Source organism: Pseudomonas sp. GM24 (genome assembly GCF_000282235.1).
In the GTDB taxonomy this organism is placed as follows: domain Bacteria; phylum Pseudomonadota; class Gammaproteobacteria; order Pseudomonadales; family Pseudomonadaceae; genus Aquipseudomonas.
This window is the reverse complement of sequence record NZ_AKJR01000043.1, coordinates 1-52,516: the sequence shown is the minus strand read 5'-3', so window position 1 is coordinate 52,516 and position 52,516 is coordinate 1. Positions and strand designations below refer to the sequence as shown.

Here is a 52,516-nt window from a genome sequence, read left to right as displayed (position 1 = left end):
CTGCGTGGGAATGCCTCTGGGGACGCTCCGCGTCCAGTGACGCGGAGCGTCACGGGCTGCATTCCCACGCAGGAGCGTGGGAACGATCATCCGTGTTGATCTTGAGAAAGGCGCCAAAAGTCCGCGTTTATGGCAAACTTCGCGACCATAAACGCCGGTTTCGCGACCCAGAGCCTTCGGCCGTGGTGCGAGATGGAATAAAGCGATGCCAGGTTTGCGTCCCCCGGATGGGAATAGACCCTTTGTGTGTTGGTACGACGGTTCCAGCACTTTCTGCCTGAACAGATTAGAGAAACGACCATGCATAACGTCGTCATCAGCGGCACCGGCCTGTACACCCCGGCCAACAGCATCTCCAACGAAGAGCTGGTGCAGTCTTTCAACGCCTACGTCGCCCAGTTCAACGCCGACAACGCCGAGGCCATTGCCAGCGGCGAAGTCCAGGCCCTGACCGAATCCAGCGCCGCGTTCATCGAAAAGGCTTCTGGCATCAAGAGCCGCTTTGTCATGGACAAGGACGGCATCCTTGATCCACAACGCATGGCCCCACGCCTGCCGGAGCGTTCCAACGACGAATGGTCGGTGCTTTGCCAGATGGCCATTGGCGCTGCCGAACAGGCCCTGCAACGCGCCGGCAAAACTGCCGCTGACATCGACGGTGTGATCGTTGCCTGTTCCAACCTGCAACGCGCTTACCCGGCCATCGCCATCGAAGTCCAGGAAGCCTTGGGCATTCAAGGCTTTGGTTTTGACATGAACGTGGCCTGCTCCTCGGCGACCTTCGGCATTCAGGCAGCGGCCAACAGCGTGCAACTGGGCCAGGCCCGGGCGATCCTGATGGTCAACCCGGAAGTCTGCACCGGTCACCTGAACTTCCGCGACCGCGACAGCCACTTCATCTTCGGCGACGCCGCGACTGCGGTGATCATCGAGCGTGCTGACACTGCGACGTCCAAGCACCAGTTCGACGTGGTCAGCACCAAACTGCTGACCAAGTTCTCCAACAACATCCGCAACAACTTCGGCTTCCTCAACCGCGCGGCGGAAGAGGGTATCGGTACCCGCGACAAGCTGTTCGTGCAGGAAGGCCGCAAGGTGTTCAAGGATGTCTGCCCGATGGTTGCCGAGCTGATCGGCGAGCATCTGCAAGAGAACCAGCTCAATGTCGGTGACGTGAAACGTTTCTGGCTGCACCAGGCCAACCTGAGCATGAACCACCTGATCGTGCGCAAACTGCTCGGCCGCGAGGCCACCGAAGAAGAAGCGCCGGTGATTCTCGATACTTATGCCAATACCAGCTCCGCCGGTTCGGTGATTGCCTTCCACAAATATCAGGACGATCTGGCTGCCGGTTCGCTGGCTGTCTTGAGTTCGTTCGGTGCGGGCTATTCGATCGGCAGCGTGATTCTGCGCAAGCGTTGAAAAGAGGTTTAATTTCCTCTTAATCGCGCCGACCTTTCCTACATCCGAATGGGCTCAAACGCTGTAATTTTTCGGAAATGGCGGCAGGTGAAGACCTGCCGCTATCATTTTCGGAATCGGCACAAGGAAATTTCTGGATGGCGGCTGACGACACCCAACTGCTTGCGCGCCTGCTGGCGGGCGAGCAACAGGCTTTCAAGGAACTGGTGACGACGTATCAGAGCGCCATGCGCGCTGTGGCGTATGCGATTGTCGGCCAGCGTCACGTCGAAGAAGTGGTGCAGGACGCCTGGTTGTCGGTGGTGCGTCACATTGCCAGCTTCGAAGGCCGCTCCAGTCTCAAGACCTGGCTGTTGACCATCACGGCCAACTCGGCCAAAAGTCGTTATAAGCAAAATCGCCGGGAAGTGTTGATGGATGATTTGCCATCGCCTCATGGCACGATCGACGACGACCGCTTTTCTCCCGGTGACGGCCATTGGCTGGTCGCCCCATTCGCCTGGCACCAGGACACCCCCGAAGCGCTGCTCACTGAAGGCGAATTGCGCGACTGTCTCGAGCACACACTGCTGAGCCTGTCGGAACTGCAAAGCAGCGTTTTGCTGTTGCGCGAGCGCCAGGGGCTGGAGCTGGAGGAGATCTGTAATCTTCTGGAGATCTCGCTCTCCAATGTCCGTGTGCTGCTGCATCGTGCGCGGCTGAAAGTCTTCGCGACCGTGGAGCATTTTGAGGAGACCGGAGAATGCTGACCTGTAAGGAACAAGTGGCGCGCTCCAGTGATTATCTCGATGGCCAATTGAGCTTTCGCGAAAAGCTGATGGTGCGTCATCATCTGATGTTTTGCCCGAACTGTCGGCGTTTCATTCGTCAGATGCGTTTGATGCAAGCGACCTTGAAGGCGCTGCCGGAGAAACCGGAAGAAGGCGTCGAAGAACTGGCCGAACGTCTGGCCGAGCAACGACGAAAAGATAATCCCCTGTAGGCGCTGTCGAGTGAAACGAGGCTGCGATCTTTTGATCTTTTTTAAGATCAAGATCAAACGATCGTCCGATCGCGGCCCGAGCCTTCGGCAGCTCCTACAGGGGATTTTTGCATCCTGCAGAAATAGCCCGGCGCGAGCGAAACGAACGGATGATGGGGATCGTCCCGCCCGCACCGGGCTAAAGGGTGAAGCGTTTTAGAACTTGGCTTCCGCATCCAGCTGCAGGGTGTTGGCGTCAGCGTCACGCTGGGTACGGCTGGCGAAGTCGGCCTTGGTCAGGAAGTACGTCGCGCCAATGGCGAAGTTCTTGTCGATGTCGTAACCGACCTTGAACTTGTGGCCACGCGAACCGGTGGTGCCGTTGGCGAAGTCAGAGTCGGTGAAGGCGCCGACCACAGCGTTGCGCTGCACGTCACGATAGTTGTAATCGAGGTTCAGGCCGAAGACTTTCGACTTGGCACCCAACAGCCACGCGGTGTCCTGATCGGTTACGGCATCGTTGTTCTTCACGTACTGACCGTAGAACGACAGCGGCATCGGCAGACCGCCGATATCAACCTGGCTGAACCCTTCATACAGACGGAATTCGTTGTTGGCCGAGTTGCCGTTGACCGCCAGGGCGCACGGTGTGGAAGTGCCGGTGCAGCGGCTGTCTTCGTCGTTCTGGTAGGCGTAGACGCTGCCGCCCAGGGTCACTTTCAGGTTGTCGGTGATGTTGAAGCGGCTACCCAGTTGGCCAGCGGTCAGGCGCAGGTCGTGACGGAATTGCACGCCATCGCCGTCGACGTTGTCCTTGAGGTTGTAGTTACCCAGGCTGCCGAACAATTCGGCGCTGCTGCCCAACGGGTATTTGTAGGTAACGGCCAGACCTTCCGGGTTGATGTCGCTGTCCCAGATCACGTCGCCCATGCTGACCCACGGCTGGAGCATCTTGCCGCCGATGATGTGCAGGTTCTTGATCTGGTCAGGGTGGTAGTCGATGTAACCCAGGTCGAGCCAGATCTGCTTCTTGTCGAAGTAGTTGTCCTGGTCCTGGTTGGTCGAACGCGCATCATCGCCGCCGCCGGTGGCGATACGGATGCCGGTGTCGACTTGCGGGTTGATCTCGGTGTAGGCACCCAGACGGGCACGGATGCGCTGACGATCCTTGTCGCGGCCACCGTTGTTCGGTTCGCCGTCGATCTTGATGGTTTCCTGACGGATCCGCACATCGCCCTTGAACTGGGTCTTTGCGGCCCAAGCGAGTTTCTGGTCGAAGACGCTTTGCTCGTTGGTCTTCTTCGCAACAGCAGCGACTTGTTCGTTGGTCTCTTGCTGCGCCTGCTGCGCGATTTGCTGAGCCTTCTGATCCTTGGCCAGTTCAGTTTGCAGTTCGATGTACTGCGCCTGGGAAATGGAACCGTTAGCCTTGAGCATGTCGAGCAGTTTGGCGTCGACTGCAGCACTGGCCGGAACACTCATGGCCAGCAACAAGCCACCGCACAGGGCCGCCGCAGTTTTCGTGGAAGCAAGACGCATAGCAATCTCCGAAGATGAGAGGGGATGGCACAGCCATCCGGGGCACAACCGACGATTCGAACGTCGGAAAACAGTGTCCGGGTAGAACCCGGCGCTCTAAAAACAGGCGCCAGTATCGCGATGGTTTATGACAGAGCAGTGGCACAGTGATGGCAGGTTGATGACGATATCGATTCGCCCTGAACTATTGATCTAGAGCGCTGTCGGCCGATTGCGGGTGTGCAATGCCGCGCAATCGGCGATACTCGCCGGGCGCTGAAGTCCTGTTGTGGAGAGCTTTTTGATGCCGTTGCAACGCCTGCAAAACCTGTCGCAAATCGCTCCCGCAAGCTGGGATGCGCTGGTGCCTGAAACCCAGCCATTTCTGCGCCATGCCTTTCTCAGCGCGCTGGAAGACAGCGGCAGCGTTGGCCCCCACACCGGCTGGCAACCTGAGCATTTGCTGCACATCGAAGATGATCGTCTGATCGCCGCGTTACCCAGTTATCGCAAGTGGCATTCCTATGGCGAGTACGTGTTCGATCATGGCTGGGCCGACGCCTGCGCCCGCGCCGGCATCGATTACTACCCCAAACTGTTGAGCGCCGTACCATTCAGTCCGGTCAGCGGCCCGCGCTTGTTGGCGGCCAATGTCGAAGACGGTTTTGAACTGCTCAAGAGCCTGCCCGGCTATCTGGAAATTGAAGGGCTTTCCAGCGCGCACATCAATTTCACCGACCCGTTTACCGACGCGGCGATGGCCGAACAACCGGACTGGCTGCAACGCATCGGCTGTCAGTATCACTGGCAGAATCGTGGGTATCGTGACTTCCAGGATTTCCTCGACGTGCTCAGTTCGCGCAAGCGCAAGCAGATGCGCAAGGAACGCGAGCAGGTGGCGGGGCAGGGCTTTGAGTTCGAATGGCTGGAGGGGCGCGAGCTGGACGAGGCACAGTGGGATTTTGTCTACGCCTGTTACGCCAATACCTATGCGGTACGGCGTCAGACGCCCTACCTGACGCGGGAGTTCTTCAGTCTGCTGGCCGAGCGCATGCCCGAGGCAATCCGCGTGGTCTTGGCCAAACAGGGCTCACGGCCGGTGGCAATGGCCTTCAGTCTGGTCGGTGGCGACAGTTTCTACGGTCGCTATTGGGGTTGTCTGGCGGAGTTTGATCGACTGCACTTCGAGACCTGTTTTTATCAGGGCATGGATTACGCGATTGCACAGGGTTATCAGCGTTTCGATGCTGGCGCTCAGGGCGAGCACAAGTTGATTCGCGGGTTCGAACCGGTGATCACCCATTCATGGCATTATCTGCGGCATCCGGGGTTGAAGGCAGCGGTAAAAGATTTCCTGCAACAGGAACGCGCCGGCATCCTCGCCTACGCCGAAGAAGCCAAAACAGCCTTACCCTACCGTCAGACATAAATCCCCTGTAGGAGCTGCCTTCGGCAGCTCCTACAAAGGGATCTTAGGCACCCCTCAGGTTTCTTCTTTGCCCAACCAGCGATAAATCCCGCCACCGACCACCGCGCCAATCAACGGCGCGACCCAGAACATCCACAGTTGCGCGATCGCCCAGCCCCCGACCATCAGTGCCGGCCCCGTGCTGCGGGCCGGGTTTACCGAAGTGTTGGTGACCGGAATCGAGATCAGGTGGATCAGCGTCAGGCCCAGGCCGATGGCGATCGGTGCCAGTCCTGGTGGTACGCGTCTATCGGTGGCGCCGAGGATGATGATCACAAACATCGCGGTCATCACCAACTCAGTGACAAACCCGGCGGCCATCGAATACTTGCCCGGCGAGTGTTCGCCATAACCGTTGGACGCCAGGCCGGCGGCGATATCGAAGCCCTCTTTGCCGCTGGCGATGTGCGCAATCAGCGCTGCCGCGAGAATTGCGCCGAGCACTTGGGCAATGATGTAAGCGGGCAGCTCTTTGGCCGGAAACCGACCGCCGACGAACAGACCGACCGAAACGGCCGGGTTGAGGTGACATCCGCTGATGTGGCCGATGGCGAACGCCATGGTCAGCACCGTCAGACCAAACGCCAGGGCCACCCCCAGCACCCCGATTCCCAACGGTGAAGACGCGGCGATCACCGCGCTGCCGCAACCACCCAATACCAACCAGAACGTACCCAACAACTCAGTGACTGAACGTTTGAACAGAGACATGAGAGGCGTCCTTGATAGCCCTGCTATCGAGACTGCATCGAGTTGTGCGTCCTTGCAGACTTACGACAGGCTCCGTTCCGGAACCTTGGCTGAGTACAGCAGGCTTTTTGCCGATTTCCAGCGGCCACAAAAAAACCGCCAGCGCCCGTGGTTGGCGGGCTGTGGCGGTGATCGTTCCCACGCTCTTGGAGGGGTCAGTCGATGCCGACAAACCCCCCGGTCTGATGCGCCCATAGCCGTGCATACAGACCACGGTGGGCGAGCAATTCAGCATGGGTGCCGCTCTCGGCAATCTTGCCGTTCTCCAGCACCACCAGCCGATCCATGCGCGCAATGGTCGAGAGACGGTGGGCAATGGCGATTACGGTTTTGCCCTGCATCAGGGTTTCCAGACTTTCCTGAATCGCCGCTTCAACCTCCGAGTCCAGCGCCGAGGTCGCTTCGTCCATGATCAGGATCGGCGCATCCTTGAGCAGTACCCGCGCAATGGCGATGCGCTGGCGCTGGCCACCGGACAATTTCACCCCGCGCTCACCGACATGCGCGTCAAACCCGGTACGACCTTCAGCGTCCGACAACAGCGGAATGAACTCATCGGCGCGCGCCTTGTGCACCGCATCCCACAACTCTGCATCCGTGGCGTCAGGCTTGCCATATAACAAGTTGTCCCTGATCGAACGGTGCAGCAGCGAGGTGTCCTGCGTGATCATGCCGATCCGCGCGCGCAGGCTTTCCTGGCCGACTTCGGCGATGTTCTGACCGTCGATCATGATCCGCCCGCCCTCGACGTCGTAGAGGCGCAGCAACAGGTTGACCAGCGTTGATTTGCCGGCACCGGACGGCCCGATCAAACCGATTTTTTCGCCCGGTTTGATGTTCAGGTTGAGGTCGCCAATGATCCCGCGCTTCTTGCCGTAGTGAAAATCCACGTGCTCGAAACGCACTTCGCCACGGGCCACGTCCAGCGGTTTGGCCTGTTCGTGATCGGTGACGCTGACCGGTTGCGAGATGGTGCGCAAACCGTCCTGGACCATGCCGATGTTTTCGAAAATGCCGGTGACCACCCACATGATCCAGCCGGACATGTTGACGATGCGGATGACCAGGCCGGTGGCCAAGGCAATCGCACCGACAGTGATCAACGACTGCGTCCACAACCACAGGGCCAACGCGGTGGTGCCGACGATCAGCAGGCCGTTCATGGCAGTGATCGCCACGTCCATGCTGGTGACGACGCGGCCGGCCATTCGCGCTTTGACGGTCTGTTCTTCGATGGCTTCCTTGGCGTAGTGCTGTTCGAAGTTGGTGTGGGCGAACAGCTTCAGCGTGGCGATGTTGGTGTAGCCGTCGACGATGCGGCCCATCAGTTTCGAGCGCGCATCGGAGGCTTCCACCGAGCGATCTTTCACGCGCGGAACGAAGTAATACAACGCGCCGATGTAGGCGACGATCCACGTCAGCAGCGGGATCATCAGGCGCCAGTCGGCCTCGGCGAACAACACCAGCGAACTGATTGCGTAGATCACTACGTGCCACAGCGCATCCACCGCTTGCACCGCCGAATCACGCAGCGAGTTGCCGGTCTGCATGATGCGTTGGGCGATGCGCCCGGCGAAGTCGTTCTGGAAGAAGTTCAGGCTTTGCTTGAGCACGTAGCTGTGGTTCTGCCAGCGGATCATGCTGGTCATGCCGGGGCTCAAGGTTTGATGCACCAGCAGGTCGTGCAGGCCGAAGAAAATCGGCCGCAGGACGAGGGCAACCACCAGCATCCACGTCAGTTCGAGGGCGTGGTCGCTGAAGAAATTCGGGTTCGGTGTACCTTGGGCCAGGTCGATGATACGGCTCAGGTAACTGAACAGTGCCACTTCGATCAACGCGGCGAACAGGCCGACGACGAGGAGGGCGGCAAAACTTGGCCAGACTTGTTTGAGGTAATAGGTATAGAAGGGCCAGACGCGATCTGGAGGGGACGCCGTCGGCGCCTCGCGGAATATGTCGATCAGTTGTTCGAAACGGCGATAGAGCATCAGATAACCGCCCGGAGTACGGGCTCTCCTTTTATCGGTGTGAGCGGCGCGGGATCAGGCCAGCGCCGCTCGATACGCCCTGTACAGCTTAGTCGATGACTTTGGCCGACTTGATGAAAACAGGGTCGGCAGGTACATCTTTCATGCCGCTTTTGGTGGTGGTTGGCGAGTTGACGATGATGTCGACAACGTCCATGCCTTTGACCACTTTGCCGAATACTGCGTAGCCGTCGCCTTGGTCGAGGAAGTCGTTGTCCTTGACGTTGATGAAGAACTGGCTGGTCGCCGAGTCAGGTACAGAGGTGCGGGCCATGGACAGTGTGCCACGGACATTATGCAGGCCGTTTTTGGATTCGTTCTTGATAGGGGCCTTGGTTTCTTTTTGCTGCATTTGTTGAGTGAAGCCGCCGCCCTGGACCATAAAGCCCGGGATCACACGGTGGAAAATGGTGTTGTTGTAGAAGCCGCTGTTGACGTAATCGAGAAAGTTTTTGGTACTGATCGGCGCCTTGACCGGGTCCAGTTCGATTTCGATCTGGCCGTTGGTGGTGTCCAGCAGCACGTGCGGTGCTTTGGCCGGCGTGGCAGCCATCAGGTTGGCGGCAAACAGCACAGTACCAGCGGCGAGGGCGAGTTTTTTCAACATGGGTCAGTGATCCTGAGATTGAGTATCGGCTGCGGCGAGGAACTCCAGCAGCGTTTGGTTGAAGCGTTCGGGTTGATCCAGCGGGGTGGCGTGGCGCGAATCGGCGATCACCACCAGCCGCGCATTCGGCAGCAGTTTTACATAGGTTTCTTTCAGCGAGACAGGCGTGTAGTCACGGTCGGCGCTGATGACGAGCGTTGGACAGGACACTCGGGAAAGTCGTTCCTGAACGCCCCAGCCAACAATCGCATCGAAGCTGGCGAGATAAGCACGTTTGTCGTTTTTTGCCCAGCGTTCGGCCATTTTCTGCCGCAGATCGGCTTGTTCCGGTTTCGGAAAAAGTTTGCCGCCAAGGGCTTTGCCGATGCTGGAGAGGCTCAGCAGTCGCATCAGACTCCAGCGTTTGAACCATTGCCAATAATCGTCGCGGCTGCGGATTTTGACTTCGGGTGCGCTGTTGACGATGGTCAGGCTTTTCAGCATTTGCGGCTGATCGACGCCGAACTGGAAGCCGATCATGCCGCCCATCGACAGCCCGACGTAGTGCACCGGGCCGAGGTTCAAGTGCTCGATCAGCGCCAGCATATCGGCACTGAAACCGGCGATGCTGTAGCGCTCGCGCGGTTTGTCCGAGCGCCCGTGGCCGCGAATATCCGGGACGATCACCCGGTAATGCGCGGCCAGTGCCGGGATCTGCATTTCCCAGTCCAGTGTGCTCGAACCGAGCCCATGAACCAGCAGCAACGGCGTACCGTGGCCATATTCCTCGTAGTGCAGGTTGCAACCTTCTTGCTCGAAATACGCCATCGGTGAACTCCGTGTCAGGCTTGTTCAGGGGCGGCGAACGGTGCGTCCAGCGGCAAAGTGTCGAAGGTACGCAGCAGTTCGATAAGGATTTGCGTGGCCGGGCCCAAGGGTTTGTCCTTGTTCGAATACAGATAGAAGCTGGAGTTGCGGTTGCCGCCCCTGTCCAACGGTAGCAGCTTGAGCGAGCCATCTTTCAGTTCGCGCTCGATCATGTGCCGTGGCAGCCAGGCAAAACCGAGGCCGCTGCTGACAAACGTGGCCGCCGTGGCAAGGCTGCCAACGGTCCAGCGCTGTTCGGCGCCGAGCCAGCCGACATCACGCGGCTGCTGGCGGCCGGAGTCGCGAATCACCACTTGCATCTGGGTCTCCAGATCCTGAAAGCTCAGTTCGCGATTGAGTCGATGCAGCGGGTGATCGGGATGGGCGACGGCGACGAACTCGACGTCGCTCAATTCCGCACCGAGGTAACCGGGAATGCTCAGGCCAGTGATGGCCAGGTCGGCTACACCTTCGAGCAGCACTTCCTCGACACCCGACAATACTTCTTCACGCAGACGTACGCGGCAGCCGCGACTCTGCGGCATGAACGCGGTCAGTGCGCGAACGATGCGTGCGCTCGGGTAGGCCGCATCGACCACCAGCCGCACCTCGGCTTCCCAACCTTGCTCCATATGGTGGGCAAGGTCTTCCAGTTGGCTGGCCTGTTTCACCAATTGTCGCGAACGACGCAGCAACACGCCGCCGGCCTCGGTGAGCACGGCTTTACGCCCATCGATGCGCAGCAACGGCACGCCGAGCTGGTCCTGCATACGGGCGACGGTGTAACTCACCGACGATTGCGAACGGTGCAAGGCCTCGGCAGCCTGGGCGAATCCGCCGTGGTCGACCACGGCCTGCAATGTTCGCCATTGATCCAGGGTCACGCGGGGCGCTTTCATCAATAGCTCCTCTTGTCCTAAGCTGGCCGTCCCTCATGGAGACTGCCGAATGAAAAAATTCTGTTGTGTGCTGCTGGCGTTGCTTCCGCTGACTGCTTTTGCGTACCCGATCGATGTGCAGAAAGATCTCAATGGCATGAAGATCGATTACGAAACCTTCGACACCGATAACGACATCGGCTCGATTCGGGTGGCCAACTACGGTGATGTCGATGCATCCTGCAAAGCGGTGTTCAGCAATGGTCCGGAAGCACCGCGCACCCGCACAATCGAGGTACCGGCCGGCAAACATAAAAACGCCACGGCCAAGTTCACCCGCGAGATCATCAAGCTGCGCATCACACTGACCTGCAGCCCGAAATAACACCGATCCCTGTAGGAGTGAGCCTGCTCGCGATAGCGGTGTTTCAGTTAGCACAGATGTAGCTGACACACCGCTATCGCGAGCAGGCTCACTCCTACAGGAGCATGGTTCAGCATCTAAACGAATTATTCGATACTTTGCAGCAATTATTTGCGCTTTTTCATCGATTCGACTCTGTTTAACCTTCACTCCATCGACCTACAACATTCTCGGATGGAGGCTACACACCATGTCCCGCGTTCTGATCATTGAAAGCAGCGCCCGCCAACAAGATTCGGTTTCCCGTCAACTGACCCAGACTTTCATCAGTCAGTGGAAGGCGGCGCATCCTAACGATCAGATCACCGTACGTGACCTCGCCGCGAACCCGGTGCCACACCTGGACAGCAACCTGCTGGGCGGCTGGATGAAGCCGGCCGAGCAGCGCAACGACAGCGAACAAGCTTCGCTGGACCGCTCCAACGAATTGACCGATGAATTGCTCGCCGCCGACGTGCTGGTCATGGCCGCGCCGATGTACAACTTCGCCATCCCGAGCACCCTCAAGGCCTGGCTCGACCACGTGCTGCGTGCCGGCGTGACCTTCAAGTACACCGAAACCGGCCCGCAAGGCTTGCTCAGCGGCAAACGTGCGTACGTGCTCACCGCTCGCGGCGGCATCTACGCCGGCGGCCCGGCGGATCATCAGGAACCGTACCTGCGTCAGGTCATGGGTTTCATCGGCATCAACGACGTGACATTCATTCACGCCGAAGGCATGAATCTCGGTGGCGACTTCCAGGAGAAAGGCCTGAATCAGGCCAACGCCAAGCTGTCCCAGGTCGCTTGATAGGTTAATCGCCAGATAATCCCCGATTGTTTAAGTGACCTGGCGCAACCCCTTCAAGGCTCTACGCGCATCGAACCTCCCTTTGCACTTGTTGCTCCTGAGTGCTGTAGCCCGATTGAACGCATTAGCGAGATCGGGCTTTTTTTTGCCCGTAACTCACCGATCCCCTGTAGGAGCTGCCGCAGGCTGCGGCAGCTCCTACAGGGGGATTTTTGTTGGTTGCGGGGTGGAAAAACCGCTATCGTCGCCGCCATTCGATTTCGAGGCGAGCATGGGCTATCTACTTTTTGTCACGCTGATCCAGGCGTTTTCCTTCAGTCTGATCGGCGAATACCTGGCCGGTCATGTCGACAGCTATTTCGCGGTGCTGGTGCGTGTGGTGCTGGCCGGGCTGGTGTTCATTCCACTGACCCGCTGGCGTTCGGTGGAACCTTCATTCATGCGCGGCATGCTGCTGATCGGCGCCTTGCAGTTCGGCGTGACCTACGTCTGCTTGTACCTGAGCTTCCGGGTGCTGACGGTGCCCGAAGTGTTGCTGTTCACCATCCTCACGCCGCTGCACGTGACGCTGATCGAAGATGCGCTGAACCGCCGCTTCAACCCATGGGCGCTGATCGCCGCGCTGGTGGCGGTGAGTGGGGCGGCGGTGATTCGCTTCGACAGCATCAGTCCGGACTTCTTCATGGGCTTCCTGCTCCTGCAACTGGCCAACTTCACCTACGCCGCCGGGCAGGTGATGTATAAGCATCTGGTGGCCAAGCACCCGAGCGATCTACCGCACTATCGGCGCTTCGGCTTCTTCTACCTCGGTGCACTGGCGGTGGTGTTGCCCGCATTCCTGATGTTCGGCAAAGCGAATTTCCTGCCGGAAGCACCGTTGCAGTGGGGCGTGTTGCTGTTCCTCGGCCTGGTCTCGACCGCGCTGGGCATGTATTGGTGGAACAAGGGCGCGTGCATGGTCAACGGCGGCACGCTGGCGGTGATGAACAATTTGCATGTACCGGTGGGGTTGCTGCTGAATCTGCTGATCTGGAATCAGCATGAGGAACTTGGAAGATTGTTCCTCGGTGGCAGCGTCATCCTTGCCGCCGTATGGATCAGCCGACTGGGCATCCGCAAATCCCCAGCCACTGCATAACCCCTGTAGGAGTGGTGGGGTTACATGAGGTGTTTCTGCGGTTCAGGAATGCTGGCTGCGCCGAGCACCGCCGGCAGCAATCCAGAGCGCAAATCCCCACCACTCGGCTGCTGATACAGACTCAGCCCGAACTCCGGCAATACCGCCAGCAGATAATCAAAAATATCCCCCTGAATCCGCTCGTAATCGGCCCACGCCGTGGTGCGGGTGAAGCAGTAGATCTCCAGCGGAATGCCCTGCGCAGTGGTCTGCATCTGCCGCACCATGCAGGTCATGTTTGGCTGAATCTCCGGATGACTCTTCAGATACGCCAGCGCATAGGCGCGGAAAGTGCCGATATTGGTCATGCGTCGACGGTTGGCCGACATCGCCGCGACATTGCCCTGGGCCTCGTTCCACGCTTTTAATTCGGCTTTCTTGCGGCTCATGTAATCGGTGAGCAGATGCACCTGGGAGAGCTTTTCCTCCTCGTCATCACGGATGAAACGTACGCCGCTGGCGTCGATGAACAGGCTGCGCTTGATCCGTCGCCCACCCGATTGCTGCATGCCGCGCCAGTTCTTGAATGACTCGGACATCAGCCGCCAAGTCGGGATCGAGACGATGGTCTTGTCGAAATTCTGCACCTTGACCGTGTGCAGGGTGATGTCGACCACATCGCCGTCAGCGCCGACCTGTGGCATCTCGATCCAGTCGCCGACACGCAGCATGTCGTTGCTGGTCAACTGCACGCTGGCAACGAACGACAGCAGCGTGTCCTTGTAGACCAACAGAATCACCGCCGACATTGCACCCAGACCAGACAGTAGCAACAGCGGTGAGCGGTCGATCAGTGTGGCGACGATGATGATCGCGCCGAACACATACAAGACCATCTTCGCCAGTTGCACGTAGCCTTTGATCGAGCGCGTCCGGGCGTGTTCGGTACGTGCATAGATGTCGAGCGACGCATTGAGCAGGGCGCTGACCGAGAGCAGCAGGAAAAGAATGGTGAACGACAACGCCACATTGCCAAGAAAGATCATGGCGGTTTTGCTTAATTCCGGCACCAGATGCAGGCCGAACTGGATGACCAACGACGGCGTCATCTGCGCCAGGCGCTGAAACACCTTGTTATGGCGAAAGTCATTGATCCAGTGCAGCGCCGGCTGGCGGCCGAGCATGCGGCTGGCGTGCAGGATCAGGTAGCGCGCAACTCGTCCGAGCACTAGCGCGATGACCAACAGCAACATCAGCGCCAGGCCGGATTGCAGAAACGGATGCTGTTCCAGGGTGCCCCAGAGGTCTTGGGCTGTAAGCCAGAGCTGTTTGAAATCCATGGGAGAACGATTCTTCTGTGAGACGCGATGAGTAATTAGAGCATTTAAAACGCGCGGTATTGCCGTTGATGATAAATCAGGCAACAAAAAATGCGCCTGCATTGGTGTGTGGGGGGCTCGGCATAGCACTGTCCGGGCGCGCCGTACAAGGTGTGAATGATCGCTGTTCGCATAGATGAATTTGTGAATTTACGTCTTTTTTTAGATTGATTAATGACGTCAGAAAGTTGTCGGTTGGCGCGAAACCTGTAAAGCGCCTGGGAACTCGAAGCGTATCTATCCAGAACGTTAATTTTGGCAAGTCACAATAAATAAGTTTTGCACTGATAGAGGTCAGCAAAATGGACGTCGCACCATCCTGACTAATCGTTAGTTATGGGTTTTTAGCGCTTATTAGTAGTTTTAAGTTGATGATTTTGAAGTGCTTTAAATAATGTAACATTCAGTTACACTTCTACGGATTTACTTATCGTTCAACGCAAATGTAGTCTGCAAAAACTTTCTACCTTGCAGACGGAACTTGCATGGAAAACAACTCTGGAGCTTTCTTCGGAAAGCACACTCTTGGCGAGCTTTATAATGTCGCTCCGAAAAAACTAAACGACCTAAGTTTTCTGACTGAGCTCTTGTGCGCTGCGGCGACTAAAGCGGGCGCAACAGTCTGTGGAACTGTGTCCAAACAGTTTGATCCGCAAGGCGTTACAGTTCTGGTTTTACTGGAAGAGTCTCATGCTTCCTTTCATACCTACCCGGAACTCGGCGCGCTATTTCTCGATATTTTCACTTGTGGGACGCAGTGCGATCCGGATAAGGCTTTTGAGTTTATCTGTGCTGCACTCGATTGTGATGAGCATCAAATAAAGACTGTGAGGCGTGGCTGTCAGTAAGTAAAGCTCAATGTAAGTCATCAATGGATGAGGATGTTACAGCATGAGGAGGGTAGTGAGGATGAGCGAAGTTTCTGAACCTATGTTGTTGCAAGAGCCTATATCGGATGGGGTCAGCAGAACGTGGCAGATATACAGAACGCATTTCCAGGGGCGCACGAGATTTCAGGATATCCTTATTGCGGATACCGCCCACGGTAGAACCCTGTTCTGTAATAACGAGCGGCAAAGCTCCGAGTTAAGCCAATTGGCTTATCATGAAGGGCAAGTAATGCCAGCGCTTCTCAGTATGCCAAATTTACCGCAGTCGGCGTTGGTTATTGGCTCGTCCGAGGGGGTGGCGGTAAAAATTCTTCAGGAAGCAGGGGTGAGTCAAATCACTCATGTAGATATCGACGAAGAGTGCATGCGAGCCTGCGGTGAACACCTTCCGTATGGGTACACCGAAGAAGAAATAAAAAGGTATGTCAGTGCCAATGATGACAGCGCCATAAAAATAATTATTGGTGATGGCAAGGAGTACATAACGAACTTGCTCGGCAAGGGAAAAACCTACGACCTCATCGTGATGGATATACCCGATGAAGGGCCGGAAACAGAAGGGCTTTATAATGAGTCTTTTTGGGCCGATGTAAAATCCTTGCTGAGTCCGGATGGCGCATTCATTACCCAGGCAGGTAACTCTTGCTTATGGCGATGCAAGACCCTGAAAGAGTCTTACGAGCGGATGCAGAAGGTGTTTCACCACGTCACCTACTTCGAAGTTGATGAACAGGATTGGGTCTGGCTGGTTGGCCATGCGGGGAAAGTAGAACTGTCTACTGAACAAATGCAGCGAAAACTCAGTAGCAGCAAATACGATCCACAGTACATCGACGCGGTATCGCTATCGAGATCGGTGATCGCCCCCAAAGTAATGCGCATGGATTATTGAAAATGGAATTTCAAAGTATTCAAAAGAGTGAATTGATCGAACAGGAAGTCACTCAATCACCTGTGAGTGTTTACACCGAGTGGGACCCGCTGGAAGAGGTCATCGTAGGTATTATTGATGACTTCAGGATTCCAGAGTGGGACACGAACCTGAAGGCAGTGATACCGCAAAGAACCCAGCAGTTTTTTATTGATAACTCTGGCAAGCGCTTTGACAAAGAACACGTGACGCGCGCTCGAAAAGAGGTTGATGGGTTGGCATCACTGCTCGAAGGATTGGGTATTACGGTCAAAAGGCCTAACGAACACGATCATTTCAGACCCATTGTCACGCCATTCTTCTCTACGAATGGAGGGTATTACAGCGCCATGCCTAGAGATGGCATGTTTGCGTTGGGCAACAAGATTATCGAAACACCCATGGCCTGGCGCAGTCGCTACTTTGAGACTTTTCCATTCAGGGATATTCTGAACGATTACTTTAAACGCGGTGCGCACATTACATCCGCGCCGAAGCCAATGCTCAGGGATACGATGTGGAAACAGGGGCACTCCTTTCCCGAGGAGTACTTTGATCAAGTGATCGAAGAGCATGAGCCTCTCTTTGACGCTGCCGATTTTCTTCGGATTGGGGCAGACATCGTCGGGCAACGCAGCCATGTCACTAACATGTTGGGGGTGCAGTGGCTGCAAAGAGAGCTTGGAGAAAACTATAAAATACATATTTATGAGTTTGATGACGCCTCACCCATGCACATCGACACCACAATCATGCCGCTGTCTCCCGGTCGAGTGCTGGTCAATAAGGCATGGGTAAGCAAACTGCCGGAGTTTTTCAAGGATTGGGAAATTTTGGTCCCGCCTCCCAGTACGATTCCAGACTCGCACCCGCTATATATGACCAGCAAATGGATTCACACCAACGTGCTCTCGCTGGATGACCGCACCGTTATTGTCGAACGGCAGGAAGCCGATTTTATTGCCGCCTTCAGACGTTGGGGATACGAGGTGATTCCTTGTGACTTCCGAAACTTTCAGTCATTCGGTGGCTCGTTCCATTGTGCAACACTGGATGTGAGAAGGTCAGGCAAATATCAACGGTACACTTGAATAGCGAAGGATCGCTTATGAATACTCAATGGGAAATGCTAGAACAGGGAATTGCTCAGTTCAAAGGAGGTAAAGTCTCCAGGCTGATGGCATGCGGTATTGCAATTATGCATATCTCCGCCGGTATCGTGGCTGCGGCGTTAAGTTATTTTGTCTTTACCTATAGCCTGATGCTGGGCATGGTCTTGTATTTCCCGTTGATATTCTTCATTGGTACTCGATGGCGGGCAATAAATAACATGTCGCACGAGTGTTTTCATTTGTATTTCACTCGGGAAAGAAAATGGAACGAACGGATTGGAGTCATTCTCGGGATTATCGAGTTTGGCTCTTACTATGACTTCAGAGAGGAGCATGCCAGCCATCACAGATATTTGGGAGACTACCAAGCGGACGGGGATTTCCGTGGCTTTGAAAAGTTTGGGTTCTCTCAGGCGGTTACGCCCGTCGCGGTATGGAAGCAATTGTTGTTTGCCATGTCGTTGCGACACTTGCGTGAATATATATTTGTGAAGATCTATGTGAAGCGAGATCCATTGTGGGCGAAAATTGTCCGGGGCAGCTATATCGTACTTCTCATTATCTTCGCAACCTTTTCCCCGCTGGTATTTTTTGCCTATTTCCTTGTGCCATTTGCCACTGCATACCAAGTTATAAAATACCTGACAGATTATCTTGATCATGGTGGCCTCCTTGATAATGTGGATGCTCTCTATAAATCCAGGAATTGCTATATCAAGAACCCGGTTATGCGATCTATAGCATTTCCACGACATGACTGTTTTCACCTGGTACATCACTTGTTTCCTGCTATTCCGAATAAAAGAATGCAGGAAGCTCATAACTGGTTGGCAGAAATGTGGCCAGAGTATGGACAGATGGAACATGGTTTTTATCATAAACTTGTCAAGCTGGGCGGGCATGCGACATGAAAGATGTCTTGATGGCCATGAACACTGAAGTTAAGACGCCTTATTATTTATGTGATTCGTCATTGCTCGAGCGCAATGTATCCATTATGAACATGATTGAGCAACGTGCAGGATGTACGGTGCTGTTTTCGATGAAGTCGTTCAATGCTGTCGGTATCCTCAATGAGTTTTTTGATGGGCGTGTTTCTGGTTACTCAACAGGTTCGTCTTTCGAATTCAGAAGTGTCACTGAAGGCGGGTTGAGAAAACCAGCGGTGCTGAGTATTTATAAGCCCGCATTTACCCAGGCGGAAATTCTGGAATATTCCGCGAAAGCTGATTTTCTGGTTTTTAATTCTGCAGAGCAACTCAAGCTTTTCCAGAGCTTGCAAGGGAGTCACGACATAAAGCTACATGCCAGAATCGGCGTGCGGGTTAATCCGGAAATATCCGTCGTGGAAAAGGATTTATATAATCCTTGCAGACCCAACTCTCACTTGGGAATCAAGCTTACCGAACTCGATGCTTTGGACACTGCCTACAGCGGGATCCTAATCCATAATATGTGCCAGTCAAGAGATGCACAGGAGTTCTGTACTAATCTGGACCTCATCGAGCAAAAACTCGACGTGGTCATACGAGGCGGGAATTTGACGTGGATAAACTTTGGTGGAGGAAGTTTATTCACCTCGCCGGGTTACGATCTGGATCGGATCATTTACCGACTAAAGACGTTTCGCGATAAGTATAATCTGGACATTTACTTGGAACCGAGCGAAGCATGGGTGCTGGACGCCGGGTACCTGGTAGCAGGGGTGCTGGATATTAACGGAAGGGAAAATAAAAACGCGATATTGGATATTTCCGTACCTGCGCACATTCCAGATGTGCTCGAGATCCCATATAGCCCGCGCGTCATCAATGGAAAAGTGGCTGCAGTGAGTCAGTTTTCATACACGTTATGTGGCTTGTCCTGCATGTCGGGTGATGTAGTGGGTACCTATGAGTTTGATGCCGAGCTCCATGTCGGCTCCAAAGTCGTGTTTGAAGACATGCTCCCTTATTCTATGGTTAAAAGCAGTTTTTTCAATGGTGTAGCCAAGCCGGATATTTACCTGTGGTCTTCGGATAACAAGATAAAAAATATCAAGGCTTATGCATTTGAGGATTACGTTAATGCATAGACTACCGTCGATAGTAGAGAATTATGAACTTTGTCATTCCAGCGAGAGCGTGATTGTCGATGGCGATTATGCAGCGTTGTCTGAACGCGACGGTGCACTGGGTCATCAGTCGGCATTGCTGGTCTGGAAAGAAGGGTTCTTGAACGAAGGGTTGAAGCGTCACTTCGCGCGCGCCGATTGGCCTATTGAGCTAGTCAAAGCGTTCGCACCTTCTGAATGGCGTTGGGTGATGAAGTATCCGGAGGAGGGCGATCTGGTCGCAGAATCAATGTCGATTCTGGAAAAAGCGGCAGGACTTAACGGCCGACCTGACGGGAATATTCATCTTACGCTGGAGTTGAGGAGCTACGATGTCCGCGACTCAGAGGTGGGAGGTCTGAGTTGGTGGCAAAGTCGTGCGCATTCTGTTCGCGGTAAAACTGAACTTGGCGACCTGTTCGTCAACAGGCTCCTTGACGTTTTGGCGGAGGTAGAACGTTCTGGAGCAAGCTTCTTCGTTGAGCAACTGTCGATCATCATCTCTAAAGACGAAATGGCGTCACAAGGAACACTAACGCCATTCCTCCATTCGGATATGTATTACGGTGTTCGCGAAACAGCCATTACTTCACTTCTCGAGACTGGCTGGGAAGGGCATGGCGGGGCGTTGTTCATGCCTGACGTGAAAATGGCTCATTTTGGCGAAGACGATGAATCGATAGGCCTGCAGGAAACGTTTGAACTTGCCTTTGAACACGCTCTGTGGAAGACATATTCGGGCGATATCCTGATCTACGATGGACAGATCAAGGACGGTGAGGCTTGCGGTAGCAGAGGCATTCCGCATATCTCCCCGGATCAACCTGGACGCTCATCCAGGCTGTGTGTACTGATGCATCATAAATCTTGCACGGTAGAGGATTAGTAACTTGAGCATGGATGCCGGATTGATGACATACGATTGTCAGAAGTTTACGAATGCGATCGAACAGATTGAAGAACTGGCGAAGAGCGTTTCGAAACCGGATACCGATTCCCGGGTCATACAACTTGATGCGTTGCGTTTTTGGTCAGCCAACGCGCAGGCGATGGAGAAGTTCCAGCATTTTTCTAAAGAAGATATCAATCAGTTCAAACTTGAACGATTGAAGCGCCTGGTTGATTTCGCTTATGAAAAAGTACCGTTCTATCGGCAGCTCTACACGAGCGTAGGGTATGAACCCGGGGCGATTGCTAGCCTTGAGGATTTTTCCAAGTTGCCGATCGTGACAAAAAGGCAGTTGCGGGAATTTGAGATGGTCGAACGAGTCTCCTCGCCACGTAAAATAATCAGTACACCCTCCACAAGGACTTCCGGCTCCAGCGGCACACCGTTTATCAGCTTTCACGATCAACCGGATATCTTGCGGGACTACTCAGAGGTGTTGCGGTTTTATAACAGCTGTCTGAAACGTCCGCTGGAGTCAGGTGACTGGATCTATTTGATCCACCACGCCGGGTTGTGGGTTTCTTCCTTTGACGGAACGTATCGAACATTTCAATTGCCCGATCTCTTCCCGGCCACACCGCTGGGTCAACACCTCGAGTTTCTCCGGCCACGCGTAATATCGACGTTACCGAGTTACCTGCCACTCATCAAAGAAATGGGCCTGCGGCTGAGCGACTATGGTGTAGAGGCAATAGTGACAAATTCTGAATACAGCCCGCAATCCGAGCGTGATTTTTACGCTAGGGAGTTGGGTGTTGCCGTGTTTGATGAGTACAGTTCCGAGGAGTTTGGTTTAATCGCCACTCAATGCAGTCACGGTATGTATCACGTGGTTGAGGACGGTGTGCATGTCGAAATTATTGATAAAGATGCCAGCGAGTTGGGGACGGTCATCTGTACAGATCTGAACAACTGGTTCATGCCCTTGATTCGATTTGAACACGGTGATCTCGCTCGCGAAGTTTCTGCTCATGAAGCTTGCAGTTGTGGGCGTCATGGGGCGCGGATTTCTGAAGTCAACGGCAGAAGTGATGACGCGTTTCTGACTGCGGATAATCGCGTAGTGCCCAGTGCATCGATTCTCGCAGCTGTCGATGATGTCCTGGTGGAACACGATCTTAATCTGAATGAGTTTCGCGTTATTCAAACCAGCGCTACCGACGTTTTATTGCAGACGATTTACAGCGGCCCGACATACTGCGAAATGCCGAAGTTGCTTGGTCATTTCAACGAAAGACTGATCGCTCTGTTTGGTTACTCTGTAAATCTGCATCATCAGGAAGTCGCAGCATTGGCCGATGTGAAATCATATAAAAGAAAGTGCCTGGTAAGAGACTGGAGTAAATCTAATCATGTCCCTGGTTAAACTAGAAGATTTATCTTTGGGTTACGGCGCAGAACCGGTATTTGAAGGCGTGGCGCTGTCTCTTGCCGAGGGTGACCGATTAGGCCTGGTGGGTAGCAACGGTTCCGGCAAGTCGTCCCTGCTCAAATGTATCTCCGGTAGTTCAGATGATTACAGCGGATCACTGACCAGACAAAAAGGTCTGAAATCCTTCTATGTCCATCAAGGTTTGATTGAGCTCGCTCAAGGTAATGTGACATGCGACGTTTTTCTGCGTGGTTATCTCACGGATGCCGTGGATGACTGGAAAATTGACTACACTTTTGAGTCATTGAAATTTCCGAAGAAGTATCGGGAGTTGCAAATCCGTGAGTTAAGCGGTGGCTGGAACAAAATGTTGATGTTTGCAGCTGCTCTGATATCCGAGCCTGATCTGTTGATCCTTGATGAACCGACCAATCACTTGGATATGTACAGGACAGATATTCTCGTTGATGTTTTGCAAACCGTTGGCTGGGTCAATACGTTGTTGGTTGCCAGCCATGATCGTTTTTTTCTCGACGCTGTGACTCAGCAAACACTTTTCCTTGATCGGATAGGGGTATACAGATTTCCCTACTCGTATTCTCGTGCAAAAGGCTTTATGTATGAGAAGGAACGCGAACTCGAGAACTCCCTGCAGGACCGAAAGTCAGAAATTGAAAGATTGACTCAAAGTGCGAAATTACAACGTCAGTTGGGTGTCAATAATTTTTCTGACAAGGCCTCTCAGAAAGCCAAGCAGATCGAAAAAAAGATAAGAGTGCTAAAGACGACGTTACCCGATCGGCAGACCGTTGATACTGTGCAAATCAAATTGGAAACCGAGTCGATCGAGGCGAAGTATCTGATCAAACTCTATGATTTCAAGGTGAATAATCCTTCGGGAGAGTTGTTGTTCACGGTTCCAGAGTTGGAAATAAAACGAGGTGACAGGATTGTTATCACCGGCGCCAATGGGTCTGGCAAGTCATCTTTTCTTCGTGTTATCGCGGGATTGTCGAGCGACGCGCTGGAACTGACTCCTAGCGCTCGAGTCGGGTACTTCGAGCAGAGCCCGTCCAGGCTATCAGTTGATAAGTCCATACTCGATTTTGTTTTAGAAAACGCTGAGCCCGATTCAACTAGGGCTGTTGCACTGCTGGCTTCGGCGGGCTTCACCTATCTTGATACAAAAAAAAGCATGCTGCGAACCAGCTTCGGCGAGAGGGCGCGACTGTCTCTGTTGGCGCTACGGCAGACCAAACCAAATTTTTTGCTGTTGGACGAACCCACGAACCACCTTGATATCAAGTCCCAGGAAATGTTGGAGGATGAAATCAGGCGCATGAACTCTGCGGCATTAATTGTTTCTCACGATCGACGTTTTGTTGAGAATGTCGGGAACAGATTTTTTTCAATCAAAGGTGGTGTTCTGGTGGAGGGGGCCTTTCATGGAGAGGAATCTTTTTGAGGATAAGATCAGACTGGATTTAAAGAAGTTAAGATCAGATTTGGACGCGTTGAAGTTGCGCGAGGATATCTCTGCTCTCATGCGTCAGTCGACTCTGAAAAGCATCTGCTATATCGCTTTGGAATATTTCATCATTGCGTTTTCGGTTTGCCTGGTGTTGAATTTCAGTTATTGGTTTATTCCGTTAAGCGTCATTCTTATGGGCGCGCGGCAGCGTGCACTCGTCGTATTGGTGCACGAAGGTTCACACCGTAATCTTTCCGCTAGTGCTTTACTGAATGACGTCATGACCAAGTTGTTTTGTGCATTGCCGATGATCATATCGCTTGATTCATATAGAAGTATTCACGGGCAGCACCATCGATATCTCGGTGATCCGGAAAAAGACAGTGACTATCTGCATGATCCCCAGTTGGTTGAAAAGGGCTGGATAAAGCTTTACTGCTCGGAGCTATTAAGCCTGGAGTCGTGGTTGGGTAATGCTTTTGGTTTGCCGGTGCAACTGAAGTTGGCATTGAATTGTTTGCTATGGTGGAGTGCAGTTCTTGGATTGATATTTTATTTTTCTGGTCTGGAGGCCGTTGCTGTTTTCGTCGGGCTCTGGATTATTTCCAGAGCAACCGTTTATCACGCGATCATCAGCTTTGTGATCATATCGGATCATGTTGGTCTTGTTCCCGGTGGAATCATGAGCTTCGCCAGAAACCATCCTTCCACGGGGTTCCTGAGGAAAATGGTTCATCCGCATTTCAATGGTTTGCATTTGACTCACCATTTATTGCCGACGGTGCCGTATCACAATCTCAAGAAAGTTCATGAGGTACTATTGGTGGTGCCGGATTATAACAAGGCAGAACACTGCTATACTTATTTTACCGGGACGCATAGCGTAATTGAGTCTTGGTGCAGGAAGATATCCAAGGGAGCGGAATCTTGATTACACCATGTATAGATAACGAATACGAAAAACTCGAAGCGGTTTTGTTGTCTCAGCCTTTGCTCAGTCACGCCTGTCCTGAGTTTCCGACCGAGAAGTCCTTGGGCCAGTACGCCAGGTTAGTCAGTGAGTTGGAAAAGCGGGATATTCACTGCCTATATGTAAAGTCTGAGCTTGATTTGCCCTATCAATGTTATACCCGAGATAGCAGCATTTTTACGCCGTTCGGCGTCTATGTAAATAACATGGGTTTTTGTGAGCGAGAGAAAGAGACGCAGTTGATCAAAGAGTTTGCATCTGATCATGGATGGCCTCTAGCACATGAGGCTCAACAAGGGACGTTGGAGGGCGGAGACGTCATCGTTGTACGAAACGGTCTGGTTGTCATCGGGACGAACCAATTGAGGACATCCCATTCAGGTGCGACTGAAATTCAGGATTTATTCATAGACAACGGCTGGAAGGCATTAATAGTCAATTACGACGTCACACTGAGGCATCTCGACGTCGCCTTGGGCGTTATTGATAAGCATACGATTGTCTATGCTGCTGGAAAGATTGACGAAGAGGAAATAGACCGATTAAGGACGGAAGGGATTGACTGCATTCCAGTGGACGTAACCGAAACGCCGTTTGCCTGTAATTTTGTCAATCTCGGCGACGGTGTGCTATTGACAACTGTACTTTGCCCCGCAACCAGGGCAGTGTTCCAGAAGCTCGGCTGTACGTTGGTCGAAGTAGATCTGTCTGAATTTATAATGGACGATGGTGGCCCTCATTGTTTAATACAGTGCATTGCCAGAAAGACGCTAAAGGACTATTGATGATTCGCTTGAGTAATATATTAGGTGTTTACCGACTGGCGCTGCCTCTGGCTGTTTCGAATTTGATCGTATTTGCCTCGGGAGCGATCGATTATTTTTTTATTGGGCGACTGGGGGAGCAAGAACTTGCGGCCGCTTCCCTGGCGTTTAACCTGTATTTTTTTATAAAAATTCTCGGGGATGGAATTATTCTTGCGATCATCCCGATGCTAGGGAAGTTGGTTGAGGCCGGCGCGTATAAAGAGGCCACGCAGGTTGTCCTGAACAGTGTAATCGCGTTGGCGGTTGTGTCATTGCTGGCGAGTACCTTTTTGATAGGTGGCGAATGGTTGCTCAATGTTCTCGAGCAGCCGCGTGAACTGACCAGTCTTATGTTTCCGCTTTTTCTCTCTCTCACGATCAGTTTGCTGCCGTCTTTTGTATTTACCATTCTGGTTACTTATCTTTCTGTGCTGCATGCACCATGGGAGGTTTTCAAGCAATCGCTGCTGTATTTGTTGGCGAAGTTGCTTGTTGGCTACTGTCTGTTCACGGTGTTCGACGTGGGGCTTCCGAGTGTCGGGATTTCGACATTGCTCTGCAGCTTCATGGCGATTTTGGTGGCGGGTGATCATCTGTATCGAAAGCGGCGAATCGTGTTCTCTGCGAATAGATTCAAATTCAGTCGGCACTTGGTATCGCAGGTTCTTGCTATTGGCACACCGATCGGGCTGCTCGAACTCTCGACTATTGCCTCGACCATGGTTGCTGCGTTTTTCATGTCACCCTTCGGCGAGTCGGCGATTGCGGCCAATGCCTTGGCTGTGCTCTCTATAGAAATCGTCATTGTTTTGATGTTCGGCTTCAGTGACGCTTCTGCGATATTGGTTTCAAAGTCTATTTCGTTGTCGGAATCACGGCGCAACATCATTTCTGTCCTGTTTGCTGGTTTGTTGTTTTCGATCGTATTGCTGTTGGTTATGTTTGCTTTCAAAGGGGATATTCCCATTTTGTTTTTACCCGATTCCTCTGGGTCAGCTGATACCTTGCAGCTCACCGAAGACTTCATCGAGATTGCATTGTTCTTGTTTGTCTTTGATTCGGTAGCCATTATTTTGCGCGGAGTTATGCAGGGCTATGGTGAAACCGGAAAACAGCTTTTTATCAGCCTCTTGGGTAACTGGCCGATAGGTCTCGGTTTGGGACTTGCGCTGGCTTATGCGGGAGGTTTTGACGCCAAAGGGATATGGTATGGCATGGCAGCCGGCCATTTATTCACGTTTGCAGGCATGGTTTTGCTGGTGATTTTTCGTGATAAGGAACAGCGACTTGACTCAAAAGCTCGCTCTCTGACTTCCTGAGGTGTGCTGACAGATAGAAGATGTGTCGATGGCTCGGAAGGCGTTTTCAGGACGCAGTTGAGTCCACCCGATGGCGTTATTTTTTGCCGTTTGTATAAAGAAACTCGGCCTGAGCGCTCGAAACCGGTAACCTATGCAGCTGTTTTTTTGCATATCTTCGAGGTAGCACCCGTGTTTTCCCAATTCGCCCTGCACGAACGCCTGCTTAAAGCTGTGGCCGAGCTGAAATTTGTCGAGCCAACGCCTGTGCAAGCCGCGGCCATTCCGCTGGCGCTCCAAGGGCGTGATCTGCGGGTGACGGCGCAAACCGGTAGCGGCAAAACCGCCGCTTTCGTTCTGCCAATCCTCAATCGCCTGATCGGCCCGGCCAAGGTTCGCGTCAGCATCAAGACGCTGATCCTGCTGCCGACCCGCGAGCTGGCCCAGCAGACGTTGAAGGAAGTTGAGCGCTTTTCGCAGTTCACTTTCATCAAGTCCGGCCTGATCACCGGCGGTGAAGACTTCAAGGTCCAGGCTGCGATGCTGCGCAAAGTGCCGGACATCCTCATCGGTACCCCGGGCCGGATGATCGAGCAACTCAACGCCGGCAACCTCGACCTCAAAGAAGTCGAAGTGCTGGTGCTCGACGAAGCCGACCGCATGCTCGACATGGGCTTCGCCGAAGACGTCCAGCGTCTGGTTGACGAATGCCCGAACCGTCAGCAGACCATGCTGTTCTCGGCCACCACCGGTGGTTCTGGACTGCGCGACATGATCGGCAAGGTGCTGAACAACCCTGAGCACTTGCAGCTCAACGCGGTCAGCCAACTGAACTCGACCACCCGCCAGCAAATCATCACCGCCGACCACAATCAGCACAAAGAGCAGATTGTGAACTGGTTGCTGGCCAACGAGACCTACCAGAAGGCCATCGTCTTCACCAACACCCGCGCCATGGCCGACCGTATCTACGGCCGCCTTGTGGCTCAGGAATACAAAGCGTTCGTGCTGCACGGTGAGAAAGACCAGAAGGATCGCAAACTGGCGATCGACCGTCTGAAGCAGGGTGGCGTGAAGATTCTGGTAGCGACCGACGTCGCGGCCCGTGGTCTGGACGTGGATGGTCTGGATCTGGTGATCAACTTTGACATGCCCCGCAGCGGCGACGAATACGTGCACCGCATCGGTCGTACCGGCCGTGCCGGTAACGACGGTCTGGCGATCTCGCTGATTTGCCACGGCGACTGGAACCTGATGTCGAGCATCGAGCGCTACCTGAAGCAGAGCTTCGAGCGCCGTACCATCAAGGAAGTCAAAGGCACCTACGGCGGACCGAAAAAGGTCAAGGCTTCGGGCAAAGCCGTTGGCGTGAAGAAGAAAAAGACTGACGCCAAGGGCGACAAGAAAAAAACCGCTGCCAAGACGCCGACCAAGCGCAAGAGCGCCAACCGTCCGAAGCCGGACTCGTTGGTGAGCAGCGATGGCATGGCGCCGCTGAAGCGCCGCAAGCCGGCAGAACCTGCGGCTGAGTAAGGCGTTTCAGGCGCACAAAAAAACCCGGACACTGTCCGGGTTTTTTTTCGTCCATCAGTTGCCGAGCTGGCCACTGGTGTCGGCGTCAAAGCGCCGTTTAGCCTGATCGGCCGCTGGTTTCAATGCGGCAAGCAGTGCTGCTTCGCTGTACAACCCGGTACCCGCCAATTCCTTGGGCGTCGGCTCGATCGGGATCAGCACATCTTCCCCATCGGCATGCAGCCAGATCGCCACAACGTGCAGTGCCGAGACAAACAGCACGCGCAGCTCAACGGTTTTGCCCTGTAATTGCGGCGCTTGTTCCGCCAGTTTCAGCGCACCCACCGTAGCTGCGGCGTGATCGCCGTGATTCAGCGAGGCGAATTCAACATGCCCGCGCACCTCGGCCAATTGCGCATCGGCAATCGTTACGCCGTCGGCAAACACCAGGTAATGCCAGTCGCCGAGGCGGGCATCTTTCAGGCCTTTGCCTTGGCTCAGGTCATCCAGACTCAGCGAGTAGCCACGATAGGCCTCGCTCAGGCTGATCTTCGCAGGTGCTGCATTGGCGAACTGGCGATTGGCGCCAAAGCCATGGGTTTGCAAAGCGGCTTGCAGCGCCGGACGCAAGGTCTGTACGCCGTTGGAAGGCGCCTTTGGATAAGTCAGTTGCATGATGTCGCCCTCCTAGTTTTTCACGGTGAAGTAAGTGTGGGTCCAGTTGCCGCCGCCGTTATAGGCACGGGGGAACGCGTTCAGCGCGCGGGTCGAATAGCCGTAGATCGAGTCTGCAACCAATACGTAATCGCCATTGGTGCCGTAGATCGTCAGAAAGTGCGCACCGCCGCCGTACCAGGCGCAGCGCAAGCCGACCGGGCGGCCCATGCTGATCTGGTTCTGAATGGCCGACATCTGTAGCGAGCCCTGATTCATGCCGTTGTAACTGCGGGTGGTTTGCAGAGCGGAATCCAGATAGCCGTAGACGTTGCACGGTCCCGGCTGATTGCAGCAGTTGCGGTCGAGCTGGGTGCTGGCCACGCCGCACTGCGTCCAGTTTCCGGTGCCGTAATAGTTGCCAACCGAGGCGGACACGGCGGCCCAGCACCAGTTGGTCTGGGTCTGTTTCTGCATGTTGAAGTTGAGGCTGCCAGCGGCGAGGGCGCTGATCTGTTCAGCGGCCTCGACTTCGACCAGTTGCGGGTCGAGCAGATGGCTGGCCAGGCACCTTGGCAGTGATTCGCCGGTGAATCGTGTTGCTTCTGTGGTTAACATTTTTTCAATCCTCCATGAATGAAAACAAGCATCTTGCTTGTGAGGGTGTTGCGGTATTGCTGAGCGATCGGTGCTTAACGGTTGCCATCTTCTGTGGCCGGTTCCGATCTCCTTGCTCGAGGTAACCCTAGTCAGGGATATGCATTAATGCAAATAAATAAATGCATTAATGCATTTTCAGGAGCAAAAGATCGCAGCCTGCGGCAGCTCCTACAGGGATCGATGCAGGAGTTGCCGCAGGCTGCGATGTTTTGACCTGGCTTTTAGCTTTCGGCTTTTTTCTCAGCCGTACTCAATTCTTTCAACCGCTGATCAATCAATTGGCACTTGTCCGGCAGGTCCTTGCTGGCCGTACCAAGATCCATTTTCTGCAACTCGGCATTGATCTCTTTGGCCTTGGCCGGATTCTGTTCGGTGAGCTTGGCGACTTCCTTGGCCAGTTGTTCACGTTTGGCGGTGGCCTCCTCCGGCGTACAGGCCCAGACGGGCAGGGCGCAAGCGAGGGTGGCGGCGAGGGTGAGCTTGATCAGGGTTTTCATCGGGGCAGGCCTCAGTTCCGGTTAAGGCGGGTTAACCGGTTGAGGCCTTGAGCGCGGGAAAAGTTCAGTGCTTATTGCTCTTCGTGGCAGCAACTCGATTTAGCACCTTGCTCATAACGATCATGATGCCGAACCCATTCCATGATCTCGTCTTCATTCCTGCCTTTGGGCGTGAGATCGAGGTAGTTGTAGGCACCGACCAGCATGTCGAGACCGCGAGCATAGGTTGAGTAGGTGTGGAAAATGTCGCCATTCGCATTGCGATAAAACACGCTCAGCCCGGGCATTTCTTCCTCGGCGCTGTCAGTTTTTTCGTAGTTGTACGTAGCCTTTCCCGCCGCGACATCTTCTGCCCGGGCGCAAACACCGAAGTCGTAGTTGAAGTCACAACCCTCTGACGACACCCAATCAAACTTCCAGCCCATGCGCCGTTTAAAGTCCTGGAACTCATTGAATGGGGCGTGAGAAACAGCCACAACAGCGATGTCGTGATGGGCCAGATGCTGATTGGCGCCATCGATATGGTCGCTGAGGAACGAGCACCCCTGGCACCCTTCCTCCCAATCCTTGGCAAACATGAAGTGGTAAACCACCAGTTGGCTGTGTTTGCCAAACAAGTCAGTGAGTTTCAATTCACCGTTCGAACCCTGGAAGTGGTAGTCCTTGTCGACCTTCACCCATGGCAAAGCGCGACGTTCCGCGCTCAGCCGGTCGCGTTCCTTGGTGAAGGCTTTCTCGTGAATCAGATGTTGCTTACGGGCGGCGAGCCATTCTTCGCGCGATACCACCGGATGGTTCTCAATGTTCATGATGATTTCTCCTGCGTGGTTGAAACCGTCTGTTTCAGACTAGTCGTTTAACCCTGCTGAAAATCGACAGACCGCCGGTCGGTCGGCTCGGGAAATGCGGCTGAACGGCTGACAGCTACTCCGGTCACAACCTATGAACGCGCCATAAATCACGCGCACCGGAGGTTGTATCAGGATGACGACTTATAACTGGGATTTGATTGAACGCTTGCTGCACGAAGTGCAGAACAGCGCCGGCCACAGTTTTGCCCCACGGGCCTACGCCGAAGACTATGCCGCGGCGAAAGCCAGCGCTGGCGAGCCGATCGAGAATCTGGATCATCTGAAAACGCTGGCTTGCGACTATGAAAGGTTGCTGCTGTTGCGCGGCTACATCGCACCGCGTCCGGATGAGGAGGGCAGCACGGGTAACAATTTTGTCCTGACGCCGCGCGGTTCCAGCTTGCTGAGCCTGATCGACAGCAGCATTCCCGGCAACGATCACCCGCGTCAGGTACTGGATGAGCAGGAGGATGCGCTGGCTGAGGCGACGTTTGATGAAGTGGCGTCAAAAGCCCAGATCGCCTGATTTTCCACAGGGCAAAAGATCGCAGCCTTCGGCAGCTCCTACAGAGATCGGTGTAGGAGCTGACGAAGGCTGCGATGTTTTGATCTTCTAATTCTGCTTCGCGGCCTTGAGGCATTTGAGGTCGTTGAAGTCTTTGCGCACCCCTTCGATCTTCTTCAACAACCGCTGCCGCTGTTGCGGCGTGCTTTCGGCCATCAGATCCACTGCTAGCGAGCGTCCCTGCGCCTCAGTATCGGCAAAGGCCTTGCGGTAATCCGCTGTCCATAAGGTCTCGCGATTGACCAGAAGCGTCTCGATTCTCTGTGGGAATTCGGGACTTTTGCGTTGTGCGACTGCGGCACTGAACTGCTTCTGCCAATGGGCGCGATTGGCGATCCATTGCGTGTACTGATCGCCCAGCGCGGTCGACCACGCCATGACCCGCTGCTCCTGCGTGGCGCTCAGTGGCCCCAGCCAATCGTTCAGACGTTTAACCATGCGCGCGCCACGTTCGGCAATTTGCTGCTTAAGCGGTGGTTTCAGGTATTCCTGCTGACGCTTGCGCAAATCCTTGGCAAACGCGTCATTCATTTCCGCCACCTGTTTGTCGTCCAGACCTTGCAACAGCTCGACGGCGGACGGGGTGATTTCCCGCGCTGTTTCGGCGATGGCCTGCTTGGCCTCCACCGTGCGGGCCTGCAGCGCGGCATCGGTGACCTGATTGGTTTCGACCATTGTCTGCAGGCGATCAAGCCAGTCCAGGTAGCCCGGCAATTGCGTGGTGCAATGCCAGCTCAGGTGGTCCTTGAGGCGTTCGTTGAACCAGTCTTTCTGCTCGCCGTTCATGTCCAGGTAATCGCCGAGCGTCCATGGAATGATCACATCGAGATTGCGATAGGCCAGGCCGACGCGACTGCAGGCGCCGAGGGCGAGGGTGAAGATCAGTAGCGCGGCGATGTGTTTGAACCAGCGAGACATGGGCGAATCCTTGCGTGAGCCTGGCTTCGAGGGACTGATTCCTATGTGAACGCAGAATGAACCCGGCAGTTCAGCCGATCAATAGAACGCGCGTTCAGCCTTGAGGGTGACGAGGCCGTCGCACTGACTGTTGTGCCCGGAGTAGGCCGAGCAATCGCTGCCGCTGAGGCTGGAGTTGCTGTAGATCAGGTCGAGATCGACGCCCATGAATGGCCGGGACAATTTCACTGACCAATCGGTAAAGCTGCCGACATAACCACCGTCCACAGCTACCGGCGTGTTCAGTTGGTGGGTGGTGTATTTCATGCTGACGCCGATGCCGAACGGTTGATTGCCGCCAAGATCGGCAAACAAGGTGTTGTTCTGTTTATCCGGGTCGTTGCTGAAGGCCACGCCGAAGCGGCTGCCGAGCAAGGTCAAACCACCGAACAGCTCCTGGCTGTCGAGCGTTTCTACCTTGGGATAGCTGTAGTGGATCATCCCGACTTCGTAACCAAGGGTTTGATCGAAAGGCTGTTTAAAGCCGACGTAGGAGTCGATCTCGAGGTTCTTGCCCGGCGTGATGCCCATGCTCGGCGCGTACTGGCCAACGTAGAGGCCACTGTCGTGGCTCAGGTCGAGGCCGCCGTGGAAGGAACCGATTGCCGCGGGTTTGACCAGACCCTGGGCCATGCTGCGCGTGGGGGTGGTGCCAAGTTTGAGATCGAAGTCGCCCAGTTCACGCTGGAAAATCTGCGCGTGCGCGGTCGCACTGGCCAATAGGCCTACGAGTAATAAACAGGATGGTTTGCGCATGCGTCACTCCATGAACAGCGAGGGCAGGTCGGCGGGCCTGCTGAAACGCTTGATCTAGACGCGTGCAAGGATACCGGCGAATGCTCGGCGTTGAAGGCCGTTCGTCGATTTAAAAGGATTTTTGTTTAATGCGGAGGGTATGTTGCGCGGTGCCAGTCCAGGCGCTTCGAAGCTCAAAGCGCCTCTGGACGGGTGTAAACCGGGTATTACTTCTTGCCCAGGCTGATCTGCTTGGACGGGCCGAATGTCTGGCCACTGACGCCTTTGGCAATTTGCTGAATCTCGCCGCCGGACTTGAGGAACGCTGCGATCTGATCGTTGATCGATTCGCTGGTTTCAACGGCTGGAGCTGGCTTTGCTTTGCTGGTGGATGCTTTTACACGCATGGCGGCCATTAACCTGTAGAAAAGTAACTCGGCCAGGCATCGTACAGGAATAACTTGACAATTGCTTGGTAAATATCCCCGGGAATAACCAACCTCATTGCTGCATTATTCTCGATTAAATGTTCGAAATATTCGGCTAACCTGCTGTTTTAAATAAGAACATTCAGGTGTTGCGGCATTCAGGTTTTCACCCGCGAGCGCTTGTGCCTGCCTGACGAGCGGCACTCAAGCACTGGCGCGAGCAAGGAAAATCAAGGCGTTGAGCGGGTTTCAACAGCGTGCGGATCTGCCGCCCGACGGGCACGCCAAAAACGGGTAGAATGCCGCCCACGCAATGAGGGTTTCGGAAAATGGCTTTAGTCGGGCGTTACAACAGTTTGCAAGTGGTGAAACACACTAACTTCGGTTTATATCTGGACGGCGGTGCTGACGGCGAGATTCTTTTGCCTAATCGTTATATTCCGAAAGATATTCCTACCGAAGATGAAGATTGGCTCAACGTATTTGTTTATCTGGACAGCGAAGACAAACTTCTCGCCACCACGGAAAAACCAAAAGTTCAGGTCGGCGAATTTGCCAGTCTGAAAGTCGTTGAAGTCAACAGCATCGGTGTGTTCCTCGATTGGGGGCTGCCGAAGGATCTGTTGCTGCCGTATTCCGAAGAAAAGCGCCAGATGACCGCCGGCGAATACTGCGTGGTGCATGTCTACCTCGATAAGCACACCCGCCGCATCACCGCGACCGCGCGTCTGGATCGCTACCTCGACAAGACCCCGGCCAACTACAGCCAGGGCCAGGAAGTTGATCTGCTGGTTGCCGAAGCCACCGACATGGGCTTCAAGGCGATCATCAACAACAAGCACTGGGGTTTGATTCACAAGAACGAAATCTTCAAGTTCATGCGCGCCGGCATGATCGAGAAGGGCTATATCAAGGAAATCCGTGCCGACGGCAAGATCGCTCTGAGCCTGCAACCGGTTGGCCAGGAAGCGGCCAGCAGCCTGAACTCGAAGATCCTCGCCAAGTTGCGCGACAACAGCGGCACATTGCCGGTCAGCGACAAGAGCGATCCGGCATTGATCAGCAGCCTGTTCGGCGTCAGCAAAGGCAACTTCAAGAAGGCCATCGGTGCGCTGTACAAGGAAGGCAAGATTGTCATTCATGCCGATCGCATTGAACTAACCTGAGCCTTGGGTGGCCCATGTTGCATGGGGCACACACGAGGTCGGGTCGATGAAAAAAGCGCTGATTGCCTACGTTGCCACGCTGGTGACGTTTCTGTTGCTCGACGGTATCTGGCTCGGCCTGTTGATGGCGCCGACCTATCGCGAACTGCTCGGTCCGCTGATGCTCGAAAAACCGCTGCTGGTTCCGGCAGCGGTTTTTTATTGCCTGTATGTTTTTGGTTGTGTGGTGTTTGTGGTGCTGCCGGCCGTGACGTGGCAATGGGCGGCGAAGCGGGGGGCGTTATTGGGGCTGGTGGCGTATGGCACTTACGACCTGACCAATTGGGCGACGTTGCGCGGGTGGTCGGTGCAGGTGTCATTGATGGATTGGGCGTGGGGGACGTTTGCCACGGCAGTGGCTTGTAGCGTTGGGTTTTTGTTGGCTAAACGACTGCATTCAGATCCATGAGCAGGGTTGATTGAACTGACGCCATCGCTGGCAAGCCAGGCTCCCACAGGGTTTTGTGTCGAACAGTGGAATAGCGGACAACCTGTCACTGTGGGAGCTGGCTTGCCAGCGAATGGCGGCGCAGCCGACAGCCATTCACCCCTGCCGCCACTGAAGAACTAAATGTCTTTTCCAGACGGCTTTTTCCCTCTGACTGATTGATAATCCCCGGCACTGTTTTGACCATTGGATGGCCTGCCATGTTGTGTGTGTTCGAGGTGTTGCGGTGAGTGTCGAGCGGCGCAATGCCGACAGTTTTGCCCTGCAAGTGATGATCGGTCTGTGCCTGATCTGGGGTGTGCAGCAGGTGATGATCAAATGGGCGGCGCCCGACATCGCGCCAGTCATGCAAGCGGCCGCGCGCTCGGGGATCTCTGCGTTGCTGGTGGGATTGCTGATCTGCTGGAAGGGCGGCTGGGATCAGGTTGGCGTGACCTGGCGTGGCGGGCTGCTGGCCGGTGCGTTGTTCGGTCTGGAGTTCTTCTTCATCGCCGAAGGGTTGCAACTGACTACTGCCGCGCACATGTCGGTGTTCCTCTATACCGCGCCGATTTTTACCGCGCTGGGCGTGCATTTCCTGTTGGCCAGTGAGCGACTGCGACCGTTGCAATGGTTGGGGATTCTGCTCGCGTTTATCGGCATTGCGATTGCTTTCGCTGGCGGTGTGTCCTGGGATGATCTTGATCGGCGCATGCTCCTGGGCGATGCCTTTGGTATCTTGGCCGGTGCCTGCTGGGGCGCAACCACGGTGGTGGTGCGCGCCTCGCGATTGTCGGAAGCGCCGGTGACGTTGACCCTGTTTTATCAGTTGATCGTCGGTTTCCTCGGCCTGCTGTTGATCGCGCTTTTCAGCGGCCAGATCACTCATGTCAGCCTCACCACTGTGGCCGTCGCCAGTGTGCTGTTTCAGGGGCTCGTCGTATCGTTCTTCAGTTACCTGATCTGGTTCTGGTTGCTGCGCCGTTATCTGGCGGCGAACCTTGCGGTATTCTCGTTCATGACGCCGCTGTTCGGCGTGACCTTTGGCGTGTTGCTGCTCGGCGAACAACTGAGCGTGAACTTCATCATCGGCGCGGTGCTGGTGTTGCTCGGTATCACCTTTGTCAGCGCCGAGCAGTGGTTGCGCCGGCGTTTGCGCAAAGCGCTCGACCAACGTTAGTCGATTGCATCGCCAGGCCGCCGGCCAGCAGCAAACCGCTGCCGGCGATCACTAATGCGGGCTGCAAACCGCCGCTGAAATGGCTGCTCAACGCGGCCAGCAGCGGGCCGCTGAGCTGGCCGACCGCAAAGCAGGCAGTGAGCATCCCGGCGTTGCGCTGGGTGGCGTGCGGCGCCAGTTCCCGCGAGCGCTGCATGACCAGTTGCATGCAAGCCAGAAACGGCATGCCACACAGGATCACACCCATTGCCAGGCCAAGTCCGCTGCCCAGCAGACAGGCAAACACCCCGGCCGCTTGCAGCCACAGCGTCGCCATCAACCAGTGACGGGTCGTTGCGCGATCGTGACGCCGCAGGCTCACCAGCAACACGCCAATCGCAGCGCCAAGACCGAAGCAGGGCCAGAACAGATCCGCCTGCCATTGCCCGTGAAACTGCGCATTGGCCATTTGCGAGAGGAAGGTCGCCGGAATGATGTAGCCGACGCCGTACAGCGCATAGATCACCGCCAGCCGGCCAATGCCCCGATTCGACGGACTGACCGGCGCAGCAACCGCCGTTGTCGTTGCGACAGGCGTTGGCAGCAGACGCCAGACACACAACATCATCACCAACGCCGCTGCGGCATAAATCAGCCACAACGTTGCGGACGTCTGATTCAGCAGATGTGAGACCAGCGCCAACACCCCCGTCAGAAAAATCCCCAGACCTGGCCCGGCAAATACCAGAGCACCCAAACCTGGGCGACCCGCTGCCGCCGCCAAGGGTTGGCTTAAAGACGTGATCATCACCAGCACCCAGGCGCTCGCCACCCCGGTGCCGAAGCGCAACAGCAAGTGCGACCAGAAGCCATTGGCCCAGAACGACGCCAGGGTCAGCAGCACGCACAACCACAAGCCGCCGTGCAGGCGCCGTTGCACCTGCTGCGGGCGATGCGCAAACATCGCGTCAACCGCGCCGAGCAGATAACCGAGGTAATTGGCCGCGGCAATCAGACCAGCGGCCGTCAGGTCGATCTGCCCTTCGCTGAGCAGGTGTGGCATTTGCGGGGTGAGGGCGAAACGCCCGATGCCCATGGCCATCATCAGGGCCACGAAGCAGGCGGATAAGCGAATCAATGGCGACATGGTCGGGATTCCGTTGAAGGATCAATGACCGTCAGGCTAGGACTGATTGACTTTCTTTAAAATTGAATAATAGTGAGTAACTTGTTCTGTTCTGGAGAAAGGTTGTGGAGTTCAGCCAACTGCGGATCTTTCAGGCCGTGGCCGAAGAGGGGTCAATCACCCGCGCCGCCGAACGCCTGCACCGCGTGCCGTCGAATCTATCGACCCGGCTCAAGCAACTGGAGGAGCAGCTCGGTGTCGAGCTATTCGTCCGTGAGCGTCAGCGTTTGCAACTGTCGCCTGCAGGAAAAGTCCTGCTGGACTACACCGCCAAACTCTTTGCCCTGCGCGATCAGGCCAGCGCGGCGGTGATGGGTGGCAAGCCGGCCGGTGATTTTGCTCTGGGCACCATGTACAGCACGGCGGCGATTCATCTGCCGGCGTTGCTGGCGCGTTATCACAAGCAATATCCAGCGGTGAATCTGCAGGTGCAGTCGGCACCGAGTGGTGAGTTGTTGGAGGGGTTGCTGACCGGACGCCTGGATGCCGCGTTGGTCGATGGACCGCTGGAGTTGGCTGGCCTCGACGGTGTGCCGTTGTGCGAGGAACGACTGGTGTTGATCACCGAAATTGATCATCCGCCGGTGCGTGGCGCCCGAGATGTCGAAGGGCGGTCGGTGTTCACCTTTCGTCGCGGGTGTTCTTATCGCATGCGTCTGGAGGCGTGGTTTTCGCACTACCAGGCGACGATGGGCCGGGCGATGGAGATCGAATCCTATCAGGGCATGCTCGCCTGTGTGATCGCCGGCAGTGGTGTGGCGCTGATGTCGGAGTCGATGCTGGCCAGCCTGCCGGGGCGCGAGAGCGTCGCCGCGCACCCGTTGGCCGAGCCATTCGTGGGTGCGACAACATGGCTCATGTGGCGCAAAGGCATGGTCGGCGCCAACCTCAATGCCTGGATCGAGGTGCAGCAGGCTGTCTATCCTGCGGCTCAGATCGAAACCCGCGAAACCGCCTGAACCAATGCCGGCGATTCCTGTTCAATTCAGTAACAGATCATTGCGGATTTGGCCGAGCATTGCGTAGGACTTCGGACTATTATCAGTGCGAAGCGGCCTCAGAATTCCGGCCGCTCAGCACCACCCTGAAGGGGGCATGACGATGAAAGAGAAAATTCAAAACTGGCTGCACGACTTGGGTGTTGCCCTCGGCTTGATCGAACCGCCTCTGCAACCTGTACCGATCCGCACCGATGACGAGCAGCGCCGCCGTCAACAACGGCGCCGGTAACGCCCCCGATCCGAGATCAAAGGATTCAAGGTCAAGAGATCGCAGCCTGCGGCAGCTCCTACATGGATTAATGCAGGAGCTGCCGCAGGCTGCGATCTTTTGCTTTTAATGACGGCCGATCTTCAGCAAAAACCGGCTCAAGTCATTCGCGGTCTTCGCGGTCTTGAGCATGCGGTCTTCCTCGGCGGTGAACGCCGTCAGTCCGAATTCATCTTCCAGATGAAAGATCAAATCTTCTATATCAGCTTTCTCCAGGCCCAATTGCACGAGGCTGGTGTTGTCGTTGAATTCATGGGTTTCCAGCAGACGCCGGATATATCGATGCACGGCGGCACGCACGGCAGCTCTTCTCATGGCAGATTTTCTGATTGTTGTTGTGCTTGAGTGAAGCAGGCCTCAGGCGTGGCCGCGTAACCACTCGTCAATCATCGAGCGCAAATGCTCCCCGGAAAAGCTGTCGAAGTGCCCGCCATGCACCGTGCGGATCGGCAACGCCCGCAAACGTCGCAGACTGGCGGCGTAATTCTCAAGATTGGAGTGGTAGGCGTCTTCGATCAGCGGCCCGTCGTAAATGATGTCGCCGCTGAACAGGGTTTGCGTCGCCGCCTCATACAGGCTGATGCCGCCCGGCGAATGCCCCGGCGTGTGCAGCACTTGCAGTGTGCGATTGCCCAGATCGAGCACATCGCCGTCCTCGACAAACCCGGTGGCCGGCGCGGCTTTGACCCGGTATTCGGCGTAGCACAACGGGCAGTCCGGATGCGCTTCAAACATGTCGTCGCCGACGAAGGCGCGGCTCAAATCGTTTTCGCCATCCGGCGCCGCCAGAATGTCTGCCTCGGCGGGATGTACCAGTCGTTCGGCAAATTCATGGTGGCCGGCGATATGGTCGAAGTGGCAATGACTGGCCACTGCCATTAACGGGCGTTCAGTCAGCCACGGCAACTGCTCACGAAGGCTGACCAGCCCTGAACCGCTATCCAGCAACAAGTCTTTGTCACGGCCCTGAACGTGCCAGAGGTTGCATCGGTAAAACGGCCGAATATACGGCTCGTGAATCAGCCGAATGCCGTCACTCAGGTGTTGTACTTCGAACCATTTATCGCGAGAAACAATCTTCATCAGCACTTTCCTTCAGACGAAAAAAACGGGTGTGGCAACCGACGCCACACCCGTCGAAGAAAGCATCAAGTCGTTACATCAGAGCTTAGATCGCACTCGCCACCGTCGCCGGGCGAGGAGAGACCAGGCTCACCACCACAAAGCTCACCAGACCCACAGCCAGGCTGTAGTAGATCGGCGTGTTCGCATCCAGACCGTCCTTGAACATGAACAGCAGCGCGGTGGCAAAACCCAGCCCCATGCTGGCGATGGCGCCGGCGGTGGTCGCACGTTTCCAGAAAATCGCACCGATCAGCGGGACCAGCATGCCGCCCACCAACAGGTTGTACGCCAGCGTCAGGGCGCTGATCACGTCATTCACCACCAGCGCGATACCCAGCACGACCACACCGGTCAGCAGGGTGAACAGGCGGTTGATGCCCAGGCTCGACGGTTTACCGCCACGCAGTTTCGGCAGCAGGTCTTCCGTCAGCGTGGTGGCCGCGGCGAGCAGGCCGGCGCTGGCGGTGGACATCATTGCAGCGAGTGCCGCAGCGATCACCAGACCACGGATGCCGTCCGGCAGCGACAGTTTGACGATGGCGGCGAAAGCGTTGTTGACGTTGTCCAGATCCGGGATCAGCACGTGTGCAGCCATGCCGATCAGCGCGCAAGCCAGGCCGTAGAGGATGCAGTAGATACCCGCGATGCTGCCGGCGTATTGCGCGACTTTGGCGGTCTTGACGGTGAACACCCGTTGCCAGATGTCCTGACCGATCAGGATGCCGAAGAAGTAGATCATGAAGTAGGTGATGATCGTGTCCCAGCCGATGGTGGTGAAGCTGAAGGCAGTCGCCGGCAGTTTCAGCACCAGTTCGTCCCAACCGCCGACGCGGTACAGGCAGATCGGCAACAGGATGAACATCAGGCCCACGGTCTTGATGATGAACTGGACGATGTCGGTCAGGGTCAGCGACCACATGCCGCCGATCGCCGAGTAGATCACCACGACGCCACCACCGACGAGTACCGAAACCCAGAATGGCAGGTCAAACAGCACTTGCAGGACGGTGCCGATCGCCAGGATCGAGGTCACGCCGATCATCAGCGCGTAAGCCAGCATGATTGCCGCGCTCGCCGAGCGGGCCATCGGGTTGTAGCGTTTTTCCAGAACCTGGGTGACGGTGTAGATCTTCAGTTTCAGCAGCGGTTTGGCGAGGAACAGGTTCAGCGCAACGATGCCGCAACCCAGTGCCGCGCACAGCCAGAAACCAGAAATGCCATGCACGTAACCCAGACGTACAGTGCCGACGGTGGACGCGCCACCGAGAACGGTCGCGGCCATGGTGCCCATGTACAGGCTCGGGCCGAGGTTACGACCGGCAACGAGAAAATCCTCGTTGGTCTTGGCCTTGCGCATGCCGAAGTAGCCGAGCAAGAGCATGCCGGCGGCGTAGATGAGGACGACGAATAAATCCAAAGCCATGATGGCGTGTCTCCGATTGTCTTTTTTATGTTGAGGCCAAAATCATTTCCCTTGTAGGCCTTCGCCTGCTCGCGATAGCGGTCTGTCAGTCACATCTNNTAGCGGTCTGTCAGTCACATCTTTATTNNTCTGTCAGTCACATCTTTATTGNNGTCTGTCAGTCACATCTTTATTGGATGTGCTGAAGTCATCGCGAGCAGGCGAAGGCCTACAGGGATCTGCGTCAGGCGGCCTGACGCAGTTGAGGTTTTACTGCGGCTTCACGCCGGGCATCCTTTGGGCCGAACACTTCGCGCGGTTCCGGGAACAGGCTCAGCAACGTCAGGTACACCACCGAGGCCAGGCCCAGGGTCACCGGCAAACTGATGTCGATGCCGCCGGCCATTTCACCCAGCGGGCCAACGAACTGCCCCGGCAAATTCACGAAGCACAGGCCAACCGCCGCGCTCGGGATCCATGCACCCAGACCGCGCCAGTTCCAACCGTGGCTGAACCAGTAGCGTCCGCCCTGTTCGCCGCGAGTGAACACTTGCAGGTCATCCGGGCAGTAGAAGCCGCGACGCACCAACAGGCCGATGATCATGATCACCATCCATGGCGTGGTGCAGGTGATGATCAGCACGGCGAAGGTCGACACGCTCTGCACCAGGTTCGCCGCAAAACGGCCGATGAAGATGAAGGCAATCGACAGCACGCCGATCAGCAGCGTCGCCTTAACCCGTGACAGCACCCGTGGGAACACGCTGGACATGTCCAGCCCGGTGCCATACAGCGAGGTGGTGCCGGTGGACATGCCGCCGATCACCGCAATCAGGCACACCGGCAGGAAGAACCAGCCCGGCGACACCGCCAGCAAACCGCCGACATAGTTGTTCGCCGCGATGTAGTCCGGCGCCTTGATCGCGACGATGGTCGCGGTGGTCAGGCCGAACAGGAACGGGATGAACGTGGCGATCTGCGACAGCACCACCGCCGCCATGATGCGTTGCTTGGAAGTTTCACGCGGGATGTAGCGCGACCAGTCGCCGAGAAACGCACCGAAGGAAATCGGGTTGCTCATCGCCACCAGCGCAGCACCGATGAACGCGGCCCAGAAGCCCGGCTGACCGAGGCTGACGGTGCCAGCGTAATGCGCGTCGAAAGGACCGGCGAAGGCGAAGATGCCCAGCAGGAATAGCAGGCTGGCGCTCCACACCGCGATCTTGTTCACCCACAGCAAAAAGCGGAAGCCGTAGATGCACACGGTCAGCACCAGAATCGCGAACAGACCGTAGGCCAGGCCCAGAGTCAGGTCGGTTTCCGGCAGACCGATCAGGCGTTTTGCGCCGCCGATCAGCGCATCGCCCGAACTCCACACCGAGAGCGAGAAAAACGCGATAGCGGTCAACAGCGACAGGAACGAACCGACGATCCGCCCGTGCACGCCGAAGTGTGCGCCGGACGACACGGCATTGTTGGTGCCGTTGAGCGGGCCGAACAGGCCCATCGGTGCGAGGATCAGTGAGCCGAGCAGCACGCCCAGCACAATCGCCCAGACGCCGGCCTGAAAAGACAGACCGAACAGCACCGGGAAACTGCCGAGCACGGCGGTGGCAAAGGTATTCGAACCACCGAAGATCATCCGGAACAAGTCCGTCGGACCTGCGCTGCGTTCGTGGTCCGGGATCTGTTCGACCCCGTGGGTTTCAATCTGCGTAAGGCTTTGGTCGTTGTTGTTGTTATTCATGATCTGCTCCGATCATAAAGGCGCGCTCATCGTGCGTGAGCGTCACCTGTCTTGGCTAAGGGGATGGCAGCCCTTCCGGCATTGCGGACAAATGTTCGTGGCAGGCCAGCCAATGGCCTTGTTGTTCTAGGCTCGACGCGTGTTTCTTGAACACAATCGTCTCGCGCTCCTGGCTGAAGTGTTGCTCCCCTTGCATGCGCAGCTCGGTGGCCACGTCATGGATGAAAATCGCCACGTCACCCTGCAGGCTGACGAAGGCGTTGCTCGACGTGCACGCAAGCACCTCGAAGCCATCCTCGGCGCGCCAGCTGTCCCACAAGGCCTGATAGGCATCGCGCGACAGCAGCGGCTGTTCGAGGGTGTAGAAGACGAAACTCGCATCGACGCTGAACGCGCCGAAGTAAGCTTCGCGATCGTTACGGGCGAAGGCGGCCACCAGCTCGGCGGCCGCTCGCAAAACCTGATCACGTTCGTTCATGACCCGACCCTCAGCGATGGACCACGCCAGGCAGTACGCAGAGCATTTCGTACAGCAGGTTGGCGGCCAGCAGCGAGGTGTTGCCGGTGGTGTCATAAGCGGGCGAGACTTCTACCAGATCGCAACCGATCAGGTCGAGGCCTTGGCAGCCACGGACGATTTCAATCGCCTGAATGGTCGTCAGACCACCGATTTCCGGGGTGCCGGTGCCAGGCGCCCAGGCCGGATCGATGCCGTCGATGTCGAAGCTCAGATACACCGGACCACCGCCGACTTTCTCGCGTACTTCAGCCATCAGCGGCGCCAGCGACTTGTGCCAGCACTCTTCGGCCTGAACCACTCGGAAGCCCTTATCGCGGCTCCAGTTGAAGTCGTCAGCGGTGTAACCCTGCGCGCGCAGACCAATTTGCACCACGCGGTCGCAGTCCAGCAGACCTTCTTCGACGGCGCGACGGAAGGTCGTGCCGTGAGCAATCTTCTCGCCAAACATGTGATCGTTGACGTCAGCGTGGGCATCGATGTGCACCAGACCGACCTTGCCGTGCTTTTTATGAATCGCGCGCAGGATCGGCAGGGTGATGGTGTGGTCGCCACCCAGGGTCATCGGGATCACGTTGTGCTCGAGGATGTTGTCGTAGGCTTCTTCGATGATGCGCACGGCGTCGAGCAGGTTGAAGGTGTTGATTGCCACGTCACCGATGTCGGCGACCGACAGCGAGTCGAATGGCGCCGCGCCGGTGGCCATGTTGTACGGGCGGATCATCACCGATTCGGTGCGGATGTCGCGAGGCCCGAAGCGGGTGCCGGGGCGCAGCGAAGTACCGATGTCCAGGGGCACGCCAACAAAGGCAGCGTCCAGGCCGGCAGCGGTCGGTACATGGGGGAGTCGGAGCATGGTGGCGATGCCGCCGAAGCGCGGCATTTCGTTGCCGCCCAGTGGTTGGTGAAGAATCTTGTCCACGGGTAGGGCCTCATCGTCTTTGTTTTATTTATGTCGGCGCGCCGTTGAGCACAGGTTCGGACGCCGCTGTGGGGCCGATGATGCGAAATGTAGTGCGGCGGAAGAATCGCTACGGGCAAAAACTTAGTTCAGATTTTTCTAAACTAATGGCGAGGCTGGGATTAGACTTTGGCGGGTTCAAGATTGTGATCGGCCGGGGATTGCTGCCCTCACCCCAGCCCTCTCCCAGAGGGAGAGGGAGCTGATCTCGATGGCTTTCGAATCCTGAGTTCGACTCGATATCGCAGGTCGGTGTAAATCCTCATAACAGCTCGGTAGGCTCCCTCTCCCTCGGGGAGAGGGCTGGGTTGAGGGGCTTTTCCCACAGACACACAGTTGCAAAGCCCGGAGCAGACATGGCCAACGCTTTACCCGACCTGAAACTATTGCGCATTTTCGTCAGCGTCGTCCGTCATCAGGGTTTCGCCAACGCGCAGCAGGAACTCAACCTGTCGACCTCGGCCATCAGCACTTACATGAGCCAGCTCGAAGCCGCGCTCGGCCTGGTGCTGTGTCATCGCGGGCGCGGCGGGTTCAGCCTGACCAGCAAAGGTGAGCTGTTCCATCAGGAAACCTTACGCCTGCTCGCCGAACTCGAAGGTTTCGAGCAATACGCCGCCGCGCTCAAGGGCGAACTGCGCGGCACGCTCAACCTCGGCGTGATCGACTCCACCGTCAGCGACAAGGCCTTGCCGTTCGCCGAAGCCATCGGCGCCTACAGCCAGGAACACCCGGCGGTGCATTTGCACCTGTCGGTGATGAGCCCCTACGAGTTGCAACTCGGCGTGCAGGACAACCGTCTCGATCTGGCCATCGGTGCGTTTTCCACGCGCATGAGCGGTCTGATCTACATGCCGCTGTACCGCGAACAACATTGGTTGTATTGCAGTAGCCGCCATCCGTTGTTCAACGAGCGGCGGATTCCCGAGCAAGTCATTACCCAGCAGCGCATGGTTGGGCGTGGGTACTGGAGTCAGGCCGAATTGGCCCGCCACGGCTTCAAACACAGCGCCGCCACCGTGGAAAGTATGGAAGCGCAACTGATTCTGGTGCTGTCCGGCGCCTACATCGGTTACTTGCCAGAACACTACGCTCAGGCGTGGGCCGACAAGGGCGATTTGCGCGTGCTGCTACCGGCGACGTTTGGTTATCAGGCACCGTTTTCGATGATCATGCGCCGCGGCCGTAGCCGCGAACCGCTGATCCAGACCTTCCGTGATTTGCTCAAAGCACAGCTCAATCAGGCTTAAGACCGATGTCCAGAATTCAATGCCCGCGCTGCCTGCGCCCACAAACCCATTGCCTGTGCCCGTTGATCCCGAGCCTCGACAGCCGCACGCGGGTGTTGCTGTTGCAGCATCCAAGTGAAGTTAATCATGCGTTGAATACCGCGCGGTTGGCGGCACTCGGGTTGAGCAATGCCGAGATGATTGTTGGTGAGGTGTTCGAGGATTTGCCGGCGCTGTTGAACCGTCCGGGCTATCGGGCGCGGTTGTTGTTTCCCGCTGATGATGCGCAGCCGATGCAGGCTTACGGCGAGTCCGATGAACCCCTGTTGCTGGTCGTTCCGGATGGCACCTGGCGCAAGGCGCGCAAGATGCTGCACCTCAATCCGCTGCTGGCGGCGTTGCCACGGGTGACGCTGGCCGAGGGTGGCGTGTCGCGCTATCGCTTGCGCAAGGCACCGGGGCCGGGGGCGTTGTCGACCATTGAGGCGATTGTGCAGGCGTTGCAGACGCTGGAAGCACCGACGTCATTCGAGCCGTTGCTAAAGCCGTTCGAGGCGTTGATCGAGGGGCAGATTGCGGCGATGGGGGAGGAGACTTTCCAGCGTAATCATGCTGAAAAATAGTCGGTATTCTTGCTGGCCTCATCGCTGGCAAGCCAGCTCCCACAGGTTCTGAGGTGTTCACAGGTTTTGTGGCCGACACGGACACTGTGGGAGCTGGCTTGCCAGCAATGGGGCCAGTCAATTCACCACAAAATCCGGATATCTCTAGCGTTCACGCATCGCCTCGGTCCGCGCTTTCAGCACCGGTTTCAGCAGGTAATCGAGGACGCTTTTCTCCCCGGTAATAATGTCCACCGTCGCCACCATCCCCGGAATGATCAGCAGCGGTTTCACATCCCCGCCCAAATGGTTTTTATCGGTGCGCACCTGAATCAGATAGAAGCTGTTGCCCTTGTCATCGGTGATCGTGTCAGCACCGATCAGCTCAAGCTTGGCGCTCAGCCCGCCGTAAATCGTGTAGTCGTAAGCGCTGAACTTGACCATGGCTTTCTGGCCCGGATGCAGGAACGCGACATCCTGCGGACGCACCTTGGCTTCGATCAGCAGGTTGTCTTCCAGCGGTACGATTTCGACCATGTCACTGCCCGGCTGGACCACGCCGCCGATGGTGTTGACCTTCATTTGCTTGATCACACCGCGCACCGGTGAAGTGACCGTGGTGCGGGTCACACGGTCATCGATGGCGATGCTGGTGGCGGTGATTTTCGACAGGTCGGTGCGTTTCTCATTCAGCTCTTTCGCCGCCTCGGAACGGAAGGTCTGTTCCGACTCGTCGATCTTGCTGCGGATCTCGGCAATCGCTGATTCGGCGCGGGGAATCGCCAGGGTCGTGGCGTTCAACGAGCCTCGGATTTCTACCGCGCTGCGCTTGAGCCGGAGAATTTCCACCGGTGACACCGCGCCGGTTTTTACCAGCGGTTCGGACATGTTCATCTCTTGTTGCAGCAACGCCAGGCTGGAACTGAACTGGCCCTGCTTGGAGCGAAACTCCGCCAGCTCTTGAGTCTTCTGTCGCAGTTGCTCGCTCAGCGTACGCTGCTCGCTGGCCAACCGACGCTGGCGCTGTTCGTACAGCGAACGTTCGTCTTCGGCGACTTGCGGCGCCTTGGCAATCACTTCATCAGAGAGCTTGAACGGCCGACCTTCGGCCTCTGCCGACAGCCGCTCGACCTGCGCCGTCAGCGCATAACGATCAGCCTCGCTCTCACCCTTGTTCGAGCGAAAGCGTGTGTCATCCAGGCGCAGCAAGGTATCGCCCTTGTTCACCATTTGCCCTTCGCGCACAAAGATCTCGGTGACGATCCCGCCTTCAAGGTTCTGGATCACCTGAACCTTGCTCGACGGAATCGCCTTGCCTTCACCCATGGTCACTTCTTCGAGCACGGCGAATTTGGCCCAGACCACCGCGCTGATCAGCAACGCTGCGGCCAGCCACACGGTGATCCGCGACCAGCGCGGCGAATCCTGCAAGGACGCGCCGGCGGTTTCCGGCATGAATTCGGCTTCGGCGCTTTTGCCGAAACTGTCGAAGTAGCCACGATCTTTGCTATCGGAGGAAGCAGACATGGGGCAACTCCTAGACCGCCGCCGAGCCGACACGGCCCTTGCGCAGTGCATCGATGACCGCTTCTTTCGGGCCGTCAGCGACGACCCGGCCGTTGTCCAGCACCAGCAAGCGGTCCACCAGGCTCAGCATCGAGGTGCGGTGGGTGACCAGCAGCAGCGTCTTGCCTTGCACCCAGCCGTGCAGCTTCTGCCGCAGCAAGTCTTCACTGCTGTTGTCCATGGCACTGGTCGGTTCGTCGAGCAGCATGATCGGCGGATCAAGCAACAAGGATCGCGCGAGCAACACCGCCTGACGCTGGCCGCCGGAGAGCAATTGCCCGCGTTCGCCTACCGGCCGGTCGAAACCTTGCGGATGCTGACGAGCGAGTTCGGTAACGCCGGTCAGTTCGGCCACTTCGAGCATGCGTGAATCGCTGATGTAACGTGCGCCGAGCGTGAGGTTGTCACGCAGACTGCCGGCCAGCAGCGGCAGGTCGTGGGCGACGTAACCGATCTGCTGGCGCAGGTCAGCGACATCGAGTTGGCGCAGGTCGAGGCCGTCGAGCAGGAGCTGACCTTCCTCAGGTTCGTAAAAGCCCATGAGCAATCGCGCCAGGGTGCTTTTGCCCGAACCGCTGCGGCCGATGATGCCGACCCGCTCGCCGGCTTTCAGGCTGAAGCTGACATTGCTCAGCGCCGGCGCGTTCTGGCCGTTGTAGTGAAAGGTCACGCCGCTGACGTCCAGCGCGCCTTGCAGTTGCGTGCGTTCCAGCGGCCGCTGTTTGCCGTCGCGTTCCTGCGGCAGGGCCATCAATGCGTCGGTGCTTTTCATGGTCAGTTGCGCTTGCTGATAACGGGTGATCAGCCCGGCAATCTGCCCCAGCGGCGCGAGCACGCGGCTGCCGAGCATGTAACTGGCGACCAGCGCACCGACGCTGAGATTACCGGCGATGATGCTGTAGACCCCGGCGACAATGGTCGCCATCCCCGAAAACTGTTGAATGAACAGCGTGCCGTTGGTGGCCAGCGCCGACAGATTGCGCGCGTGGCTGTCGAGGCGGGTGAGGGCGCCGTGGGTGCTTTCCCATTTGTGCTGGCGCTCGCTTTCGGCGCTGCAGGCTTTGAGGGTCTCCAGGCCACCGAGGGTTTCGATCAGCACCGCTTGGCGTTCAGCGCCGAGGCTCAGGCTCTTCTGCACGGTGTCACGCAGACGTACCTGAATGATCATCGCGAAGACGATGGTGATCGGAAACGCCAGCAGCGGAATCACCACCAGCCAGCCGCCGAGCAGACCGATCACCACCAGCATCAGCACCACGAACGGCAGGTCGATCAGGCTGGTCAGGGTCACCGCCGTGAGGAATTCACGCAGGCCCTGGAAGTCATGAATGCTCTGGGCAAAACCGCCGATGGTTGCCGGCCGCGCTTTCATCGACATGCCGGTAATGCGCTCGAATAAAGTCGCGGAAAGGATCACATCGGTTTTCTTGCCGGCAGTGTCGAGCAGGTGCGCACGCACCACCCGCAACACCAGTTCGAAACCGGTGCCGATCAGCAGTCCGATCGACAGCACCCATAAAGTCGAGGTGGCCTGATTGGGCACCACGCGGTCGTAGGTCTGCATGACGAACAGCGGCACCATCAGGCCCAAAAGATTGATCAGGAAACTGGCGAGGATCGCATCGCTGTAGAGCCATTTCGACAGCTTCAAGGTGTCGCGAAACCACGCATGTACCCGTGGCACCAGCGGCGAGCGCAGGTCTTCGAGTTCGTGGCGCGGACGGGCGAACAAGGCTTGGCCGCTGTAGTGCTCGGCGAGTTCTTCACGGTTGATCCATTGTTCGCCGCCATCGGCTTCGCTGGGCAGAATCAGCGCTTTGCCGTCGTCGCCGAAACGCCGCAGAACAGCGGTGCGGCCGTCGTTGAGCAGCAGCAGAATCGGTAGATTGAGCGGCGAGATGTCTTTCAGATCGCGCCGCAGAATCCGCGCCTGCAACCCGGCCCGGGCGGCGGCGCGGGGCAGCAGATCGAGGCTCAGGCGTTGTTTGTTGAGGGGCAGCCCGGCACTCAGGCTGGCCCGGCTGACCGTCGCGCCATGCAGTTTGCAGAGGATCAACAGACCGTCGAGCAACGGGTCATCGAAGCTCAGCCGCGGATCGACCCCGGAATGGCCGGGTTCCATGCTGGTCATATTGATCGCCTCTGTTGAACGGACTCAGGTTGATCGCTACTTCAGTTCCGGCAGGCGCGCTTCGTTTTTCACTTCGGTCGCGGCGATCGCATCGGCCGGCAGCACCACCCGTTGCTTGCTCAGCAACTGGCCCATGTTCGCCAGCACGCGATACATCGAATATTCCTCGGTGTAGCGGATTTCGGTGTAACGACGGTTGGCGTTGTAGAGCTCGTTTTCACTGTCGAGCAGGTCGAGCAGGGTGCGTTGGCCGAGGCCGAACTGATCCTGATAGGCGGCGCGCACACGCTTGGTGGTCTCGGCGTATTCGCGGGCGGTCGGAGTCTGCTTCTTGGCGTTTTCCATGGCGTTCCAGGCCAGGCGAATGTTTTCGTTGAGCTGGCGCAGGGCGTTGTTGCGGATGTCCATCGCCTGATTGATATCGTGCGCGTTCGCCGCCAGACGCGCCTTGTCGCTGCCGCCACGGAACAGGTTGTAGTTCATCACCACACCCACACGCCATTCGTTGTCGTGGCCTTCATCGCCTTGCACGTTGTTGTTCGCGCCGACGGCGGCTTCGGCATCGAAGCGCGGGTAGAAGGGTGATTTGGCGACTTCATACTGGCTCTCGGCCGACTGCACGTCAGCCTGGGCGGATTTCAGATACGGGTTGTTGTCGACCATGCTCTGCTGGGCTTCACGCAATTCGGTCGGCAGTTCGCCACGGGTCGAGGCCGGCGTTTCCAGCTCATCGGGCATGCGCCCGACCACGCTGTAGAAATTGGCTTCGGCGTCAGACAGATCGACCTCGGCGGTATCGAGGTTGTTTTGTGCCAGCGCCTTACGCGCGACCGATTGATCCGAGTCGGCGGTGCTGCCGACGCCACGCTCGGTGCGCAGGCCGATCTGATCGTTGACCCGCAAGTGCGCTTGCAAGTTGTTGCGGGCCAGGGTCACCAGTTCGCGGCGCTTGAGCACTTCGAGGTAAACCTCGATGGTGCGCAGGGCCAGATCCTGAGCGGTACCTTGCGCGTAGTAAGCGCGCGAATTGGACACGCCTTTGGTGCGCTCGACCTCGTTGGCAGTGTTGAAACCGTCGAACAGCATTTGCCGCAGGCGCAGCTCGGACTGGGTGTAATTGAGGATTTCGGTGTGGTGATTACCGAAGGCCCGGGTGTTGGTGTTGTCGCTGTAGCCACGGCCATACGCAGCGTTCAAATCGACGGACGGATAGAAGCCGCCCTTGGCCACTTTGACCTGTTCATCAGCCGACAGGCGGGCGTCCACGCGCGAGGCCAGTTCCGGGTGAGTGGCGATGGTGCTTTGAATCGCCTCGGTGAGGTTCATGGCCTGGGCTTGTGAAGTGCAAGCCATGGCCAGCAAAACCGCGCTGCAGAGGGGGGTTAGAACGCGCATGGGTGCATCTCCCTGAGTCCTGATGGTGTGTTACTGTCGCCAAATATTTGACGATATTTTTAGGTGTAGGCGTTTCACTCTTGTAACAACAGAGCTAAGAACATCCTGAAGCGTAGCTAAGAAAAAATTTTCATAAGGCTTATGCCGAAAAAAACTTATGCGCTTCGTAAAAACCAGCACATTGTTCAGCATGAAAGCCTTTGTTTTATGCGCTTTAGGGAGCGCAAAAAGGCTTGAGGAAAGTTCCATTCACTTTGCGACATACGGCGAAGTACTGCTGAAGGGGAGGGACGCGTAACCGCTGATGAGCGACAGATTTTTGTCACTCGAGTGATTCACCAGCGTTACGTAGCGTTAGCGGGCGTAGTGCTTTGATCAGGATGCGGAAGTGCTTGATAGCACTGATGTTTCCAGAAGAAGCCACCTGCGAAACGAACTGTTGAAGGTGCGAGCGTCACCTGCAACAACCCGATTGAGCCATGGGCTGCTTCGCTTACCAGTGCCGACGGTGGTCGGCAGCGGAGGATTTCACATGGCAACGCTCATCGGCACAGTCACTAAAGTCATTGGCCAGGTTTTCGCCCAGTCAGCCGACGGTACTAAGCGCGCACTGGTTGAAGGGGATCGCCTGTTTGCCGGCGATCAACTGATCACCGGCGCAGAAGGCGCCGTCGCCGTTCATCTGCAAAACGGCCAGGAACTGACTCTCGGACGCGGCAGCAGCATGACCATGACCGGTGAACTGCTGGCGGGTCAGGCGGCGCATGTCAATGCCGCGGAGGCCGTGACCCCGAGCGACGCGCAACTGACCGACGTCGAGCAGATCCAGAAAGCCATCGCCGCCGGTGATGACCCGACTAAAAGCGCCGAAGCCACCGCCGCCGGTCCGAATGCACCGGGTGGTACACCGGGTGAACTGGGCGGTGGTCACAGTTTTGTCTTGCTGACGGAAGTTGGCGGTCGGGTCGACCCGATCATCGGTTTCCCGACTGCCGGGTTTGGCGGTATTCCTGAATTCCCCGAAGAACGCCATAACGCGGTCATCGACAACGGTGACGACACCCCGCCAGTCGTGGTGCCGCCACCGGTCAACAATCCTGTAACCCTCACTGGCCTGAACGTGGCGGGCGGCGAACTCAGTCTCAATGAAGCCAATCTGCCTGCCGGCTCGGCGGCCAACCCTGGCGCACTCACGCAAAGCGGCAGCTTTACCGTGTCGGCGCCGGACGGTCTGACCAGCCTGAGCATTGGTGGCATCAACGTTATCGTTGGCGGTGTGGCGATCGGCTTTCCGCAATCGATCACCTCGCAACTGGGCAACACCCTGACCATCACCGGGTACAACCCGGCGACTGGCGTTGTCAGCTACAGCTACACCCTCAACGGCAACGAAAACCACGCGGCCGGCGACGGCGCGAACAATCTCAGCGAACAGTTCACAGTGATTGCCGGCGACAGCAATGGTGATACCGCGACCGGCACGCTCGACGTCAACATTACCGACGACGTGCCGAAAGCGTTCGATGACAGCAATGGCACGGCGTCAGAGACTCAGCTGACCCTGACTGGCAACGTTCTGACCAACGATGTGCAAGGTGCGGATCGCGTACCGACTGGGCCGGTAACCCCTGGCACGTTCACCGGCACTTACGGCACCTTGGTGCTCAATGCCAACGGCA

The 52,516-nt window shown here is 56.4% G+C and carries 52 protein-coding genes; 28 read left to right on the top strand and 24 right to left on the bottom strand.

Features of this window, described 5'->3' with window-relative positions:
* The first annotated feature begins 300 nt into the window (after nucleotides 1–300).
* The 3 genes from PMI23_RS07205 to PMI23_RS07195 all read left to right on the top strand — a co-directional run bounded on the left by PMI23_RS07205 (nucleotide 301) and on the right by PMI23_RS07195 (nucleotide 2,404).
* Nucleotides 301–1,422: a beta-ketoacyl-ACP synthase III gene (locus PMI23_RS07205; protein ID WP_007914423.1), complete on the top strand. Its 1,122-nt coding sequence runs from the start codon at nucleotides 301–303 to the stop codon at nucleotides 1,420–1,422.
* A gap of 137 nt (nucleotides 1,423–1,559) precedes the next feature.
* Nucleotides 1,560–2,171: an RNA polymerase sigma factor gene (locus PMI23_RS07200; RefSeq protein WP_007914424.1), complete on the top strand. Its 612-nt coding sequence runs from the start codon at nucleotides 1,560–1,562 to the stop codon at nucleotides 2,169–2,171.
* Nucleotides 2,165–2,404, top strand: a complete 240-nt coding sequence (locus tag PMI23_RS07195) for an anti-sigma factor family protein (protein WP_007914426.1) — start codon at nucleotides 2,165–2,167, stop codon at nucleotides 2,402–2,404. Before PMI23_RS07200 ends, PMI23_RS07195 begins: the two co-directional genes overlap by 7 nt.
* A 195-nt stretch (nucleotides 2,405–2,599) precedes the next feature.
* On the opposite strand, the gene PMI23_RS07190 is transcribed toward PMI23_RS07195, so the two are convergent.
* Complete coding sequence (locus tag PMI23_RS07190) at nucleotides 2,600–3,922, bottom strand: putative porin (RefSeq protein WP_007914428.1); 1,323 nt, start codon at nucleotides 3,920–3,922, stop codon at nucleotides 2,600–2,602.
* A gap of 283 nt (nucleotides 3,923–4,205) precedes the next feature.
* On the opposite strand from PMI23_RS07190, the gene PMI23_RS07185 reads away from it, so the two are divergent.
* Entirely contained in the window at nucleotides 4,206–5,330 is a 1,125-nt protein-coding gene (locus PMI23_RS07185) for a GNAT family N-acetyltransferase (protein WP_007914430.1), read from the top strand.
* A 54-nt stretch (nucleotides 5,331–5,384) separates the two neighbouring features.
* On the opposite strand, the gene aqpZ is transcribed toward PMI23_RS07185, so the two are convergent.
* From aqpZ to PMI23_RS07160, 5 genes are all read right to left on the bottom strand, one after another.
* Nucleotides 5,385–6,080: an aquaporin Z gene (gene aqpZ / locus PMI23_RS07180; protein WP_007914436.1), complete on the bottom strand. Its 696-nt coding sequence runs from the start codon at nucleotides 6,078–6,080 to the stop codon at nucleotides 5,385–5,387.
* Between the two features lie 194 nt (nucleotides 6,081–6,274).
* Nucleotides 6,275–8,107, bottom strand: coding sequence for an ABC transporter ATP-binding protein (locus PMI23_RS07175; RefSeq protein ID WP_007914438.1), 1,833 nt, complete (start codon nucleotides 8,105–8,107; stop codon nucleotides 6,275–6,277).
* Nucleotides 8,108–8,195: 88 nt separating this feature from the next.
* Entirely contained in the window at nucleotides 8,196–8,753 is a 558-nt protein-coding gene (locus PMI23_RS07170) for a peptidylprolyl isomerase A (RefSeq protein WP_007914440.1), read from the bottom strand.
* Between the two features lie 3 nt (nucleotides 8,754–8,756).
* Nucleotides 8,757–9,560, bottom strand: a complete 804-nt coding sequence (locus tag PMI23_RS07165) for an alpha/beta fold hydrolase (RefSeq protein ID WP_007914442.1) — start codon at nucleotides 9,558–9,560, stop codon at nucleotides 8,757–8,759.
* A 14-nt stretch (nucleotides 9,561–9,574) separates the two neighbouring features.
* Nucleotides 9,575–10,498 carry a LysR family transcriptional regulator gene (locus PMI23_RS07160; protein ID WP_007914443.1) on the bottom strand — a complete coding sequence of 308 codons (924 nt, stop codon included), beginning with the start codon at nucleotides 10,496–10,498 and terminating at the stop codon, nucleotides 9,575–9,577.
* A 49-nt stretch (nucleotides 10,499–10,547) separates the two neighbouring features.
* On the opposite strand from PMI23_RS07160, the gene PMI23_RS07155 reads away from it, so the two are divergent.
* From PMI23_RS07155 to PMI23_RS07145, 3 genes are all read left to right on the top strand, one after another.
* Nucleotides 10,548–10,862, top strand: coding sequence for a hypothetical protein (locus tag PMI23_RS07155; protein WP_007914444.1), 315 nt, complete (start codon nucleotides 10,548–10,550; stop codon nucleotides 10,860–10,862).
* 229 nt (nucleotides 10,863–11,091) lie between these two features.
* On the top strand, nucleotides 11,092–11,691 hold the full coding sequence (locus PMI23_RS07150; protein WP_007914445.1) for an FMN-dependent NADH-azoreductase: 600 nt from the start codon (nucleotides 11,092–11,094) through the stop codon (nucleotides 11,689–11,691).
* 271 nt (nucleotides 11,692–11,962) lie between these two features.
* Nucleotides 11,963–12,829, top strand: a complete 867-nt coding sequence (locus tag PMI23_RS07145; RefSeq protein WP_007914446.1) for a carboxylate/amino acid/amine transporter — start codon at nucleotides 11,963–11,965, stop codon at nucleotides 12,827–12,829.
* Between the two features lie 20 nt (nucleotides 12,830–12,849).
* On the opposite strand, the gene PMI23_RS07140 is transcribed toward PMI23_RS07145, so the two are convergent.
* Nucleotides 12,850–14,148, bottom strand: a complete 1,299-nt coding sequence (locus PMI23_RS07140; RefSeq protein WP_007914447.1) for a mechanosensitive ion channel family protein — start codon at nucleotides 14,146–14,148, stop codon at nucleotides 12,850–12,852.
* A 524-nt stretch (nucleotides 14,149–14,672) separates the two neighbouring features.
* Between PMI23_RS07140 and speD the strand changes: the two genes are divergently transcribed.
* The 12 genes from speD (at nucleotide 14,673) to PMI23_RS07080 (ending at nucleotide 27,590) form a co-directional block, all read left to right on the top strand.
* Nucleotides 14,673–15,035: an adenosylmethionine decarboxylase gene (gene speD / locus PMI23_RS07135; RefSeq protein ID WP_007914448.1), complete on the top strand. Its 363-nt coding sequence runs from the start codon at nucleotides 14,673–14,675 to the stop codon at nucleotides 15,033–15,035.
* A gap of 61 nt (nucleotides 15,036–15,096) precedes the next feature.
* On the top strand, nucleotides 15,097–15,969 hold the full coding sequence (locus tag PMI23_RS07130; RefSeq protein ID WP_007914449.1) for a spermidine synthase: 873 nt from the start codon (nucleotides 15,097–15,099) through the stop codon (nucleotides 15,967–15,969).
* A 2-nt stretch (nucleotides 15,970–15,971) separates the two neighbouring features.
* Nucleotides 15,972–17,078, top strand: coding sequence for an amidinotransferase (locus PMI23_RS07125; protein WP_007914450.1), 1,107 nt, complete (start codon nucleotides 15,972–15,974; stop codon nucleotides 17,076–17,078).
* A 17-nt stretch (nucleotides 17,079–17,095) separates the two neighbouring features.
* Nucleotides 17,096–18,010 carry a fatty acid desaturase family protein gene (locus PMI23_RS07120; RefSeq protein WP_007914454.1) on the top strand — a complete coding sequence of 305 codons (915 nt, stop codon included), beginning with the start codon at nucleotides 17,096–17,098 and terminating at the stop codon, nucleotides 18,008–18,010.
* A complete protein-coding gene (locus tag PMI23_RS07115; RefSeq protein WP_007914456.1) occupies nucleotides 18,007–19,173 on the top strand; it encodes a diaminopimelate decarboxylase in 1,167 nt (388 codons plus the stop codon). Before PMI23_RS07120 ends, PMI23_RS07115 begins: the two co-directional genes overlap by 4 nt.
* Nucleotides 19,166–20,077 carry a hypothetical protein gene (locus PMI23_RS07110; protein WP_007914458.1) on the top strand — a complete coding sequence of 304 codons (912 nt, stop codon included), beginning with the start codon at nucleotides 19,166–19,168 and terminating at the stop codon, nucleotides 20,075–20,077. The genes PMI23_RS07115 and PMI23_RS07110 overlap by 8 nt, the downstream gene beginning before the upstream one ends.
* A 4-nt stretch (nucleotides 20,078–20,081) precedes the next feature.
* Entirely contained in the window at nucleotides 20,082–21,506 is a 1,425-nt protein-coding gene (locus PMI23_RS07105; protein WP_007914460.1) for a phenylacetate--CoA ligase family protein, read from the top strand.
* Entirely contained in the window at nucleotides 21,493–22,977 is a 1,485-nt protein-coding gene (locus PMI23_RS07100; protein WP_007914462.1) for an ABC-F family ATP-binding cassette domain-containing protein, read from the top strand. The genes PMI23_RS07105 and PMI23_RS07100 overlap by 14 nt, the downstream gene beginning before the upstream one ends.
* Nucleotides 22,958–23,914: a fatty acid desaturase family protein gene (locus PMI23_RS07095; protein ID WP_007914464.1), complete on the top strand. Its 957-nt coding sequence runs from the start codon at nucleotides 22,958–22,960 to the stop codon at nucleotides 23,912–23,914. The genes PMI23_RS07100 and PMI23_RS07095 overlap by 20 nt, the downstream gene beginning before the upstream one ends.
* Nucleotides 23,911–24,738, top strand: a complete 828-nt coding sequence (locus tag PMI23_RS07090) for a dimethylarginine dimethylaminohydrolase family protein (RefSeq protein ID WP_007914466.1) — start codon at nucleotides 23,911–23,913, stop codon at nucleotides 24,736–24,738. Before PMI23_RS07095 ends, PMI23_RS07090 begins: the two co-directional genes overlap by 4 nt.
* Entirely contained in the window at nucleotides 24,738–26,078 is a 1,341-nt protein-coding gene (locus PMI23_RS07085; protein ID WP_007914468.1) for an MATE family efflux transporter, read from the top strand. Before PMI23_RS07090 ends, PMI23_RS07085 begins: the two co-directional genes overlap by 1 nt.
* Before the next feature lie 171 nt (nucleotides 26,079–26,249).
* Nucleotides 26,250–27,590, top strand: coding sequence for a DEAD/DEAH box helicase (locus PMI23_RS07080; protein ID WP_007914470.1), 1,341 nt, complete (start codon nucleotides 26,250–26,252; stop codon nucleotides 27,588–27,590).
* A gap of 54 nt (nucleotides 27,591–27,644) precedes the next feature.
* On the opposite strand, the gene PMI23_RS07075 is transcribed toward PMI23_RS07080, so the two are convergent.
* From PMI23_RS07075 to PMI23_RS07060, 4 genes are all read right to left on the bottom strand, one after another.
* On the bottom strand, nucleotides 27,645–28,244 hold the full coding sequence (locus PMI23_RS07075; protein ID WP_007914471.1) for a hypothetical protein: 600 nt from the start codon (nucleotides 28,242–28,244) through the stop codon (nucleotides 27,645–27,647).
* Between the two features lie 12 nt (nucleotides 28,245–28,256).
* Nucleotides 28,257–28,841, bottom strand: coding sequence for a papain-like cysteine protease family protein (locus tag PMI23_RS07070; protein ID WP_007914472.1), 585 nt, complete (start codon nucleotides 28,839–28,841; stop codon nucleotides 28,257–28,259).
* Between the two features lie 263 nt (nucleotides 28,842–29,104).
* On the bottom strand, nucleotides 29,105–29,380 hold the full coding sequence (locus PMI23_RS07065) for a hypothetical protein (RefSeq protein WP_007914473.1): 276 nt from the start codon (nucleotides 29,378–29,380) through the stop codon (nucleotides 29,105–29,107).
* 71 nt (nucleotides 29,381–29,451) lie between these two features.
* On the bottom strand, nucleotides 29,452–30,189 hold the full coding sequence (locus tag PMI23_RS07060) for a DUF899 domain-containing protein (protein ID WP_007914474.1): 738 nt from the start codon (nucleotides 30,187–30,189) through the stop codon (nucleotides 29,452–29,454).
* Between the two features lie 175 nt (nucleotides 30,190–30,364).
* Here PMI23_RS07060 and PMI23_RS07055 point away from each other — a divergent pair, with 175 nt between their 5' ends.
* On the top strand, nucleotides 30,365–30,757 hold the full coding sequence (locus tag PMI23_RS07055) for a hypothetical protein (protein WP_007914475.1): 393 nt from the start codon (nucleotides 30,365–30,367) through the stop codon (nucleotides 30,755–30,757).
* Between the two features lie 87 nt (nucleotides 30,758–30,844).
* Here PMI23_RS07055 and PMI23_RS07050 read toward each other — a convergent pair whose 3' ends face one another.
* From PMI23_RS07050 to PMI23_RS07040, 3 genes are all read right to left on the bottom strand, one after another.
* Nucleotides 30,845–31,714 carry a DUF6279 family lipoprotein gene (locus PMI23_RS07050; RefSeq protein ID WP_007914478.1) on the bottom strand — a complete coding sequence of 290 codons (870 nt, stop codon included), beginning with the start codon at nucleotides 31,712–31,714 and terminating at the stop codon, nucleotides 30,845–30,847.
* A gap of 78 nt (nucleotides 31,715–31,792) precedes the next feature.
* Nucleotides 31,793–32,509, bottom strand: coding sequence for a TorF family putative porin (locus tag PMI23_RS07045; protein ID WP_007914480.1), 717 nt, complete (start codon nucleotides 32,507–32,509; stop codon nucleotides 31,793–31,795).
* A gap of 206 nt (nucleotides 32,510–32,715) precedes the next feature.
* A complete protein-coding gene (locus PMI23_RS07040; protein WP_016985943.1) occupies nucleotides 32,716–32,904 on the bottom strand; it encodes a hypothetical protein in 189 nt (62 codons plus the stop codon).
* Nucleotides 32,905–33,245: 341 nt separating this feature from the next.
* On the opposite strand from PMI23_RS07040, the gene PMI23_RS07035 reads away from it, so the two are divergent.
* The 3 genes from PMI23_RS07035 (at nucleotide 33,246) to PMI23_RS07025 (ending at nucleotide 35,728) form a co-directional block, all read left to right on the top strand.
* Nucleotides 33,246–34,082 (top strand): CvfB family protein, encoded by an 837-nt coding sequence (locus PMI23_RS07035; protein ID WP_007914483.1) that lies wholly within the window; start codon nucleotides 33,246–33,248, stop codon nucleotides 34,080–34,082.
* A gap of 46 nt (nucleotides 34,083–34,128) precedes the next feature.
* Entirely contained in the window at nucleotides 34,129–34,530 is a 402-nt protein-coding gene (locus PMI23_RS07030) for a DUF2177 family protein (RefSeq protein WP_007914485.1), read from the top strand.
* A 265-nt stretch (nucleotides 34,531–34,795) separates the two neighbouring features.
* Complete coding sequence (locus tag PMI23_RS07025) at nucleotides 34,796–35,728, top strand: DMT family transporter (protein ID WP_007914487.1); 933 nt, start codon at nucleotides 34,796–34,798, stop codon at nucleotides 35,726–35,728.
* Here PMI23_RS07025 and PMI23_RS07020 read toward each other — a convergent pair.
* Nucleotides 35,673–36,854, bottom strand: coding sequence for an MFS transporter (locus PMI23_RS07020; protein WP_007914488.1), 1,182 nt, complete (start codon nucleotides 36,852–36,854; stop codon nucleotides 35,673–35,675). The two genes, PMI23_RS07025 and PMI23_RS07020, sit on opposite strands and share 56 nt — an antisense overlap.
* Nucleotides 36,855–36,958: 104 nt before the next feature.
* Here PMI23_RS07020 and ptrR point away from each other — a divergent pair, with 104 nt between their 5' ends.
* Both ptrR and PMI23_RS30150 read left to right on the top strand, forming a co-directional pair.
* The gene (gene ptrR / locus PMI23_RS07015; RefSeq protein ID WP_007914490.1) at nucleotides 36,959–37,852 is read left to right on the top strand and encodes a putrescine utilization regulator PtrR; all 894 of its coding nucleotides are present in this window, start codon (nucleotides 36,959–36,961) and stop codon (nucleotides 37,850–37,852) included.
* Between the two features lie 142 nt (nucleotides 37,853–37,994).
* A complete protein-coding gene (locus PMI23_RS30150; protein ID WP_007914492.1) occupies nucleotides 37,995–38,123 on the top strand; it encodes a PA1414 family protein in 129 nt (42 codons plus the stop codon).
* A 105-nt stretch (nucleotides 38,124–38,228) separates the two neighbouring features.
* On the opposite strand, the gene PMI23_RS07010 is transcribed toward PMI23_RS30150, so the two are convergent.
* The 6 genes from PMI23_RS07010 to speB all read right to left on the bottom strand — a co-directional run bounded on the left by PMI23_RS07010 (nucleotide 38,229) and on the right by speB (nucleotide 43,875).
* Nucleotides 38,229–38,477, bottom strand: a complete 249-nt coding sequence (locus tag PMI23_RS07010) for a hypothetical protein (RefSeq protein ID WP_007914494.1) — start codon at nucleotides 38,475–38,477, stop codon at nucleotides 38,229–38,231.
* Between the two features lie 42 nt (nucleotides 38,478–38,519).
* Nucleotides 38,520–39,245 carry an MBL fold metallo-hydrolase gene (locus tag PMI23_RS07005; RefSeq protein WP_007914496.1) on the bottom strand — a complete coding sequence of 242 codons (726 nt, stop codon included), beginning with the start codon at nucleotides 39,243–39,245 and terminating at the stop codon, nucleotides 38,520–38,522.
* 85 nt (nucleotides 39,246–39,330) lie between these two features.
* A complete protein-coding gene (locus PMI23_RS07000) occupies nucleotides 39,331–40,710 on the bottom strand; it encodes a sodium:solute symporter (protein ID WP_007914497.1) in 1,380 nt (459 codons plus the stop codon).
* 223 nt (nucleotides 40,711–40,933) lie between these two features.
* A complete protein-coding gene (locus PMI23_RS06995; RefSeq protein ID WP_007914499.1) occupies nucleotides 40,934–42,436 on the bottom strand; it encodes a purine-cytosine permease family protein in 1,503 nt (500 codons plus the stop codon).
* A gap of 55 nt (nucleotides 42,437–42,491) precedes the next feature.
* A complete protein-coding gene (locus tag PMI23_RS06990) occupies nucleotides 42,492–42,914 on the bottom strand; it encodes a YybH family protein (protein ID WP_007914501.1) in 423 nt (140 codons plus the stop codon).
* A 10-nt stretch (nucleotides 42,915–42,924) separates the two neighbouring features.
* Nucleotides 42,925–43,875, bottom strand: a complete 951-nt coding sequence (speB, locus tag PMI23_RS06985) for an agmatinase (protein WP_007949721.1) — start codon at nucleotides 43,873–43,875, stop codon at nucleotides 42,925–42,927.
* 395 nt (nucleotides 43,876–44,270) lie between these two features.
* Between speB and PMI23_RS06980 the strand changes: the two genes are divergently transcribed.
* Together PMI23_RS06980 and PMI23_RS06975 are read left to right on the top strand one after the other, a co-directional pair.
* A complete protein-coding gene (locus PMI23_RS06980) occupies nucleotides 44,271–45,164 on the top strand; it encodes a LysR family transcriptional regulator (RefSeq protein ID WP_007914510.1) in 894 nt (297 codons plus the stop codon).
* A gap of 5 nt (nucleotides 45,165–45,169) precedes the next feature.
* Entirely contained in the window at nucleotides 45,170–45,766 is a 597-nt protein-coding gene (locus PMI23_RS06975) for a tRNA-uridine aminocarboxypropyltransferase (RefSeq protein ID WP_007914512.1), read from the top strand.
* A gap of 144 nt (nucleotides 45,767–45,910) precedes the next feature.
* Here the strand turns inward: PMI23_RS06975 and PMI23_RS06970 are convergent, their stop codons facing one another.
* Genes PMI23_RS06970 through PMI23_RS06960 form a run of 3 tightly spaced genes read right to left on the bottom strand, consistent with a single transcriptional unit; the run spans nucleotide 45,911 to nucleotide 50,837 of the window.
* Nucleotides 45,911–47,272 carry an HlyD family type I secretion periplasmic adaptor subunit gene (locus PMI23_RS06970; protein ID WP_007914514.1) on the bottom strand — a complete coding sequence of 454 codons (1,362 nt, stop codon included), beginning with the start codon at nucleotides 47,270–47,272 and terminating at the stop codon, nucleotides 45,911–45,913.
* 10 nt (nucleotides 47,273–47,282) lie between these two features.
* Nucleotides 47,283–49,442, bottom strand: coding sequence for a type I secretion system permease/ATPase (locus PMI23_RS06965; RefSeq protein ID WP_007914521.1), 2,160 nt, complete (start codon nucleotides 49,440–49,442; stop codon nucleotides 47,283–47,285).
* 36 nt (nucleotides 49,443–49,478) lie between these two features.
* Nucleotides 49,479–50,837: a TolC family outer membrane protein gene (locus PMI23_RS06960; protein ID WP_007914523.1), complete on the bottom strand. Its 1,359-nt coding sequence runs from the start codon at nucleotides 50,835–50,837 to the stop codon at nucleotides 49,479–49,481.
* Nucleotides 50,838–51,369: 532 nt separating this feature from the next.
* Here PMI23_RS06960 and PMI23_RS06955 point away from each other — a divergent pair.
* Nucleotides 51,370–52,516: retention module-containing protein (locus PMI23_RS06955; protein ID WP_007949717.1), on the top strand; the 1,147-nt coding region annotated here is incomplete at its 3' end.

Excerpts from the sequence above, each read along its gene's own strand:
- PMI23_RS07205 (WP_007914423.1), top strand. The coding sequence starts at position 301 with ATGCATAACGTCGTCATCAGCGGCACCGGCCTGTACACCCCGGCCAAC.
- PMI23_RS07200 (WP_007914424.1), top strand. The coding sequence starts at position 1,560 with ATGGCGGCTGACGACACCCAACTGCTTGCGCGCCTGCTGGCGGGCGAG.
- PMI23_RS07195 (WP_007914426.1), top strand. The coding sequence starts at position 2,165 with ATGCTGACCTGTAAGGAACAAGTGGCGCGCTCCAGTGATTATCTCGAT.
- PMI23_RS07190 (WP_007914428.1), bottom strand. The coding sequence starts at position 3,922 with ATGCGTCTTGCTTCCACGAAAACTGCGGCGGCCCTGTGCGGTGGCTTG.
- PMI23_RS07185 (WP_007914430.1), top strand. The coding sequence starts at position 4,206 with ATGCCGTTGCAACGCCTGCAAAACCTGTCGCAAATCGCTCCCGCAAGC.
- aqpZ (WP_007914436.1), bottom strand. The coding sequence starts at position 6,080 with ATGTCTCTGTTCAAACGTTCAGTCACTGAGTTGTTGGGTACGTTCTGG.
- PMI23_RS07175 (WP_007914438.1), bottom strand. The coding sequence starts at position 8,107 with ATGCTCTATCGCCGTTTCGAACAACTGATCGACATATTCCGCGAGGCG.
- PMI23_RS07170 (WP_007914440.1), bottom strand. The coding sequence starts at position 8,753 with ATGTTGAAAAAACTCGCCCTCGCCGCTGGTACTGTGCTGTTTGCCGCC.
- PMI23_RS07165 (WP_007914442.1), bottom strand. The coding sequence starts at position 9,560 with ATGGCGTATTTCGAGCAAGAAGGTTGCAACCTGCACTACGAGGAATAT.
- PMI23_RS07160 (WP_007914443.1), bottom strand. The coding sequence starts at position 10,498 with ATGAAAGCGCCCCGCGTGACCCTGGATCAATGGCGAACATTGCAGGCC.
- PMI23_RS07155 (WP_007914444.1), top strand. The coding sequence starts at position 10,548 with ATGAAAAAATTCTGTTGTGTGCTGCTGGCGTTGCTTCCGCTGACTGCT.
- PMI23_RS07150 (WP_007914445.1), top strand. The coding sequence starts at position 11,092 with ATGTCCCGCGTTCTGATCATTGAAAGCAGCGCCCGCCAACAAGATTCG.
- PMI23_RS07145 (WP_007914446.1), top strand. The coding sequence starts at position 11,963 with ATGGGCTATCTACTTTTTGTCACGCTGATCCAGGCGTTTTCCTTCAGT.
- PMI23_RS07140 (WP_007914447.1), bottom strand. The coding sequence starts at position 14,148 with ATGGATTTCAAACAGCTCTGGCTTACAGCCCAAGACCTCTGGGGCACC.
- speD (WP_007914448.1), top strand. The coding sequence starts at position 14,673 with ATGGAAAACAACTCTGGAGCTTTCTTCGGAAAGCACACTCTTGGCGAG.
- PMI23_RS07130 (WP_007914449.1), top strand. The coding sequence starts at position 15,097 with ATGAGCGAAGTTTCTGAACCTATGTTGTTGCAAGAGCCTATATCGGAT.
- PMI23_RS07125 (WP_007914450.1), top strand. The coding sequence starts at position 15,972 with ATGGAATTTCAAAGTATTCAAAAGAGTGAATTGATCGAACAGGAAGTC.
- PMI23_RS07120 (WP_007914454.1), top strand. The coding sequence starts at position 17,096 with ATGAATACTCAATGGGAAATGCTAGAACAGGGAATTGCTCAGTTCAAA.
- PMI23_RS07115 (WP_007914456.1), top strand. The coding sequence starts at position 18,007 with ATGAAAGATGTCTTGATGGCCATGAACACTGAAGTTAAGACGCCTTAT.
- PMI23_RS07110 (WP_007914458.1), top strand. The coding sequence starts at position 19,166 with ATGCATAGACTACCGTCGATAGTAGAGAATTATGAACTTTGTCATTCC.
- PMI23_RS07100 (WP_007914462.1), top strand. The coding sequence starts at position 21,493 with ATGTCCCTGGTTAAACTAGAAGATTTATCTTTGGGTTACGGCGCAGAA.
- PMI23_RS07095 (WP_007914464.1), top strand. The coding sequence starts at position 22,958 with ATGGAGAGGAATCTTTTTGAGGATAAGATCAGACTGGATTTAAAGAAG.
- PMI23_RS07085 (WP_007914468.1), top strand. The coding sequence starts at position 24,738 with ATGATTCGCTTGAGTAATATATTAGGTGTTTACCGACTGGCGCTGCCT.
- PMI23_RS07075 (WP_007914471.1), bottom strand. The coding sequence starts at position 28,244 with ATGCAACTGACTTATCCAAAGGCGCCTTCCAACGGCGTACAGACCTTG.
- PMI23_RS07070 (WP_007914472.1), bottom strand. The coding sequence starts at position 28,841 with ATGTTAACCACAGAAGCAACACGATTCACCGGCGAATCACTGCCAAGG.
- PMI23_RS07065 (WP_007914473.1), bottom strand. The coding sequence starts at position 29,380 with ATGAAAACCCTGATCAAGCTCACCCTCGCCGCCACCCTCGCTTGCGCC.
- PMI23_RS07060 (WP_007914474.1), bottom strand. The coding sequence starts at position 30,189 with ATGAACATTGAGAACCATCCGGTGGTATCGCGCGAAGAATGGCTCGCC.
- PMI23_RS07055 (WP_007914475.1), top strand. The coding sequence starts at position 30,365 with ATGACGACTTATAACTGGGATTTGATTGAACGCTTGCTGCACGAAGTG.
- PMI23_RS07050 (WP_007914478.1), bottom strand. The coding sequence starts at position 31,714 with ATGTCTCGCTGGTTCAAACACATCGCCGCGCTACTGATCTTCACCCTC.
- PMI23_RS07045 (WP_007914480.1), bottom strand. The coding sequence starts at position 32,509 with ATGCGCAAACCATCCTGTTTATTACTCGTAGGCCTATTGGCCAGTGCG.
- PMI23_RS07040 (WP_016985943.1), bottom strand. The coding sequence starts at position 32,904 with ATGGCCGCCATGCGTGTAAAAGCATCCACCAGCAAAGCAAAGCCAGCT.
- PMI23_RS07035 (WP_007914483.1), top strand. The coding sequence starts at position 33,246 with ATGGCTTTAGTCGGGCGTTACAACAGTTTGCAAGTGGTGAAACACACT.
- PMI23_RS07030 (WP_007914485.1), top strand. The coding sequence starts at position 34,129 with ATGAAAAAAGCGCTGATTGCCTACGTTGCCACGCTGGTGACGTTTCTG.
- PMI23_RS07020 (WP_007914488.1), bottom strand. The coding sequence starts at position 36,854 with ATGTCGCCATTGATTCGCTTATCCGCCTGCTTCGTGGCCCTGATGATG.
- PMI23_RS30150 (WP_007914492.1), top strand. The coding sequence starts at position 37,995 with ATGAAAGAGAAAATTCAAAACTGGCTGCACGACTTGGGTGTTGCCCTC.
- PMI23_RS07010 (WP_007914494.1), bottom strand. The coding sequence starts at position 38,477 with ATGAGAAGAGCTGCCGTGCGTGCCGCCGTGCATCGATATATCCGGCGT.
- PMI23_RS07005 (WP_007914496.1), bottom strand. The coding sequence starts at position 39,245 with ATGAAGATTGTTTCTCGCGATAAATGGTTCGAAGTACAACACCTGAGT.
- PMI23_RS07000 (WP_007914497.1), bottom strand. The coding sequence starts at position 40,710 with ATGGCTTTGGATTTATTCGTCGTCCTCATCTACGCCGCCGGCATGCTC.
- PMI23_RS06995 (WP_007914499.1), bottom strand. The coding sequence starts at position 42,436 with ATGAATAACAACAACAACGACCAAAGCCTTACGCAGATTGAAACCCAC.
- PMI23_RS06990 (WP_007914501.1), bottom strand. The coding sequence starts at position 42,914 with ATGAACGAACGTGATCAGGTTTTGCGAGCGGCCGCCGAGCTGGTGGCC.
- PMI23_RS06980 (WP_007914510.1), top strand. The coding sequence starts at position 44,271 with ATGGCCAACGCTTTACCCGACCTGAAACTATTGCGCATTTTCGTCAGC.
- PMI23_RS06975 (WP_007914512.1), top strand. The coding sequence starts at position 45,170 with ATGTCCAGAATTCAATGCCCGCGCTGCCTGCGCCCACAAACCCATTGC.
- PMI23_RS06970 (WP_007914514.1), bottom strand. The coding sequence starts at position 47,272 with ATGTCTGCTTCCTCCGATAGCAAAGATCGTGGCTACTTCGACAGTTTC.
- PMI23_RS06965 (WP_007914521.1), bottom strand. The coding sequence starts at position 49,442 with ATGACCAGCATGGAACCCGGCCATTCCGGGGTCGATCCGCGGCTGAGC.
- PMI23_RS06960 (WP_007914523.1), bottom strand. The coding sequence starts at position 50,837 with ATGCGCGTTCTAACCCCCCTCTGCAGCGCGGTTTTGCTGGCCATGGCT.